Source organism: Thalassovita litoralis, from assembly GCF_900182725.1.
In the GTDB taxonomy this organism is placed as follows: Bacteria; Pseudomonadota; Alphaproteobacteria; order Rhodobacterales; family Rhodobacteraceae; genus Thalassobius; species Thalassobius litoralis.
Map to the genome: position 1 here is coordinate 1 of NZ_FXTO01000009.1, position 57,671 is coordinate 57,671.

At 59.2% G+C, this 57,671-nt stretch carries 52 protein-coding genes and 1 tRNA gene (1 of these 53 running past the window's edge); 17 read left to right on the forward strand and 36 right to left on the reverse strand.

Going from position 1 to position 57,671, the window contains the following annotated elements; translation table 11 throughout:
* Positions 1–280: 280 nt before the first annotated feature.
* The gene (locus FN828_RS08995) at positions 281–1,054 is read left to right on the forward strand and encodes an MlaA family lipoprotein (RefSeq protein ID WP_235891442.1); all 774 of its coding nucleotides are present in this window, start codon (positions 281–283) and stop codon (positions 1,052–1,054) included.
* Between the two features lie 2 nt (positions 1,055–1,056).
* Positions 1,057–1,659, forward strand: a complete 603-nt coding sequence (locus tag FN828_RS09000) for an MlaC/ttg2D family ABC transporter substrate-binding protein (RefSeq protein WP_142493073.1) — start codon at positions 1,057–1,059, stop codon at positions 1,657–1,659.
* 177 nt (positions 1,660–1,836) lie between these two features.
* On the opposite strand, the gene FN828_RS09005 is transcribed toward FN828_RS09000, so the two are convergent.
* Entirely contained in the window at positions 1,837–4,020 is a 2,184-nt protein-coding gene (locus FN828_RS09005; RefSeq protein ID WP_185958979.1) for a transglycosylase domain-containing protein, read from the reverse strand.
* Between the two features lie 259 nt (positions 4,021–4,279).
* Between FN828_RS09005 and FN828_RS09010 the strand changes: the two genes are divergently transcribed.
* Both FN828_RS09010 and FN828_RS09015 read left to right on the forward strand, forming a co-directional pair.
* Positions 4,280–4,618: a P-II family nitrogen regulator gene (locus FN828_RS09010; protein ID WP_142493074.1), complete on the forward strand. Its 339-nt coding sequence runs from the start codon at positions 4,280–4,282 to the stop codon at positions 4,616–4,618.
* A 30-nt stretch (positions 4,619–4,648) separates the two neighbouring features.
* On the forward strand, positions 4,649–5,983 hold the full coding sequence (locus FN828_RS09015; protein ID WP_408033798.1) for an ammonium transporter: 1,335 nt from the start codon (positions 4,649–4,651) through the stop codon (positions 5,981–5,983).
* A 140-nt stretch (positions 5,984–6,123) separates the two neighbouring features.
* Here the strand turns inward: FN828_RS09015 and rimO are convergent, their stop codons facing one another.
* A complete protein-coding gene (rimO, locus tag FN828_RS09020; RefSeq protein ID WP_142493075.1) occupies positions 6,124–7,497 on the reverse strand; it encodes a 30S ribosomal protein S12 methylthiotransferase RimO in 1,374 nt (457 codons plus the stop codon).
* A gap of 252 nt (positions 7,498–7,749) precedes the next feature.
* On the opposite strand from rimO, the gene FN828_RS09025 reads away from it, so the two are divergent.
* Entirely contained in the window at positions 7,750–9,663 is a 1,914-nt protein-coding gene (locus FN828_RS09025; RefSeq protein ID WP_142493076.1) for an AsmA family protein, read from the forward strand.
* Between the two features lie 22 nt (positions 9,664–9,685).
* Here FN828_RS09025 and FN828_RS09030 read toward each other — a convergent pair whose 3' ends face one another.
* The 4 genes from FN828_RS09030 to FN828_RS09045 form a co-directional block, all read right to left on the reverse strand.
* Complete coding sequence (locus tag FN828_RS09030) at positions 9,686–10,153, reverse strand: lytic transglycosylase domain-containing protein (RefSeq protein WP_142493077.1); 468 nt, start codon at positions 10,151–10,153, stop codon at positions 9,686–9,688.
* 176 nt (positions 10,154–10,329) lie between these two features.
* Complete coding sequence (argF, locus tag FN828_RS09035; protein WP_142493078.1) at positions 10,330–11,256, reverse strand: ornithine carbamoyltransferase; 927 nt, start codon at positions 11,254–11,256, stop codon at positions 10,330–10,332.
* 72 nt (positions 11,257–11,328) lie between these two features.
* A complete protein-coding gene (locus FN828_RS09040; protein WP_142493079.1) occupies positions 11,329–12,501 on the reverse strand; it encodes an aspartate aminotransferase family protein in 1,173 nt (390 codons plus the stop codon).
* A gap of 297 nt (positions 12,502–12,798) precedes the next feature.
* Positions 12,799–13,602, reverse strand: a complete 804-nt coding sequence (locus FN828_RS09045; protein ID WP_235891443.1) for an ABC transporter permease — start codon at positions 13,600–13,602, stop codon at positions 12,799–12,801.
* A gap of 132 nt (positions 13,603–13,734) precedes the next feature.
* Between FN828_RS09045 and FN828_RS09050 the strand changes: the two genes are divergently transcribed.
* The gene (locus tag FN828_RS09050; protein ID WP_142493080.1) at positions 13,735–14,346 is read left to right on the forward strand and encodes a GcrA family cell cycle regulator; all 612 of its coding nucleotides are present in this window, start codon (positions 13,735–13,737) and stop codon (positions 14,344–14,346) included.
* A 129-nt stretch (positions 14,347–14,475) separates the two neighbouring features.
* Here FN828_RS09050 and FN828_RS09055 read toward each other — a convergent pair whose 3' ends face one another.
* The 3 genes from FN828_RS09055 to hrpB form a co-directional block, all read right to left on the reverse strand.
* Positions 14,476–15,957: an inorganic phosphate transporter gene (locus FN828_RS09055; RefSeq protein WP_142493081.1), complete on the reverse strand. Its 1,482-nt coding sequence runs from the start codon at positions 15,955–15,957 to the stop codon at positions 14,476–14,478.
* 86 nt (positions 15,958–16,043) lie between these two features.
* Complete coding sequence (locus FN828_RS09060) at positions 16,044–16,502, reverse strand: NUDIX hydrolase (RefSeq protein WP_142493082.1); 459 nt, start codon at positions 16,500–16,502, stop codon at positions 16,044–16,046.
* Positions 16,503–16,610: 108 nt separating this feature from the next.
* Positions 16,611–19,061, reverse strand: coding sequence for an ATP-dependent helicase HrpB (hrpB, locus tag FN828_RS09065; RefSeq protein WP_142493083.1), 2,451 nt, complete (start codon positions 19,059–19,061; stop codon positions 16,611–16,613).
* Between the two features lie 104 nt (positions 19,062–19,165).
* Here hrpB and meaB point away from each other — a divergent pair, with 104 nt between their 5' ends.
* The 4 genes from meaB (at position 19,166) to FN828_RS09085 (ending at position 21,648) form a co-directional block, all read left to right on the forward strand.
* Positions 19,166–20,146, forward strand: coding sequence for a methylmalonyl Co-A mutase-associated GTPase MeaB (gene meaB / locus FN828_RS09070; RefSeq protein ID WP_142493084.1), 981 nt, complete (start codon positions 19,166–19,168; stop codon positions 20,144–20,146).
* A gap of 144 nt (positions 20,147–20,290) precedes the next feature.
* Positions 20,291–20,578, forward strand: a complete 288-nt coding sequence (gene rpmB / locus FN828_RS09075; protein ID WP_142493085.1) for a 50S ribosomal protein L28 — start codon at positions 20,291–20,293, stop codon at positions 20,576–20,578.
* 165 nt (positions 20,579–20,743) lie between these two features.
* Positions 20,744–21,094, forward strand: coding sequence for a hypothetical protein (locus tag FN828_RS09080; protein ID WP_142493086.1), 351 nt, complete (start codon positions 20,744–20,746; stop codon positions 21,092–21,094).
* A gap of 50 nt (positions 21,095–21,144) precedes the next feature.
* Positions 21,145–21,648, forward strand: coding sequence for a copper chaperone PCu(A)C (locus FN828_RS09085; protein WP_142493087.1), 504 nt, complete (start codon positions 21,145–21,147; stop codon positions 21,646–21,648).
* A gap of 86 nt (positions 21,649–21,734) precedes the next feature.
* Here FN828_RS09085 and FN828_RS09090 read toward each other — a convergent pair whose 3' ends face one another.
* A complete protein-coding gene (locus tag FN828_RS09090) occupies positions 21,735–22,427 on the reverse strand; it encodes an NAD-dependent deacylase (RefSeq protein WP_142493088.1) in 693 nt (230 codons plus the stop codon).
* Between the two features lie 42 nt (positions 22,428–22,469).
* Between FN828_RS09090 and FN828_RS09095 the strand changes: the two genes are divergently transcribed.
* The gene (locus FN828_RS09095; RefSeq protein WP_142493089.1) at positions 22,470–22,907 is read left to right on the forward strand and encodes a low molecular weight protein-tyrosine-phosphatase; all 438 of its coding nucleotides are present in this window, start codon (positions 22,470–22,472) and stop codon (positions 22,905–22,907) included.
* Positions 22,908–22,915: 8 nt separating this feature from the next.
* On the opposite strand, the gene FN828_RS09100 is transcribed toward FN828_RS09095, so the two are convergent.
* On the reverse strand, positions 22,916–23,779 hold the full coding sequence (locus FN828_RS09100) for a branched-chain amino acid aminotransferase (protein WP_142493090.1): 864 nt from the start codon (positions 23,777–23,779) through the stop codon (positions 22,916–22,918).
* A 193-nt stretch (positions 23,780–23,972) separates the two neighbouring features.
* On the opposite strand from FN828_RS09100, the gene FN828_RS09105 reads away from it, so the two are divergent.
* Positions 23,973–24,578: a L,D-transpeptidase gene (locus FN828_RS09105; protein WP_185958980.1), complete on the forward strand. Its 606-nt coding sequence runs from the start codon at positions 23,973–23,975 to the stop codon at positions 24,576–24,578.
* Between the two features lie 47 nt (positions 24,579–24,625).
* Here the strand turns inward: FN828_RS09105 and trpS are convergent, their stop codons facing one another.
* Positions 24,626–25,672 (reverse strand): tryptophan--tRNA ligase, encoded by a 1,047-nt coding sequence (trpS, locus tag FN828_RS09110; protein ID WP_142493091.1) that lies wholly within the window; start codon positions 25,670–25,672, stop codon positions 24,626–24,628.
* A gap of 73 nt (positions 25,673–25,745) precedes the next feature.
* Between trpS and FN828_RS09115 the strand changes: the two genes are divergently transcribed.
* Positions 25,746–26,429 carry a rhomboid family intramembrane serine protease gene (locus tag FN828_RS09115; RefSeq protein WP_142493092.1) on the forward strand — a complete coding sequence of 228 codons (684 nt, stop codon included), beginning with the start codon at positions 25,746–25,748 and terminating at the stop codon, positions 26,427–26,429.
* A gap of 31 nt (positions 26,430–26,460) precedes the next feature.
* Here FN828_RS09115 and FN828_RS09120 read toward each other — a convergent pair whose 3' ends face one another.
* The 12 genes from FN828_RS09120 to FN828_RS09175 form a co-directional block, all read right to left on the reverse strand.
* Positions 26,461–30,189, reverse strand: coding sequence for a translocation/assembly module TamB domain-containing protein (locus FN828_RS09120; protein ID WP_142493093.1), 3,729 nt, complete (start codon positions 30,187–30,189; stop codon positions 26,461–26,463).
* The gene (locus tag FN828_RS09125; RefSeq protein ID WP_235891444.1) at positions 30,189–31,997 is read right to left on the reverse strand and encodes an autotransporter assembly complex protein TamA; all 1,809 of its coding nucleotides are present in this window, start codon (positions 31,995–31,997) and stop codon (positions 30,189–30,191) included. Before FN828_RS09125 ends, FN828_RS09120 begins: the two co-directional genes overlap by 1 nt.
* 135 nt (positions 31,998–32,132) lie before the next feature.
* Entirely contained in the window at positions 32,133–33,368 is a 1,236-nt protein-coding gene (locus FN828_RS09130) for an efflux RND transporter periplasmic adaptor subunit (protein ID WP_142493095.1), read from the reverse strand.
* 4 nt (positions 33,369–33,372) lie between these two features.
* Complete coding sequence (locus FN828_RS09135) at positions 33,373–35,739, reverse strand: ABC transporter permease (RefSeq protein ID WP_142493096.1); 2,367 nt, start codon at positions 35,737–35,739, stop codon at positions 33,373–33,375.
* Complete coding sequence (locus tag FN828_RS09140) at positions 35,733–36,461, reverse strand: ABC transporter ATP-binding protein (RefSeq protein WP_235891445.1); 729 nt, start codon at positions 36,459–36,461, stop codon at positions 35,733–35,735. Before FN828_RS09140 ends, FN828_RS09135 begins: the two co-directional genes overlap by 7 nt.
* 153 nt (positions 36,462–36,614) lie before the next feature.
* Positions 36,615–37,544 carry an AEC family transporter gene (locus FN828_RS09145; RefSeq protein WP_142493097.1) on the reverse strand — a complete coding sequence of 310 codons (930 nt, stop codon included), beginning with the start codon at positions 37,542–37,544 and terminating at the stop codon, positions 36,615–36,617.
* Positions 37,545–37,604: 60 nt separating this feature from the next.
* Positions 37,605–38,402, reverse strand: a complete 798-nt coding sequence (locus FN828_RS09150; RefSeq protein ID WP_142493098.1) for an MBL fold metallo-hydrolase — start codon at positions 38,400–38,402, stop codon at positions 37,605–37,607.
* A complete protein-coding gene (locus FN828_RS09155) occupies positions 38,402–39,208 on the reverse strand; it encodes a TatD family hydrolase (protein WP_142493099.1) in 807 nt (268 codons plus the stop codon). Before FN828_RS09155 ends, FN828_RS09150 begins: the two co-directional genes overlap by 1 nt.
* 18 nt (positions 39,209–39,226) lie before the next feature.
* A complete protein-coding gene (locus FN828_RS09160; protein ID WP_142493100.1) occupies positions 39,227–40,378 on the reverse strand; it encodes a DNA polymerase III subunit delta' in 1,152 nt (383 codons plus the stop codon).
* A complete protein-coding gene (gene tmk / locus FN828_RS09165; protein WP_235891446.1) occupies positions 40,375–40,995 on the reverse strand; it encodes a dTMP kinase in 621 nt (206 codons plus the stop codon). The genes FN828_RS09160 and tmk overlap by 4 nt, the downstream gene beginning before the upstream one ends.
* On the reverse strand, positions 40,992–42,161 hold the full coding sequence (locus tag FN828_RS09170; RefSeq protein WP_142493101.1) for a D-alanyl-D-alanine carboxypeptidase family protein: 1,170 nt from the start codon (positions 42,159–42,161) through the stop codon (positions 40,992–40,994). The genes tmk and FN828_RS09170 overlap by 4 nt, the downstream gene beginning before the upstream one ends.
* A 19-nt stretch (positions 42,162–42,180) precedes the next feature.
* Positions 42,181–43,047, reverse strand: coding sequence for an SPOR domain-containing protein (locus FN828_RS09175; RefSeq protein WP_142493177.1), 867 nt, complete (start codon positions 43,045–43,047; stop codon positions 42,181–42,183).
* Between the two features lie 198 nt (positions 43,048–43,245).
* Between FN828_RS09175 and FN828_RS09180 the strand changes: the two genes are divergently transcribed.
* Positions 43,246–43,335: transfer RNA gene (locus tag FN828_RS09180), tRNA-Ser, on the forward strand.
* Positions 43,336–43,577: 242 nt separating this feature from the next.
* Here the strand turns inward: FN828_RS09180 and FN828_RS09185 are convergent.
* On the reverse strand, positions 43,578–44,048 hold the full coding sequence (locus tag FN828_RS09185) for a hypothetical protein (RefSeq protein WP_142493102.1): 471 nt from the start codon (positions 44,046–44,048) through the stop codon (positions 43,578–43,580).
* Between the two features lie 12 nt (positions 44,049–44,060).
* On the reverse strand, positions 44,061–45,299 hold the full coding sequence (locus FN828_RS09190) for a hypothetical protein (protein ID WP_142493103.1): 1,239 nt from the start codon (positions 45,297–45,299) through the stop codon (positions 44,061–44,063).
* A 27-nt stretch (positions 45,300–45,326) separates the two neighbouring features.
* On the opposite strand from FN828_RS09190, the gene FN828_RS09195 reads away from it, so the two are divergent.
* Positions 45,327–45,785 carry a calcium-binding protein gene (locus FN828_RS09195; protein ID WP_142493104.1) on the forward strand — a complete coding sequence of 153 codons (459 nt, stop codon included), beginning with the start codon at positions 45,327–45,329 and terminating at the stop codon, positions 45,783–45,785.
* Positions 45,786–45,914: 129 nt separating this feature from the next.
* Here FN828_RS09195 and FN828_RS09200 read toward each other — a convergent pair whose 3' ends face one another.
* From FN828_RS09200 to FN828_RS09235, 8 genes are read right to left on the reverse strand one after another with little or no spacing between them, the layout of a single operon-like run.
* Positions 45,915–47,153, reverse strand: coding sequence for a DUF885 domain-containing protein (locus FN828_RS09200; RefSeq protein ID WP_142493105.1), 1,239 nt, complete (start codon positions 47,151–47,153; stop codon positions 45,915–45,917).
* 8 nt (positions 47,154–47,161) lie between these two features.
* Positions 47,162–48,781 (reverse strand): AMP-binding protein, encoded by a 1,620-nt coding sequence (locus FN828_RS09205; protein WP_142493106.1) that lies wholly within the window; start codon positions 48,779–48,781, stop codon positions 47,162–47,164.
* Between the two features lie 36 nt (positions 48,782–48,817).
* Positions 48,818–49,117: an antibiotic biosynthesis monooxygenase family protein gene (locus FN828_RS09210; RefSeq protein ID WP_142493107.1), complete on the reverse strand. Its 300-nt coding sequence runs from the start codon at positions 49,115–49,117 to the stop codon at positions 48,818–48,820.
* A complete protein-coding gene (locus FN828_RS09215) occupies positions 49,114–49,797 on the reverse strand; it encodes a TetR/AcrR family transcriptional regulator (RefSeq protein ID WP_142493108.1) in 684 nt (227 codons plus the stop codon). The genes FN828_RS09210 and FN828_RS09215 overlap by 4 nt, the downstream gene beginning before the upstream one ends.
* 22 nt (positions 49,798–49,819) lie before the next feature.
* Positions 49,820–50,980, reverse strand: coding sequence for a M24 family metallopeptidase (locus FN828_RS09220; RefSeq protein ID WP_142493109.1), 1,161 nt, complete (start codon positions 50,978–50,980; stop codon positions 49,820–49,822).
* 12 nt (positions 50,981–50,992) lie between these two features.
* Positions 50,993–52,252: a TRAP transporter large permease gene (locus tag FN828_RS09225; protein WP_142493110.1), complete on the reverse strand. Its 1,260-nt coding sequence runs from the start codon at positions 52,250–52,252 to the stop codon at positions 50,993–50,995.
* Complete coding sequence (locus tag FN828_RS09230) at positions 52,249–52,806, reverse strand: TRAP transporter small permease (RefSeq protein WP_142493111.1); 558 nt, start codon at positions 52,804–52,806, stop codon at positions 52,249–52,251. Before FN828_RS09230 ends, FN828_RS09225 begins: the two co-directional genes overlap by 4 nt.
* 54 nt (positions 52,807–52,860) lie before the next feature.
* Positions 52,861–53,868, reverse strand: coding sequence for a TRAP transporter substrate-binding protein (locus FN828_RS09235; RefSeq protein WP_142493112.1), 1,008 nt, complete (start codon positions 53,866–53,868; stop codon positions 52,861–52,863).
* A gap of 188 nt (positions 53,869–54,056) precedes the next feature.
* Between FN828_RS09235 and FN828_RS09240 the strand changes: the two genes are divergently transcribed.
* The gene (locus FN828_RS09240) at positions 54,057–54,335 is read left to right on the forward strand and encodes a hypothetical protein (protein ID WP_142493113.1); all 279 of its coding nucleotides are present in this window, start codon (positions 54,057–54,059) and stop codon (positions 54,333–54,335) included.
* Positions 54,336–54,373: 38 nt separating this feature from the next.
* On the opposite strand, the gene FN828_RS09245 is transcribed toward FN828_RS09240, so the two are convergent.
* Both FN828_RS09245 and FN828_RS09250 read right to left on the reverse strand, forming a co-directional pair.
* Positions 54,374–55,030, reverse strand: a complete 657-nt coding sequence (locus FN828_RS09245) for a flavin reductase family protein (RefSeq protein ID WP_142493114.1) — start codon at positions 55,028–55,030, stop codon at positions 54,374–54,376.
* A 420-nt stretch (positions 55,031–55,450) separates the two neighbouring features.
* Complete coding sequence (locus FN828_RS09250) at positions 55,451–57,064, reverse strand: thiamine pyrophosphate-binding protein (protein WP_142493115.1); 1,614 nt, start codon at positions 57,062–57,064, stop codon at positions 55,451–55,453.
* 269 nt (positions 57,065–57,333) lie between these two features.
* Here FN828_RS09250 and FN828_RS09255 point away from each other — a divergent pair, with 269 nt between their 5' ends.
* Positions 57,334–57,671 carry the 5' portion of a hypothetical protein gene (locus FN828_RS09255; RefSeq protein ID WP_142493116.1) on the forward strand. The gene runs 49 nt beyond the window's last position, so 338 of the gene's 387 nt are visible here — the first part of the coding sequence; the start codon lies at positions 57,334–57,336; its stop codon lies off the right edge, out of view.

Here is a 57,671-nt window from a genome sequence, read left to right on the forward strand (position 1 = left end):
GGGAAAGAACGGTCGCAGCCGCGCCATCTGTTCGTCGGTCAGCCAAAATAGATTGCTCATGATACCCCCTGAAAGTTTGGGGATTTGAAGCATGCGACCAATGCGATCTCAAGCCGATTAATGGGTCCTGAGCCTAATTCCGCGGCTGCATTCTATAGGTTCCGCCTGTGAAGCTCTGTCGCCATTCTGCCACAGGCCAAGGTGTTGTCTGCCACTGTGGCTGGGTTTCGTTAAGAGTTCGACTAAATAGGTCACAAGAATTCAAGTATCGGATAAAATCGTGTCGATCCACCGTTACAAGCCTGCTTTTCGTTCCGCAATGGCGGTTTTCCTGACTGGTACAGTTCTGGCCGTGGCGGGATGCACCGTGCCGGGGCCGAACCACCCCGCAGGCGAGATTTTCGACCCTTACGAGGATGGAAACCGCAAAACCCACGAAATGAACCGGGCGCTGGACCGGGCTTTGGTGCGCCCTGCGGCCAAGGGATATGTCGCAGTCGTTCCCGAAGGGATCGCGATCAGCGTCGGTCATTTCGCGGAGAACCTGGGCGAACCGTCCAGTGCGGTCAACCACCTGATGCAGGAAGATGGCGCGGGTGTGGCCCGTAACCTGACCCGCTTTGTCATCAACGTGACGCTGGGCTTTGGCGGGTTGTTCGATGCGGCTTCGGATTTCGGTATTTACCCTGACGATTCGGATTTCGGGGAAACGCTGCATGTCTGGGGGGCACCAGAAGGGGCGTATGTGGAGCTGCCGGTTCTGGGGCCGTCTAATGAACGTGATGCAACCGGCAAGGTCGTGGACCTGTTTACCAACCCGCTAAGCTATGTTTTGCCAAGCCGCGAACGCAACATTGGCAAAGTGGCCGAGGTTGCGGCAAAAGTGGGCGACAGGGGGCGGTATGCGGATATCGTCGATTCGATCTTGTACGAAAGCGCGGACAGCTATGCGCAAGGGCGGCTGCTGTATACGCAAAATCGGCGGCATGAATTGGGAATGAATACCGAAGAGTCCTATATTGCCCCTGAAGATGTGAACACCGAGGGTTTTTGACCATGTACCATTTTTCCCGCCGCAATCTGATTGCCACGGCTGGCGCCGCTTTGACGGCCTTGGCCTTGCCGGTTCCTGCCTTTGCCCTGAATAATGCCCAAGCCAAAGGTTTGGTCGATAATCTGGTGGGCGAGATCAATAACGTTATCGACTCGGGTAAGACCGAGGCAGCGATGTACGGCGATTTTGAACGTATCTTCCGCAAATATGCGGACCTGCCCTATATCGCTGCTTATGCGATGGGGGTGGATGCGCGGCGTGCATCAGGGGGGCAGAAAAAGGCCTTTACCGATGCGTTCACGGGCTACATTTCGCGCAAATACGGCAAACGGTTCCGCGAATTTATCGGCGGTCGGCTAGAGGTGCAGGGCGTCAAAGAAGTGAAAAGCTTCTTTCAGGTGACGACCATCGCCCACTTGCGCGGTGAAGCACCGTTCGAGGTGGATTTCCACGTTTCCGACAGAACCGGCAAGAACCTGTTCTTCAACATGTATATCGAAGGGATCAACATGTTGCTGACGGAACGCGAAGAAATTGGGGCCATGCTGGATCGTCGCAAGGGGAATATTGATGCTATGATCGCGGACCTGCGCAAGGCGGGCTGATCGTATCAGTTTTGATGAAAACGGCAAAAAGGCCACCCTTGGGGTGGCCTTTTTCTGTATTCTTATGGTGCTCTGCGGGGCTGATGCAGCGGCCCCCTGTCTAAGCCATCTGTGAGATCAGAGGTTTGGACTTGGATATTTTCCCCAAGAAAGAACAGGGGGGGGCTGTGGTCAATATCAGCGTCCCGCCGGGTCGGTTCTGGTGCCGTTGCCGCGGCCCCCGCCGCCCAAAAGATCGTCCAGCAGCCGTTCGATGCCGCTGCGGGTGCGGTCGCCTTCGCTGGGGGCGTTGGTTTTTCTGGGGTTTGATCCACCGTCCATCATCGGAAGAGCGGACACAGGGACGCCTTCGTGAACCCGGCGCATTGTTTCATGCCAGATTTCTGCGGGCAGGCCCGACCCGGTTACGCCCTTGAGCGGGGTGTTGTCGTCATATCCCATCCAGACGCCGGCCACGTAATCTGCTGAAAAGCCGATAAACCACGCATCCCGCGCGGCCTGTGTGGTGCCGGTTTTACCTGCGATCTGGCGGTCGTCCAGCACCGCGCGGCGGCCCGTGCCTTTGGTGGCGGCGGTGTACATCATCCAGATCAGTTCCTGGGCCGTTTCTTCGCGGATTACCCGTTCGCCGATCCCGCCTGTGGCAGTCATCACCGGGTCTGTGTCGCCCTGCATTCGCAGTTCCACCAGCCCATAGGGTTTGACCGAACTGCCGCCATTCAGGATGCCCGCATAAGCACCAGTCATTTCGATCAGGGTCGATTCCGATGCCCCCAACGCCAGCGCGGGGCCTTGGGCCAGATCGGATTGCAGGCCGAAATCAGATGCCACCCGGCGCACGTTTTCCAATCCAACATCCTGCGCCAGTTTGACTGCCGGGATGTTCAGCGATGTGCGCAGGGCTTCGGTCAGCGTAACGCGGCCGTGGAATTTCCGGTCATAGTTTTGCGGTGTCCACGCCCCCGAACCGGGGATGGTGATCGTGATTTCATCGTCGTCGATCACGTCGTTCGATGACCAGCCCATTTCCAGCGCCGTGGCATAGACAAAGGGTTTGAAGCTGGACCCGGTTTGCCGCAACGCCTGCGTGGCGCGGTTGAAGGCACCGGCGACTTTGGTCTTGCGTCCGCCCACCATCGCGCGAACTGCGCCGTCTGCGCTCATCACGACGATGGCGGCCTGCGCTTTTGATCCTTCCTTGACTTTTTCATCAAAGATATAGGCCAGCGCGTCTTCGGCGGCTTTCTGGATGCGTTGATCCAGCGTGGTTTTGATCACCACGTCCACGGCGCTGTTGCGGGTGAAAAATTCCGGCCCCGAGGACATCACCCAATCCGCAAAATAGCCGCCCGCCCGCGCTTCGGCGGCTTCGGACAGTTCGGCGGGGTGGTTGAGGGCTTCGGCTTTGGCACGGTCGGACAGGTAGCCCTGTTCGTGCATCAGGCCGATGACCACGCCCGCACGGTTTTGCGACCGTTCCAGACTGTTCGTCGGCGCCAGCGAGGTGGGGGCGGTCAACAGTCCGGCCAGCATTGCGCCTTCGGCGGGGTTCAGGGCCGCCGCTGGTTTGCCAAAGAACCGTTGCGCCGCAGCTTCGGCCCCATAGGCCCCGCCACCCATGTAGGCGCGATTCAGATAGATGCTAAGGATTTCGTCCTTGGTGTATTTGGTTTCCATCGCCAGCGAGAAAATCGCTTCTTTGGCTTTGCGCCATAGCGAACCCTGACGGCAATCCGCTTCGTAGGCGGCTTCGCTGTCCCATTGGGTTTCATCATATTCCACGCCCAGACACAGCAGCTTTGCTGTTTGCTGGGTGATGGTTGAACCGCCATGCCCCGACAACGGCCCGCGCCCTTCGCGCAGGTTGATGCGGATGGCGCTGGCGATGCCGCGCGGGCTGACGCCAAAATGCTGGTAGAACCGTTTATCCTCGGTTGCGATGACCGCGTTTTTCAGGTGCGGGCTGACGGATTCCGCTGTGACGGCCCCGCCAAAGGTGTCGCCGCGCCATGCGAAAATCTTGGCATCCCGGTCCATCATCGTGACCGATCCATTGGCGCGCCCGTCCAGCAGTTCCCTTGCGGGGGGCAGGGTGGTGTAAAAATAACCCACAGCCAGCGCCAGCATCACGCAAACCATTAGCCCGATGCGCCAAGTAAAGGCCCAGATCAGGCGAAAAATCCAGCGGAACACAGCCGCGAAGAAAGCCATGATTGGATTCCGGGGGCGCTTGGGGGCCGCCGTCCGTTTGCGTGGGGCTGGCTTCTTGGCTGGTTTCTTTGCGGGCTGTGCCGCTTTGCGTTGGGTCGAATACCGCTTGTCTGCCACCAGAGGCGGTTTTCTGCGTCCTGAATCACTCATGAATTGCCCTGCTCGAGCTTGCTGTTTTGCGCATCATACCCGGCGATTCCGGAAATGTTGAGGTATAGCTGCATCCTGAAGTCATCTCTTTTACGATTAAATATTAGGCGAAAATTTATTTCTGTCTATTTCTTGGGCAATCATCCGGGGCTTTGGGCGCATTCATAGGCTATTCCCTTCACCCTTGGCCCTATCCTCGTGTTTTGCTGCAAGTGCAATCAAGCGGGTGTTCCCGCAGCATAATGACAAGGGGATCAAGGTGAAACTCATCATTGCAACGATCAAACCGTTCAAGCTGGAGGAGGTCCGCGAGGCGCTGACCGACATCGGCGTGCGCGGCATGATGGTGACCGAAATCAAGGGGTTCGGTTCGCAGTCGGGCCACACGGAGATTTACCGCGGCGCGGAATACGCCGTGAATTTCGTGCCGAAAATCAAATTGGAAATCGTGGTCAGCGGATCAATGGCCGATCAGGTTGTTGAAACCATCACGAACACCGCCCGGACCGGCAAAATCGGGGACGGCAAGATTTTTGTGCTGGATGTCGCACAGGCAGTTCGCGTGCGCACCGGCGAATCGAACGAAGACGCGCTGTAAGTCGCGGACGGGGGAACCAAGGAAATGAAAATGAACCTGATGACAAAACTGGGGCTGGTCGCCGCGCTGACCGCGCTGCCCAGTCTGGGTATGGCCCAAGATGGGCCGGTGCCGGGGGTAAACGCCTCTACGGATACGGTATTTATTCTGAACTCTTTGCTGTTCTTGGTTGGCGGCTTTCTGGTGTTCTGGATGGCGGCTGGCTTTGCGATGCTAGAGGCTGGTCTGGTCCGCTCGAAAAACGTGGCAATGCAGTTGATGAAAAACGTCGCGCTGTTTTCGCTGGCGGCGATTTTCTACTATCTGATCGGTTATAACCTGATGTACCCGCTGGGAACCTGGTCCGTGGATGGCATCCTGTCGGGTGTCTGGGGACCGGGTGTTCTGGAAGCTGTCGGTGTGACCTCGGACGCGGCGGATGATTATTCCTATGCCTCGACCGGGTCGGACTTCTTCTTTCAGTTGATGTTCTGCGCCACTACCGCGTCGATCGTGTCCGGCACCTTGGCCGAGCGTATCAAATTGTGGCCCTTCCTGATTTTCACCATCGTGCTGACTGCGATCATCTATCCGCTGCAAGCGTCGTGGAAATGGGGCGGTGGTTTCCTGGACGAAGCAGGCTTCCTGGATTTCGCAGGCTCGACCGTTGTGCACTCGGTCGGTGGCTGGGCCGCTTTGGTTGGCGCGCTGATCCTGGGTCCGCGTATCGGTAAATACAAGGACGGTCGCACCATTCCGATCCCCGGCTCGAACCTGACGCTGGCGACGCTGGGTACGTTCATCCTGTGGCTGGGTTGGTTCGGTTTCAACGGTGGCTCGCAGTTGGCGATGGGGACTGTGGGTGATGTGGCTGATGTTTCGCGCATCTTTGCGAACACCAACACCGCAGCGGCAGGGGGTGCTATCGCGGCCCTGATCCTGACCCAAATCCTGTACAAAAAGCCTGACCTGACGATGGTGCTGAACGGTGCGCTGGCCGGTCTGGTGTCGATCACCGCAGAACCGCTGACCCCCACGCTGGGCGCAGCAACCCTGATCGGTGCCGTTGGTGGCGTGATCGTGGTCTTCGTTGTCCCGATGTTGGACAAGCTGAAAATCGACGACGTGGTTGGCGCCATTCCGGTTCACTTGGTCTGTGGCATCTGGGGCACCATCGCCGTGGCCTTCACCAATGCCGATGCGTCCTTTGCAACGCAGCTCTATGGCATCGTTGTGGTCGGCATCTTCACCGTGGTGACTTCGGGTGTGGTCTGGTTCGTCCTGAAAATGGTTATGGGCCTGCGTGTGGACGAAGAAACCGAAATCAACGGTTTGGACATGGCAGAGCTGGGGATGGAAGCCTACCCCGAGTTTTCCAAAGGCTGATTACCTTCCTGATCAGTCTTTACTCCCTGACCCGAGCGCTCTGCGCTCGGGTTTTTTCATGTGGCATGGCGTGAAATAAAATGGGCGGTCAAAAGACCGCCCAAGCCACCATCCCGATCAGATCGCGGTATTGGTAAGGATCAGCGCAACCGGCCCCACAGATCGTATTCCCCGGCCTCATCCACTTCGACGCGGACAATATCCCCGACAGACATGGTTTCGGTGCCTTCGTCGATGAACAGGTTGCCATCAATCTCGGGGGCGTCTGCCTTGGTGCGGCAGGTCGCTACGCCATCTTCGTCGATGTCGTCCACGATCACATCCATCACTTGCCCTACTTTTGCAGCCAGCTTTGCTTCGGAAATGGCTTGTGCCTTTTCCATGAAGCGGTCCCAGCGGTCTTGCTTTACTTCGTCCGGGACATGGTCGGGCAGATCATTGGATCGTGCGCCTTCGACGTTTTCATATTGGAAGCAGCCCACGCGATCCAATTGCGCTTCGTCCATCCAATCCAGCAGGGTTTGAAACTCGGCTTCGGTTTCGCCGGGATACCCGACGATAAAGGTGGACCGCAGCGTGATGTCCGGGCAATCGGCCCGCCAGCGGGCGATTTCATCCAGCGTCTTGGCCGCCGCTGCCGGGCGGGCCATCCGTTTCAATACATCCGGGTGGGCATGCTGGAACGGAATATCCAGATAGGGCAGCACCAGCCCTTCGGCCATCAGTGGGATCAGATCGCGCACATGCGGATAGGGATAGACATAGTGCAGCCGCACCCACGCCCCCAGTGACCCCAGATCACGGGCCAGATCGGTGATATGGGCGCGATGGCCGCGCTCTTCGGCATGTTTCAGGTCCAGCCCATAGGCGCTGGTATCCTGCGAAATCACCAGCAATTCCCGCACGCCGTTTTCCACCAGCTTTTCGGCCTCGCGCAGAATGGCGTGGGCCGGGCGGCTGGCCAGACGGCCGCGCATATCGGGAATGATGCAGAACTTGCACTTGTGATTGCAGCCCTCGGAAATCTTCAGATAGCTGTAATGGCGCGGTGTCAGTTTTACCCCGCTGGCAGGCAGCAGGTCCACGAACGGATCGGGATCGGGCGGTACGGCCCCATGCACGGCGTCCAGCACCTGTTCGTATTGGTGTGGTCCGGTGACGGCCAGCACCTTGGGGTGAACCCCAGTGATGTATTCGGGTTCAGCCCCCAGACAGCCGGTCACGATCACTTTGCCATTCTCGGCCAGTGCTTCGCCGATCGCTTCCAACGATTCAGCCTTGGCCGAATCCAAAAAACCGCAGGTGTTCACGATCACCGCATCCGCCCCGGAATAATCAGGGGAAATCCCATAGCCTTCGGCCCGCAGGCGGGTCAGGATGCGCTCGCTGTCAACCAACGCCTTGGGGCATCCCAAGGACACCATCCCAATCGTTGGCTGCCCGGCGCGGGGTGTTTCGGAAAACCGCGCGCGCGGCGCAAGGTCGGGGCGAAGATCGGGCGGGTTCTGGCTCATGGTTTTGGGATCTCACTCAATCGCTGGACCTGCGGCGGGTTGCTGCCACCCTGCACAGTCTGGCCCGCATAATCCGGGATGTCTACAAGCCGCAGGGCCATAGCTGATCCCCGATATTTTGACAAGCACCCGCCGCGATGCGGAACAGATCGGCACATATTCGCGTTCTCTTTTGCGAACCCCGCCTCTTGTGTTGGCACCGTGCCGGGCTGGGCTTAGGTTAGGGTAAAGGTATTCGTGAAAGGTGGCCCTATGCGTCTTCTTCTGAAATTCATTGGCTTTATCGTCGTTTTGATCGTTGTCGCTGTTGTGGGCCTGTTGATGTTGCCCGGCGATCGTATCGCGCAGGTCGCGGTGGATCAGCTTCGGGCGCAGACCGGGCGTCAGGTGGTCTTAGAAGGGGAAACCCAAGTCAGCTATTACCCGGTTCTTGGCGTGTCCACGGGCAAGTTGACCATCGCCAATGCGGACTGGTCGCAGGCCGGGCCGATGATGACCGCCGACAGCCTGAAGGTCGGGGTCGATTTCATGTCGCTTCTGTCCGGCGCGGTGAAAATCACGGGGCTAGAGGCGGTTTCCCCCTCGATCCTGTTGGAACGGGCTAGGGATGGACGTGTGAATTGGGAACTGGGGGTTTCGGGTGTGGCCCCGTCCGGGCAGCCCGCAGGCAGTTCCAACGCTTTGGCCCTGTCATTGGACCGGGCGCTGATTTCATCGGGAACCCTGCGCTATGTCGATCACGGCGCGGGAACCGATCTGAGCGTGCGCGATGTCAATCTGGACCTGCAATGGCCGCAATATCGCGGGCAGGCGGATTTCACCGCCGCGCTGACCTATGGTAGCCGCCCGCTGGACCTGTCGGGCCGGATTTCCAACCTTGCCGCGCTGATCGAGGGCGAGATTACCCCCCTGTCCCTGCGGGCAACGGCCAAGGGCGGTAGCGTCAGTTTCGAGGGCCGCGCCAGCACCCAACCGCAGGCGCAGGGGACGTTCACGGCTGATCTGGCCGATACGGGGGGCTTTCTGTCTGCGCTGGGGATTGATGGTGTCAACCTGCCGCGCGGATTGGGGCAGGTGGCCAAGGCCAAGGCCGATCTGACCTTTGCCAGCGATCAGCGCCTTGCCCTGCGCAACCTGACCACCACATTGGATCAAAACAGCCTGTCAGGGGAACTGGACCTGTCGCTGGCTGGGGCTAAACCCGTTCTGACCGCCCGTCTGGCGGCGGGGCAGGTGGACCTGACTGGGCTGACGGGCGGCGACAGCAGCAGTGGCAGCAGCGCGGGCTGGTCGAAGGATAAGATCGACGCTTCGGCGCTGGGGATGTTGGACGGGGAAATCTCGCTGTCTGCGACAGGGTTGTCCGTGGCCGGGTTGCAATTCGGTGCGGCCCGCACCCTGACCACGATCGACAATGCCCGCGCCGTGGTAAAACTCCAAAGCCTTGCAGGCTATGACGGAACGATCAGCGGTCAGGTTGTCGCCAATAACCGTTCGGGCCTGTCGGTTGGCGGGGCTGTGGGGGCTTCGGGCGTGGATATGCAAAAATTGCTGACGGATCTGGCCGGGATCAGCCGTTTCACTGGCAAGGCCGAGGCCAATGTGGATTTCCTTGGGTCTGGCGCGTCGCTTCATGCGATCATGAATTCGCTGTCCGGCAAGGGCGGAATTCATATGGGGCGCGGCACGATTCAGGGGTTCGATCTGGACAAATTGATGCGCTCGGGCGTTACCACTGGCGGGACCACGGTTTTCGACAGCCTTGGGGCAACCTTCACGATGGACAAGGGCAGCCTGTATAACAAGGATCTGCTGATGAAGCTGCCCGCCCTGTCCGCCACGGGCGAGGGCCGCATCGGTCTGGGACCGCAGGACATCGACTATCTGTTCACGCCCAAGGTCGACAGTATCAATGACGGCAAGGGGCTGGCGATTCCGGTCCATATCCGCGGCCCGTGGGCTGACCCGCGCATCTGGCCGGATATGGAAAAGGCCATTGACCTGAACTTCAAGGAAGAAAAGGAAAAGGCCAAGAAAGAGCTAGAAAAGAAGGTGAAGGATAAGCTGGGCGTCGACAGCACCAACCCGGATGAAAGCGTGGAAGATGCCGTGAAGAAAAAGCTGGAGGATGAGGCGAAGAAACGCCTGCTGAAAATCCTGCAATAAGCTTTGGTTTCAGGGGCGGCGTTCAGGAACGCAGCCCCGTTTCTTCTAACAGGCCACGCCGTTTGGCTTCGTAATAATAGCCGCGCGCATACCATTGCACCGCTTTGTCATGGCTGCCATCTGACACCATCCACGCCCCGCGCAGGTATTTGACCGCATATTTCAGATTGGTTTTGGCATCCAGCAACCCTTCGGGTTGGCCGCGATACCCCATCGTGCGGGCGGTTTGCGGCAGGATTTGCATCAGCCCGTAATACGGGCCATTGCGAGCTTCGGGGCGGTACATGCTTTCGCGTTGCACCACCCGATGCACCAATTTGCGGGGGACATCGTATTCGTCGGCATAGTGATTGATCAGCCGCCGTAATTCCGGCGTTTCATTCGGGTACAGGTTGCGGGTCACTTCGGGTTCACGCCGCCCGCCACCACAGGCGGCCAAAGGCATTGCGCATAAAAGCGCGATAATACTGCGCCGATTCATCGTGATCATTTCACTAACTCCTAATACCTTTATGGTTCAGTAGACTGACACGGGCTTTGCCGTATAGCCCTGTGCAACCTGACCGGCAAAGACCCGCCCAAATCCGATGCGCGGTCCTAGGCCAGTCATCAAAAACAAAACGGGCAGGAAAATCCCGCCCGTTTGAAATGCTTTGGTTTGGGGGCTTAGCGGCCCAGACACCAGCGCATCACGGCTTTTTGGGCGTGTAGCCGGTTTTCGGCCTCGTCGAAAATCACCGAATGCGGGCCGTCCATTACGGCGCTGGTCGCCTCGTCATCCCGATGGGCGGGCAGGCAGTGCATGAACAGCGCGTCATCCTTGGCATGGGCCATCAGGGCTTCGTTCACCTGATAGGGGCGCAATTGGTTGTGGCGGCGTTCGCGGGCCGATTGCGGATCATGCATGGAAACCCATGTATCGGTGACAACCAGATCGGCCCCCGTCATGGCGGCCACAGGATCGCGCACGATATCCACATTCACGCCCTTGGCACGGGCTTCTTCGATAAATCCCATTTCCGGGTCCAGTGTGGATGGGCCAGAAAACACCAGATCAAAGCCGAACTGCCCGGCAGCATGGGCAAAGCTGGCAAAGACGTTATTGCCATCGCCACACCAGACCACCTTTTTACCTGCGATCGAGCCGCGATGTTCTTCGTAGGTCAGAATGTCGGCCATGATCTGACAGGGGTGGGTGCGGTTGGTCAGCCCGTTGATGACCGGAACGCTGGCATATTCCGCCATTTCCAGCAGGGTTTGTTCCTCGAAGGTGCGGATCATGATCAGGTCCACATAGCGCGACAGCACGCGGGCGGTATCGGCGATGGTTTCGCCGTGGCCCAGCTGCATATCGGCACCGGACAGCACCATCGTCTGCCCCCCCATCTGCCGCACGCCCACATCAAAGCTGACGCGCGTCCGGGTCGAGGGTTTTTCAAAGATCAGCGCGACCATGTGGTCTTTTAACGGTTGCTCGTCATCCAGTGCGCCCTTGGGGCGACCGTTGCGGGCGTTTTTCATGGATTTGGCGGCTTCGATCATGCCCCGCAATTCGGCGGGGTCGGTGGCATTGATATCAAGAAAATGGTTCATAGCGTTCAGTCTTTTCGGTAAGGGCGGACCGGGGCGCTGCCCCGGACCCCGGAGTATTTTGGCAAGATGAAATCAGCCGTCCAATTGCGACGCGGCGGCGTCCAGACGGGCAATGGCTTCGGCGATGTCGTCTTCGGTGATGTTCAGCGGGGGCAGCAGGCGGATTACGTTATCCCCGGCAGGGACAGTAATAACCTGTTTGTCATAGCCCGCATTCACCACGTCGATATTGGATTTGTGGCATTTCAGCCCCAGCATCAGGCCCGATCCGCGCACTTCCTCGAATACATCGGGATGGGCGGCGACCAGCCCTTCCAGCTTTTGGCGCAGCGTCCCGGCGCGGGCGCGGACCCCGTCCAAAAAGGCGGGGTCGGCAACGTGATCCATAACGGCGCTGCCCACGGCGCAGGCCAGCGGGTTGCCGCCATAGGTGGACCCGTGCGTGCCTGCGGTCATGCCGCTGGCGGCGTTTTCTGTGGCCAGAACGGCACCCAACGGGAAGCCGCCGCCGATGCCCTTGGCGACCATCATGATGTCCGGGGTGATCCCGGCCCATTCATGTGCGAACAGCTTGCCGGTACGGCCCATGCCGCATTGTACCTCGTCCAGAATCAGCAGCAGGCCTTTGTCATCGCAAAGCTGGCGCAGTGCCTTCAGGTCTGCATCGGGCAGGGGGCGAATGCCGCCTTCGCCCTGTACGGGTTCGATCAGGATGGCGCCGGTCGTTTCCGTAATCGCAGCCTCTAGCGCGGCTTTGTCATTCCACGGCAGATGGACAAAGCCGGGCAGGATGGGACCAAAGCCCTTGATCATCTTTTCCGACCCCGCGGCCGCGATCCCGGCGGATGAGCGTCCGTGGAACGATCCGTCAAAGGTGATGATATCGGTTTTTTCGGGCTGGCCCTTTTCGTACCAGTATTTGCGCACCATTTTCACGGCCAGTTCGCAGGCTTCCGTCCCCGAGTTGGTAAAAAATACCGTATCGGCAAAGGTATGTTCCACCAGTTGATCCGCCAGCTTTTGCTGTTCGGGGATTTTGTACAGGTTGGACACATGCCACAGCTTTTGCGCCTGATCGGTCAGGGCTTTCACCAGATCCGGGTGCGCATGTCCCAGCGCGTTCACCGCGATCCCGGCACCAAGGTCCAGAAATCGGCGTCCATCCGCCTCGATCAGCCAAGAGCCTTCGCCCTTCACGAAAGAAAGCGGCGCACGATTATAGGTCGGCAGGACAGACGGGATCATGATTGGATCATCCTTGTTCCATAAAGAGGCCCTGAGGTTGCATCACAGGGGCCGGGTGTCAACGATTTTAGGTAGGTTGGGGCCGCGACGGGGCGCAGCGGATCAAAGCACAGGCGAACGTCAGGCGCTAAAGCGTCGGCGTCGAATCACGGTGATATGGGTGCGTTTGATCATGGTGCCTGTGTAGGGCGCAAATTCGTCTGGTAAAAGAGGGATAATTTGCTGCATCTGAAATTGTTGTCGCGGTGCCGCAGTCTTTTGGGGTGGGGGCTGGGCGCGACATCCGCGCCCATCGCCTTAGGCCTTTAGCCGGTATCCCGACCGGAACATCGCCCAAGCCGCCCCGCTGACCGCCAGCATGGTGCCGCCTGCCACGGCCAGCCCCAGCCAAGGGGAACTGTCCGATACGCCCAGAACGCCATAGCGCACCCCGTCGATCAGATAGAAGATCGGGTTGAAATGGGTAATCTCACGAATGCCTGCGGGCAGGGCTTGCACAGAATAGAAGGTGCCGGACAAGAACGCCAAGGGGGTCACGATGAAGTTGGTGATGGCGGCCATTTGATCGAATTTATTGGCAAAAATTCCGGCGACCACGCCAATCGCGCCCAGCAGCCCCGAACCCAGCACTACGAAAACCAGCGCCCAGACGGGATGCGCCACGCCCAGCCCCAGAAAAGCGAATAATCCGATGGATATTGCCAAGGCCACAACGATCCCCCGCGCGATCCCACCGGCCAGATAGCCCAGAACCAGTTCCAGCGGGGATAGTGGCGGCATCAGCGTGTCCACAATATTGCCCTGCACCTTGGAAATCACGATGGAGGAGGACGTGTTGGCGAATGCGTTCTGGATCACCGTCATCATCAGGATACCCGGTGCAATGAAATGGGTGAAGGGAACGCCCATCACCTCGCCTCGGGTTTTGCCGATGGCGATGGAAAAAATCATCAGGAACAGCGCCGCCGTGGCCAGCGGGGCCAGCAGCGTTTGGGTCCAGACAGCGACGAACCGCATGATTTCACGCCGCATCAGCGTGTACATGCCCAGCCAGTTGACACGCCCAAAGCGCCGCGTTCCCATCTGAAAGCCCTGTTCCATCGCTCTTTCTCCTGCTCGGGGTCGGATTCGACGCCTTGTAACTCAGGCGCGGATCACTAAAATAGGACCCGAGCAAGAAAGTACAGGGGCGGTCCGCAATCGCGGGGCCGCTTTTTATGGTAAGGAAACCTCATGTCCTGGACCGATGAACGCGTCGAACTTCTGAAGAAAATGTGGTCCGAGGGCCAGTCGGCCAGCCAGATCGCCAAAGAACTGGGCGGCGTGACCCGCAATGCCGTGATCGGCAAGGTGCATCGTCTGGGTTTGTCGAACCGTGCGGGCGCGGCCCCGGCGGCGGCTGCCCCGGCGAAACCCGAGGCGAAGGCCAAACCGACACCGGCTGCGGAAAAGCCCGCAGCGGCGGAACCCAAGGTGGCCAAGCCTGCTGCACCCAAACCAGCCCCGAAACCGGCTGCCGAAGCCGCCCCTGTGGCTGAGCGCCCGTCAAACGTGACGCCGATCCGCAAGGCGATCATCCCCGCAGGTCAGCCATTGCCGCCTCAGCCTTCGGCCAATGAAATTTCGCCCGAGGCGCTGGCCAAGGTCAACGCGGTTGAGAAGAAAGCCAAGAAGCTGACGCTGCTGGAACTGACAGAACGCACATGTAAATGGCCGGTGGGTGATCCCGCGACCGAAGATTTTTGGTTCTGCGGTTTGCCGGTGCAGCAAGGCAAACCCTATTGCGAGGCGCATGTCGGCGTGGCGTTCCAGCCGATGTCGACCCGCCGCGACCGTCGCCGGTAAGCTGTTCGCAGTTGGCGGCGCAAGGGCGCGTCGTCAGGATTTGACTGCCTGATTGGTTATTAAAAAGAAACCCCCGATACTTTAGGTATCGGGGGTTTCTTTTTATCGGGTGTCTGTGCGCGTTGCCGATCAGGAAATCACGCTGTTCAGCAACAGGAAGATCAGGGCTGACATCGCCGCTGCGGCAGGGACAGTGATGACCCAAGCCGCGACAATCGTCATGAAATGCGACCGGCGCACCAGTTTCCGGCGGCGGCGCTCTTCTGGGGCGATCCGCTTTTCGGCGGGGCGTGTGGCGGCGCTGTTGCGCAACCGGCGCTCTGCGTGCCATTCGCGGAAAAAGCCGACACCGAAAACCCCGCCCACGGCGATATGGGTCGAGGACACCGGCAGCCCCAGCCAACTGGCGACAATCACGGTGACGGCTGCCGACAGCGCCACGCAATAGGCCCGCATCGGGTTCAACTTGGTGATCTGGCTGCCAACCATGCGGATCAGTTTCGGGCCGAACAGGAACAGGCCAAAGGAAATCCCGAAGGCCCCGATCACCATCACCCAATGGGGAATGCTGACTTTGGCCTCGATTGCGCCGTGCTGGGTGGCGTGAACGATCGCGGCCAGCGGTCCAACGGCGTTTGCCACGTCATTCGCCCCATGCGCAAAGGACAGAAGGGCCGCAGAAAACACCAGCGGCAGACCGAACAGCGCCTTTAGCGATTTGTTGCGGTTTTCCATGCCTTGCGATTTGCGCTTTACGATTGGCGCGGTCACGGCATAGGTCAGCGCGCCAACGGCGGCCCCGATGATCAGGGCGGTGGTCGCGTCGATCTTGACGATCTTTTTCAGGCCTTTCATTGCCAGATAGGTGGCAAACACCCCGGACATGATGCCGACCAATACAGGCACCCAACGCCGGGCGGCGGCAATTTTGTCGTCGGTATAGATGATTTTCGCCTTGATGAACGCCAGTACACCCGCAGCGATGGCCCCGCCCAGCACCGGCGAAATCACCCAACTGGCGGCGATGGCGCCCATAGTGCCCCATTGCACAGCGCCAAGACCCGCTGCCGCAATGCCTGCGCCCATCACGCCGCCCACAACCGAATGGGTGGTGGAGACAGGGGCGCCAACCCATGTGGCCAGATTGACCCATAGCGCCGAACTGATCAGCGCGGCCATCATGGCCCAGATAAAGGTATCGGTCTGGCTAATCCCGGACGGATCAATGATCCCTTTGGAAATGGTCGAAACCACATCGCCCCCGGCCAGCAGCGCCCCGGCGCTTTCGCACAGCGCGGCGATCACGATGGCCCCGCCCATTGTCAGCGCATTCGCGCCCACGGCTGGCCCCATGTTGTTCGCAACGTCATTCGCGCCGATGTTGATGGCCATGTATGCGCCGAAAACTGCCGCCGCGACGACCACCATGTTGACTGGTGACTGGCCAAAGAACAGTGCCGCGGCTAACCCGGCCAGCACGATAAAGGACAGTGCGATCCCCGGTGCGACCAATGGTTTCGATACATAGGTCGTTGCGTATTCGATTTGGGAAATCCGCCCCAGATCTTTGTCCAGCGTTTTCCAATTTTTGCTATCGGGTGATTGCGCCATGACTCTCCCCTTACGGCTACGGGCAAGGCCGTAAGCGCGCGGATGCTGTGAATCAAGGCGTTTGTCGCAAATATTTTACAAAATGGTCACAATCGCCGCAGGATATCTTTTAGTTTCGGTTCCGCTACCAGTTCGGCGGCGCGTTCCGGGGACATCCATTTGCGGCGGCGTTCTTTGACTTCGGGATAGGAATCCATCAGCTTTTCGACCTGCACCAGATAAACCTGTACTTCGACCGGGGCGGGGGCACCGCTGTCCAAAATCTTGTCATAGGTATAGCTGCCGAACGGGATCGGGTCGGCTTTGGCTTTTTTCACGCCTGCTTCTTCCCATGCTTCGGTCAGGGCGGCTTCGTGGCTGGTTTTGTTTTCAATTGGCCAGCCTTTGGGGATGATCCAGCGCCCGGTTCCGCGTGATGTGATCATCAAAACCTGTACGTCGTCACCTGTGCCACGCAAACACAGCGCCGCCACCTGCAACAGGCGCGGTCGCGTGAACAATGGCTGGACCACATCGGTCCAGGCTTTTTTGATGCCCTGGCTCATGGATACCTGCTCGCTTACTGATACGCACAGCGATACTGTATATACATTTTGTGACAGTTTCACAAATGCAGAGTAAAAAGATGCTGCGGATTTTGTGCAATTCAGTGGTTAGGTGCCGCGCGGTTTGGCCCGAAGGGTCGGATCGGCCTGTGTCGGGTCTTCGGGCCAGGGGTGTCTGGGGTAGCGCCCGCGCATATCCTTGCGCACATCGGCATAAGAGGACGCCCAGAACCCCGGTATATCCATCGTGGTTTGCACCGGACGCCCCGCAGGTGACAACAGCGTGACCCGCAAAGGCGTGCGCCCCACCATCGGGTGCGTGGTCTGGCCGAACATTTCCTGTAAGCGCAGGCTGATTTCCGGGGATTCCCCGCTGTAATCAATGGGGATATGTCGCCCCAACGGTGTCGTGAAATGGGCCGGTGCTGCGCGGTCCAGTGCTTGCATCTGGTTCCAGTCCAGCATCCCGCGCAGGGCGGGCAGCAGGTCGAAGCGTTTCCAATCCTCGGCTGTTTTGACACCAGTCAGGTGCGGCAATAACCAATCCCCGATCCCATCCATCAGGGCATCGGGTGTCATGTCGGGTAAATCCTGCCCCGCTGCGCGGATCAGTTCCACACGCGCCACAAAGCGCCGGGCCGCATCGGATAATGTAATCCCCAGATCGCGCACCCCGTCCAGCATGGCCCACGCCACGCTTTCGGATGGGGCATCTTTCCATATCCGGTCATCCAGCGTTATCGCGCCGAACATTTCCTGCCGCCGGGCCACCACGCGACGATCCCGTTTGGACCATGCACAAATATCGCGCCAGCCGATCTGATCCGCGAACAGCCCACGGATTTCGCTTTCGGATATTTGAACGGCTTGCCGGATTTTTGCCTCGCGCGGGTTGCCATCGGTGTCTGTCACCACGATCAGCCGGGCGTTTGCCAGCAGGTCGTGATCGTCCAGCACAGCACCCTTGCCACCGGATAACACGAACCGCGGCTGGTCGCCCTTGCGGCGCAAACCGATCCGGTCGGGATAGGCCAATGCCGCCAGTTCCGCCGGGGTTTTCTGGGGGGCATTCGGCCCCGCCTGTCCGCGTAGCCGCTTTGCCTCGGCGCGGATGCGTTCGACTGTGCCGCGATTGGCGGCAAAGGGGCGGCGTTCGGCAAACCCTTTGGGATCGCGCAAGGCTTCCAGCCGCAGGGACAAATCGACAGGGGTGGAAAATGGCAGCGGATCACGATCCGCCAAAAGCGCGGCCAGTTCCGCTGCCTGAGGACCGGCAAGCGCCAGCATATGTGCCAGACGCGGGTGAAGCGGCAGTTTGGCCAGCGTTTTGCCGTGATCCGTCACGCGCCCCGCAGTGTCCACCGCGCCCAGCATATGTAGCAGCGCCACCGCTTCGGCATAGGCACCGGGGTTGGGTTGGGTCAGGAATGGCAGATCGGTGGGCGTGGCGCCCCAGACCGCCAGTTCCAACGCCAGCCCCGCCAAATCGGCAGCTTCGATTTCGGCAGGCGGGTAGAGGGATAATCCGCCTTCTTCGCCCTTAGTCCACAGCCGATAACACAGGCCTTCGGCGACACGCCCGGCGCGACCCATCCGTTGTGTGGCTTCGGCCTTTGTCACGCGTTCTGTCACCAGCCGGGCCATGCCGCTGCCGGGATCGAAACGCGCCCGCCGCGCCCGGCCTGCATCCACCACCACGCGCACGTCCTGAATGGTCAGCGAGGTTTCCGCGATCGACGTAGCCAGCACCACCTTGCGCCCATCCGTGGCGGGCTGAATCGCGGCCCGTTGCGCGGCAAAGTCCATTGCGCCGAACAGGGGGCGGATATGGCACCCGGCAGGCACGCGGCCTTTTAGTAGCGCCTCGACTCGCCGGATTTCCCCTTCGCCGGGCAGGAAGACCAGAACGCCGCCTTCGGTTTCGGATACAGCCCGGATCACCAGATTGGCCAGTGCCGGTTCCAGCCGCGCCTTTTTGTCCAGGGGGCGGTCCAGATGCCGGACCTCGACCGGAAAACTGCGCCCTTCCGAGGTGATGATCGGAACATCCCCCATCAGGGCCGCCACCGGGGCCGCGTCCAGCGTGGCCGACATCGCCAAAAGCAGCAGATCATCCCGCAACGCCCCGGCAATTTCCAGACACAGCGCCAGCCCCAGATCGGCATTCAGGGACCGTTCGTGAAATTCATCGAACACCACGGCCCCAATGCCCGACAATTCCGGGTCGGACTGGATCATCCGGGTCAGGATACCTTCGGTGACAACTTCGATTCGGGTGGCTTTGGATACCTTTGCTTCGCCGCGCACGCGGTAGCCCACGGTTTCCCCGGCTTTTTGCCCCAGCGTTTCGGCCATCCGTTCCGCAGCGGCGCGCGCGGCCAGCCGCCGGGGTTCCAGCATCAGAATGCGGCCTTCGGTCAGTCCTGCCCCTAACATCGCCAAGGGAACCACGGTCGTTTTCCCCGCCCCCGGTGGGGCCTGTAATACGGCGCGGCCCCGGTTTTGCAGGGCGGTAATCAGCGGGGCCAGTGCATCGTGAATGGGCAGATCAGTGTTCATTCCCTGCTTATCTGACAGCCACCGCCGCGCGGCAAGGGCACACTGCACTGGACAAATCCACCCCGCGCGGGGCATGTAAACGCCCGAACAATCGGGACGGTGCCATGAATATTGAACAGCTAAGCGACAAGATCATTGCAGGGGACCGCCGGTCATTGGCGCGGGCGATTACCTTGGTGGAAAGCAGCCGCCCCGATCACCGCGAACAGGCCGCCACATTGATCGAGGCACTGGCGCAGAAAACCGACCGTCAGGCCATCCGTCTGGGCCTGTCTGGTACGCCGGGGGTGGGGAAATCCACGTTTATCGAAAGCTTCGGGATGATGTTGACCGGGCAGGGGCTAAGGGTCGCCGTTCTGGCGGTTGATCCGTCCTCGGCGCGGTCGGGCGGGTCGATTCTGGGGGATAAAACCCGGATGGAACGCCTGTCGCGTGATCCGAACGCGTTTATCCGGCCTTCGCCGTCGCAATCGCATTTGGGCGGTGTGGCCCGCCGCACCCGCGAAGCTGTGGCCCTGTGCGAGGCCGCAGGTTTTGACGTGGTGCTGATTGAAACCGTGGGGGTGGGGCAGTCCGAAACCGTGGTGGCGGAAATGTCCGATCTGTTTATCCTGTTGCTGGCCCCGGCCGGGGGGGATGAATTGCAGGGCGTCAAGCGCGGGATCATGGAAATGGCCGACATCATTCTTGTGAACAAGGCCGATGGCGATCTGAAATCCACGGCGATTCGCACCTGTGCCGATTACGCCGGGGCGCTGCGCCTGCTGCGCAAACGCCCGCAAGACCCCGAAGGGTTCCCCAAGGCCATGACAGTATCGGCGCTGGAAGAAAACGGCCTGCAAAAAGCGTGGGAGGAAATGACCACGCTGACCGGCTGGCGCCGGGAACAGGGGCATTTCAGCGGTCGCCGGGCCGCGCAGGCCGAATATTGGTTCGGCGAAGAGGTCCGTCAGGGGCTTTTGGCGCGGCTGCAACGCGAACCGATGAAGGGCATGATGATCCGCCTTGGGGCGCAAGTGGCGCAGGGGGAAACCACCCCCACAGCCGCCGCCGCCGAGATTTTGGCGCTTATGCAGCAGGGATAAGATGGAAACCCTGTTGCACCCTCTTGACGTGCCGGGCGATTCCGCCTAATCACCCCGGACGGAATTCAGGGCGCTGCTTGTGGCGGCGTCCATTTATGTTGTAGGGGTCAGAAACGCCCCGCTGATCGAGATGAGGATAGACCCATGTCGCGCCGCTGCGAACTGACTGGTAAAGGCCCGATGACTGGCAACAATGTCAGCCACGCCAACAACAAAACCAAACGCCGTTTTCTGCCCAACCTGAACGACGTTACCCTGCAATCTGAGGCTCTGGGTCGTGGCGTGAAGCTGCGGATTTCGGCTTCTGCTCTGCGTTCGGTGGATCACCGTGGCGGTCTGGATGCGTTCCTGGCCAAAGCCAAAGACGCAGACCTGTCGGCCAACGCGCTGAAAATCAAGAAAGAGATCGCGAAAGCTCAGGCAGCCGCCTAAGCCGCAGACCTTTCACAGGTTTCACAGCCTCGTCGGATCATCCGGCGGGGCTGTTTCTGTTTGTGATGCCGGGCAGGCCATCGGTGTTTGGGCCGGTATCACGCGCGCCCCTGTTTCCTTTTGTCGCTTTTCAACTTCTGTGGGCGGCCCTATATCATTCCCGTGATGAGCAAGTTCTGGCGCGCATATCTGGGGATTACCCTTGCCGTGATTCTGGCCCTGACGGGGCAGTCTATGGCGGTTGCGCGTGGTATGCCTTCGGCGTCTGGCGAAATCATCCTGTGTACCGGAACAGGTCCAATCTCGGTACTGGTGGATGCAAATGGTCAGCCAGTTGGCAAGCCGCATATCTGCCCGGACTATGCGCTGTCGCTTTTCGCAGCACTGGCGGTAGAGCCGCCCCAGTTATTGCGTCCCGTGGGCCGCGTTATCGCCCTGCGTGTCGAAATCGGCAGCCATAATGAAACCGGGTTGGTGATTCCCCAGCGTGCGCGTGGTCCGCCCTCTGTCGTCTGATTTTAACCAAGCTTCCAAATCAGACCCCTTATAGACAAGAGGACAGACAGATGTCGTTCAAGACCACCCTTTTCGCGGCTGCCGCCGCCGTTTCCTTTGCCCTGCCCGCCTTTGCCGAAGGTATCATGGTGCAAGATCCCTATGCCCGCGTGTCCGCAAAAATGTCCAGTTCCGGTGCCGCGTTCATGATTATTGAAAACCATACGGGGCAGGCCGATCATCTGGCCGGTGTAACCTCGGATGTGGCCGAGCGGGTTGAACTGCATACCCATAAGGAAGACGCCAATGGCGTGATGCGCATGGTTCATGTGGCCGAAGGTTTCGACCTGCCCAAAGACGGCAGCATCGAAATGGTGCGCGGCGGTCATCATGTCATGTTCATGGGTCTGAAAGAGCAGCTTAAAGATGGCGATGTCATCCATGTGACGCTGCAATTTGAAAAAGCCGGGAATGTCGAGGTGGACGTTCCGGTGGATTTGCAGCGCAAGCCCGATCATGGCGGCATGATGAAACATGGCAACATGGATCACGGCAAAATGAAGATGTCCAACTGAATGGTTGACCAGTGCGAAGGGGCAAATGCCCCTTCTTGTGCAGGTATCAGTGCGGGAAGCCGTCCCTTTGGGGCGGCTTTTCAGGTTCAGCGCCGTAGCAATTCATCCACCCACTCGGGGACGATCTGTGTGGCCGGGCCAAACCGGGTTTCGGCAAAATCGGATACCGTGGCCGAAGGTTCCAGATTCAATTCAACCGTATGCGCCCCGGCCCGCCACGCGTCCTGCCCAAAGGCCGCAGCGGGATATACCTGCCCGGATGTGCCGATCGCGGCAAAAATATTCGCGTCGCGCAGGTGGTCCCAAATCTGATCCATGTAATAGGGCATTTCCCCAAACCACACGATATCAGGCCGCCCCATCCCGGCCCCGCAGGACGGGCAGGGAAAGCCGGGATACATCTGTGCGGGCGCAGGCCAGCGATGCCCGCAATCGGCGCATAGCGCCCCGTTCAGGATGCCGTGCATATGCAACACGTTGCGCGATCCGGCGGATTCGTGCAGGCCGTCTACGTTCTGCGTCACGATCAACACTTGGCCGTCAAATTCCTGTTCCAGCCGGGCCAGCGCGTGGTGGGCGGCGTTGGGGGTGGCCTTGGCAGCCTGCGCACGGCGGGCGTTGTAAAATTCGTGGACCAATGCGGGATTGCGGGCGAACCCTTCGGGGGTTGCCACGTCTTCAATCCGGTGTTGCGACCAAAGCCCGCCTTCGTCGCGGAATGTGCCCAGCCCGCTTTCGGCGGAAATGCCTGCGCCTGTCAGGATAACGATCTTTTCCATGTGGCCTCCTTGTCGTATCACTTTGCCCCGAAGGAGCCTGCCATGACCACCCGTATCCTGTTTGTTTGTCTTGGAAATATTTGCCGGTCCCCCGCAGCCGAAGGGGTGATGCGCCACATTGCCCCGGATGCGCTGCTGGACAGTGCGGGAACATCGGATTGGCATGTGGGCGAAGCCCCCTATGCCCCGATGCAATCGGCGGCGCGGGCGCGGGGGTATGATCTGTCGGCGCTGCGGGCGCGGCAGTTTCGCGGGCAGGATTTCACCGATTTCGATCTGATCGTGGCAATGGATCGTGCCAATCTGACAAAGATCGAGGGAATGCGTCCCACCGGGGCCGAAACCCCGGTGGTGTTGTTTGCCGAATATGCCGAAGGTTGGGATATGACCGAAGTCCCGGACCCCTATTACACCCGCGACTTTAACGGTGTGCTGGACCTGATCGAGGCCGCAGCCCAAGGGCTGCTTGCCCAACTATAGCGGCGCACTCAAGCGCCGCTGCGTGCCCAATCCCAATACAATTCGCGGGCGCGTTTGGTGATCGGCCCAATTTCATACCGGGTATCGTCAAAGGCCGTGACCGGCGTCACCTTGTTCATATTGCCGGACAGGAACACCTCGTCCGCGTTATGGAAATCGTCAAAGGTCAGCACGGTTTCATGCACGGTATAGCCATCGGCCCGCAGGTTTTTGATGTGCCGCGCACGGGTGATGCCGGACAGGAACGTGCCATTGGCAACAGGGGTGAACAATTCCCCGTCTTTCACCATGAACACGTTGGCGGTGGCGCTTTCGGCGACATTGCCCATCGCGTCGGCGACCAGCGCATTGCCGAACCCTTTGGATTTTGCTTCGGCCAGCATCCGCGCGTTGTTGGGATACAGGCACCCGGCCTTGGCGTTGCAGACGGCGTTTTCCAAAACGGGGCGGCGGAACCGGGTCCGGGTCAGCGTGGTCGAGGCATCGGCGGGTGCCATTGCCGCTTCTTCCAGACAAATGGCAAATCCGGTTTCTTCGGGGGTGGGAACAATGCCGGACGCATCGCCATTGATCGCCCAGTACATCGGACGGATATAAACGGCTGCATCCGGGGCAAAGCCTCTCAGGCCTTCCTTGGCAATTTCCACCATTTCAGCGGCGTCGACCGTGGGTTCGATCATCAGCGCCTTGGCCGAACGGTTCACCCGTGCGCAATGCAAATCCAGATCGGGGGTCAGCCCATCAAAAAACCGCGCACCGTCAAACACCGTGCTGCCCAGCCATGCGCCATGATCGGCGGCCCCCATCACGGGAACGTCACCCTGATGCCAGGTGCCTTTGAAATAGGTGCGGATATTGTTACTCAGTGCCATGACGATACTCCTAATTTGGGCCGCAGGCTAAGGGCGCGGTTCGGCAGGGTCCACCCCAAAATGGCTGAATACCGTAGTCTGACGGGGTTGGTTTCCCGGCCACAGTCACATCCCCTACACCAGATCGTGAATTGAACTTTGGGTGCTGTTCTGGCGGGTTCTGCGCAAACGCAGGAAACCGCAGGAGCAGGAAATGACACAGTTTAACAGGCGCAAGTTTCTGACGACCGGGGCGGTATTGGCTATGCCCGCCGTGATACCGGGACTGGCGCGGGCCGTGCCTGCGATACCGGATGCGGGGGCGGAAAACCCCGATGACCGGACCGGATCAGGGGTAAGGCGCAATATTTCCAGCTTCGCGCGGGTCGACTGGCGGGATCACTTTGATGATTTGGGGGTGGGTGTCATCGTGGCTGACACGGCATCGCGCGCGTTACATTTCTGGTCCGGGGATGGGCAGGGCTACAAGCTTTACCCTACTTCGGTTCCGATGTCCGAAGAACTGACAAAGCTGGGCTATACCAAGGTCGTCCGAAAGGTCGAAGGCCCAAGCTGGACGCCGACGCCTTCTATGCGGGAACGTGATCCTTCTTTGCCGGTCACAATTCCGCCGGGGCCAAAAAATCCGCTGGGTACACATGCCTTGTATCTGAGCTGGCAATATTACCGCATTCACGGCACCCACGACACGCGCAAGATCGGGCGCAAATCGTCGGATGGGTGTATCGGGCTGTATAATGAAAAGATCGCGGAGCTTTACGGAATGGTAAAGGTTGGCACCCGCGTGCGCCTGATCTGACAGGCATGTGACCCCCGCCCCGGATCGGTCCGGCGCGGGGGTGTTGTTTAGCTGCGGATCATGCCCACAATGTCATAGGTTTTTTGCAGGATCGGCGTTGCGATTTCCCGCGCCCGTTCGGCACCACGGCCCAGAATGCGGTCGATTTCTGCGGGGTCTTGCATCAGGCGCTGCATTTCCCCCGAAATCGGCGACAGTTTCGCCACCGCCAGATCCGCCAACAGCGGTTTGAATTCCGAGAACTGCTTGCCGCCCATTTCGGCCAGAACGGTATCCACCGTCTGATCCGACAGTGCGGCATAGATGTTCACCAGATTGCGGGCGTCGGGGCGTTCCTCCAACCCTTTGGCGGTGTCTGGCAGGGGTTCGGGATCGGTTTTGGCCTTGCGGATTTTTTTCGCAATGGCGTCTGCATCGTCGGTCATGTTGATGCGGCTGGCATCGGATGGGTCCGATTTCGACATCTTCTTGGTGCCATCGCGCAGGGACATGACCCGCGTGGCCGCGCCTTCGATCACGGGATCGGGCATGGGAAAGAAATCCACGCCGTAGTCATGATTGAATTTCGCGGCAATGTCGCGGGTCAGTTCGACATGCTGTTTCTGATCTTCACCCACCGGCACTTCGGTCGCGTGATACAGCAGAATATCCGCCGCCATCAGCGCAGGATAAGCGAACAACCCAAGCGAGGCATTCTGAGCGTTTTTCCCCGCCTTGTCCTTCCACTGGGTCATGCGCTGCATCCAGCCCATCCGCGCCACGGTGTTGAAAATCCACGCCAGTTGGGCGTGTTCTGCAACCTGGCTTTGGTTGAACAGGATGGATTTTTCCGGGTCGATACCGCTGGCAATAAAGCCAGCCGTCAATTCGCGGGTCTGTTTGCGCAGGGCTTCGGGGTCTTGCCAGACGGTGATCGCGTGCATGTCGACAACGCAGTAAACGGTTTCGATCCCGTCTGCCTGCTTATCGGCAAAGCGCTTCAACGCGCCCAGATAATTGCCAAGGGTCAGCCCGCCAGAGGGCTGGATGCCCGAAAACACCCGCGGTTTAAAAGCGGCGTTCGGGTTGGATTGCGTTTGGACCGCATCCGACATGTGATTATCTCCGTCTGGATTTATTGGTGTGGGTGGCTTACCCATGCCCCAAAGCCCCGTCAAGGAAAGCCCGATGAGCAGTCAAAATAACTCGCCTTTCAACACACTCCCGCCGGTGATCGTTGCCTTGTTTCTGATCCTGATGGGGATTGAAATCGCCTTTAACCTTGGGGCGCGCGGATTGGTTGGCGGCCCCGAGGCGGTGGGCTGGCGTTTGGCTGCGGCGCAAAGCTACGCATTTTCCGCCCCGATTTTTCAGTGGATGTTGGAAAATGGCCAATATCCGACCGAACATATGATCCGTTTCGTGACCTATGCCTTTGTGCATGGGAATTTCACACAGGCGTTGTTTTCCGGGATAATGCTGCTGGCGCTGGGAAACATGGTGGGGCGGGTGTTTTCGCAGGTCGCCACATTGGCGGTTTTTGTGGCTGGCACCATTGCGGGGGCGGTTGTCTTTGGGCTGGTGGCGGATACGCGGGCCGTTCTGGTTGGGGCGTTTCCGGGGGTCTATGCGCTGATCGGGGCATATAGCTTCATGCTGTGGGTCGGGCTGGGCGCAACCGGGCAGAACCAGTTTCAGGCGTTTCGGCTGATTGGGGTGCTGTTGGCGCTGCAATTGCTGTTCGGGCTGATTTTTGGCGGGCAACCGGATTGGATTGCGGATGTGTCCGGGTTTGTCGTGGGGTTCGCCCTGTCTTTCGTGGTCAGCCCCGGCGGCTGGCAACGGCTGCGGGACCGGATGCGCCAGCGCTGAATGCTGGCGCTTTAGCCCGGTGAAAACGGCGTCAGTAATCTTTCTCGATAAAAATACCGATTCCGGTGTCGCCGTCTGAGCTCAATCTTCCGCGTGCCGTGACAGAGCGGTTGATGTTCAGGTTCAGGTTGATCTGGGTTTTACCCTCTGTGTCAGCCGTGATTTCCGAGTAGATATTTTCGCTCAGATATTTTCCGGCGCGGGCTTCGGTCGCGCCATCGTCGGTGGTGGTAACGTCCAGATCGTCCAGCGCCAGCCCCTTGCGAATACTGCCGCCAAAGCCATCGCCGCCCCGGCCGGTCAGGGTGCGGATTGCCGCAGCCAGCCGCACGGCCTGCAAGGGGGAAATGCTGCTGATGCCTTTGCCGAACAGGATCAGGGCCAAAACCTCGTCCTGTGGCAGTTCGGGGTTCGAGGCGAAGGTTAGGGCAGGGGTACTGGCTTGGCCTTCGATGATGATATTGGCGGTGGCATCGGTGGCCTGCGTGCTGGCAACAAAGCGGATATAGGGATCAAACGCGCCTTGCAGGCGGATTTGCCCTTCCTCCAGATTAAGCCGCTTGCCCAAAATATCCATCCGCCCGCGGATCAGATCGAAACGGCCCTGTGGCACCACATTCCGGGTGTCGCCCAGTAGCCGCAAGGTGCCGCCCAGCTCTGCGTCCAGCCCTCGCCCGCGTACAAAAATCCGATCCGGGGCCAAAACCTGAACGTCCAACCCATAAGAGGGACCATGATCTGCCTGTTCGGATTCATTCGCCACCAGACCGGCGTTGACGCGGGTTTGATGAACGGCGGCGGGTTCGTTCACATGTTGCAGACCGGGCAGGTTGGCATAGCTGGTGCCGGATGCGTTGGGCACACGCAATTCGGTTTGGCCCAACGTCATGCGCCCCGAAATCTGCGCACCCCCGGCCAATGCGCCGCGCACCTGCAATGGGCCGTTGACCGTGGTCGTGAACAGCTTTGGGTCCATCAGGGTCACATCCTGAAGCTGCGCGTCCAGCGTGGCGTTGAACGGCGCAGACAGGGCCACGGGGCCGCTGACCCGGATCGTCCCCCCAGAGGAAACCCGGCTGGACAGGTCGATTTGCGCCCGTTCACCGTTCAAGGCGATGTCCAGCCCGATGTCTTCCAGCGCTATCCGCTGGTCGGGTATGGCGAAACGGGCATTCTGTGTGCCGATCCTGCCCGTGACAGAGGATAAGGCGGGTTTGCCATTGATCCGCACGTCATAATTGACTGTGCCGCTCAGGCTGCGGGGGCGGATCAGATCGTTCGCCAGCGCCAGCGGGGCTGTCCCGGTCAGATCCATATCCATCGTTTCGCCCGAACGGCTGACCGTGCCATTGGCCGTCAGGCTGGTATTGCCCGGCCCCGATCCTGTGGCCTTGATGCGCCAGTTCTGTGCCTCCAGCGTGGCGGTGCCTGCCGTGCTGGCGGGGCCGGACAGCCCCGGTGCCAGCAGGGCCAGATCGTTCAGTCGGCTGGAAAATTCGATGGTATCTGTATCGCGGCTGGTGACGGTCGCAGACATGTGCGGATTGTGCAGTTGTGCGTCTTGCAGCGTGAAATAACCCTGTGCGTCGCGCTGTACCTTGGCGCTAAGGGTGGTTTCGCCCCGTAGCAACTGATCCGCCTGATCCAACCCAGCGGCCAGATCGCGCCCGGTCAGCGCCAGATCAGCGTCAAAGACCTGTGCCGCCGGTTTGCCAGACCCCGTTACTGTCAGGTCCACCGATCCACCCACGGGCCGCCCGGCCAATGCCGCATAGGCGGACAGCATTTTTGCGCTGGCCTGAACGGTTCCGGTGACGGACAGGGCGTTCCAGTCCAACCCTTGCGCTGTTGCATCCAGTTGCACGGTGGCATTGCCGGGGGCCGTGGCTTGGGCGGTCGCGGTCCAGCGTTCGCCCTGCCGTGAAAGTTCGGCATTCAGCCCAGCCGCCCCATGAAGTTGCGGGATAATGCGCTGCACATCGGTCAGCGCAGCCGTGACGTCGGCCTTGGTGGTATCCGTGGTCAGCGCGACGTTGCCACCGATCCGGGCGTGGTCAGTTGATACCTGCAAATCCCGAACAGAGGTGCCGGTTTCGTTCCGCACAGCATGTAGGGACAGACGGCCCTTACCTGTCAGAAGCGGGTCCAGCATGGGCTGCCCAAGGCTAAGCGATTGCGTGTCGCCGGACAGGACCAGATCAAACTGACCACTGATCGGCATGACATGCCCCCGAAGTCGCAGCGCCCCGCCGCCCGCCAGCGGTTGCCCCACCAAAGCGGCAAAGCGGGACAGGTCCGGTGTGTCTAACGTGGCGTTTGTGTCAATGCGCATGTCGGGGCTGCCGGTGACGGCGGAAACCGTGGCATCACCCGCCAGTGCATAGCCCTGTCCCGACAGGGTAATCCCGTTCAGCGTCAGCGGGGCGTCAGGCTGCCAGTCAAACCGCAGCGCCGCCCGCAGATCGCGCCCCAGTGCCGCCGCCAATGCCTCGTCTTGCGGGATCATGCCCTGCACTGTCAGTTCGGCCAACCCGTCCACGCCGTTTTGCACCCCGGACCGCAACAATTGACCGGACCCGGACAGCCGCGCCGTTTGCAGCGCCAGATCGGGCCGTTCCAGCCCGTTCAGTATGGTGTCCAGCGTCCAGCGGTCGCCTTTGCCTGCATCGTAATTTAACGTCACCTGCGCGGTGCCGATCCGTGTCACCGGGCCAGAAATCGGCAACACCACGCTATCGCCCTGTTTCGGTGCCAGATCGGCCCGCAGGTGCGCTAGTTCCGGCCAGCCTTGGGCATCCAGTGATAGCCGCCCGCTGACGTTCAGGGCGTCGGAGCTTAGGTGCAGCCGATCCAGCGCCAGCGTCCCATCCACATCGCGCATCCCGACCACGGCCAGCGCCATATCGGAACCGAAGAAGGGGCGATATTCCGGTGCGAACAACGGCGCAATGTCCCCGCCCAAATCGGCGGTGAATTGCGTGGCCCCGCTATCGCCCGTGATCAGCGCCAGCGCCCCGGCCAATCGTGGTTGCCCATCCGATTGCAGCGCCAGTTCTGCGGCGAAATTGTCCAACGGCCCGCTGCCCGATACCGTCAGCGCAATCGATGGCTGCCCCGGCAGGTTCAGCATCTGGGCCACCAGCCCGTTTTCCGGTTCTTCCAAGGTCAGGTCCAAGGCCAGTTCGCGGGTGGCGTTGGTATAGCTGCCGGTAAAGGCCAAATTGCCGATTTGCGGGGCAAGGCGGGACACGTTCAGCGCCGCCTGCCCCTGTCCATCCGCCAAAGAGGCGGAACCCGTCAGGCTTAGCACGGCAGCCTGTCCCAGAATATCCGCCCCCAGATCGGCCTTTTCGATGGCCAGCTTGGCGATGTTTACTGAAACTGGCAGGTCCGGCAGCGCCAGCGGGGACGCTTCGGCGCTGGGCAGGTCGTTCGCGGGGGCGGGTTTGCGGGGCAGCAGCAGTTCCTTGGCGGACAGCTCGTCCACCTCCAGTCGCCCGGACAACAGCGCGGTGCGGCTCCAGTTCAGGGTAACACCTTTCAGGGTTAACCAGATGCCGTTTTCATCGGCGATGGTCAGCATTTCAATCGTGGCGGTCGAACTCAGCGCCCCCTGAAAGCCCTGAATGTCCACATTGCGCCCGGCACCGGACAGGTTGTCCTCCAGCAGGCCTTCTAAAAAACCACGGTCATCTGTGGCCTGTTGCGCCAGCAGCGGCAGGGGGGCGGCAAAAACCGCAATGATCAGATATTTACGCATCAGAAGGCCTGTCCGATCCCGATATAGACCTGAATACCATCGCCGGTTGACCCGCTGACTGGGGCAGCCACGTCCAGCCGGATCGGCCCAACCGATGTATCGTAGCGCAAGCCTAAGCCCGCGCCGCTGTGCCATTCGCCGGACCCGTCATAAAAGCTTTCGCTGCCAATATACCCCGCATCGGCAAATCCGACGATGCTGATGGCGCTGGTGATTTTTGCGCGAATTTCCCCGGAAAAGCCCACGAAACTGCGCCCGCCAATGGTATTGCCGCCCCCCAGATCAACGTTAAGCGACTGATAGGGCTGGCCGCGCACCGTGCCACCCCCGCCAGAATAGAACAGGAAATCCGGCGCGGTTTCGGACAGTGCGGGCCCCGTAACAGACCCCAGTTGGAACCGACCAGCGGCCACAAAACGCGCCTCTGGGTCCAGTTTGCGGTAAATCCGGCTGTCGAATTTTAGCTGTGCGCCCGATGCTTCGCCGCTGAGGCCGACAAACGGGGTAAGCTGGGCATTCACGTAATGCCCTGATGTCGTGTTCAGGATATTGTCGCGGTGGTCCCAGCGCAGCGCGGCTGGGGTGCTGAACAGGGTAAAAGTCCGATCCCCGAACGCATCACGCGTGTCGAAATGGCTAAGCGCCAGTCCCAGATCGCCTTCTAGGTGGTCAGAGAAAATGCGGGTTGCGCCGATCCCAACGGTGATCTGATCTGACCGATAATCTTCTTCGTCCAGGCTTTCCATATCAATATGGGCAAAGAATTTCGTATCGGCACCGAACACGGCGGGGCGTTCAAACCGCGCCCCAAGGCTGTAATCCAGGCCGCCAGTGGTGCCGCCGATCCCAGATACCTGACCTTCGATCCGCAAACGTTCAGCGCCGCCCAACAGGTTGCGGTGCATCCAGAACCCGGACAGCGCCAATCCCTCGAAGCTGGACAGTTCTGCGCCCGCGCCATAGCGGCGGCGTTTTTCGTCGACCACATTGGCCGTGACATCCATGTGATTGTCCGCGCCGATCACATCGCCTTCGCTCAGCGCCACTGACCGGAATGCCCCGGTGCGGCGCAGGCGGTTGGCGGCCTTGTCCAATTCCTTGGGGGAAAAGGATTGTCCTTCGGGTAGCCCTGCAATGCGGCGCACGCGGGTAGGGCGCACGCGGCTTTCGCCGGTGACGATCAGTTGGCCGAATTTTACCGGCGGGCCGGGGTTGATCTGTATCTGTGCATCCAGCCTGTTGCTGGCGTGGTTGGCCAGAAGATGCTGATGTGCTGGCTGGGCCTTGGCATAGCCAGCCATGCGCCAGCTATCGACGGCGGTTTGCACCGCTTCCACTACTGCGGTTGATTTGGCTGCGCGTCCGTTTCTGAACTGATCGGGCAGTTGGGTGCCTTGTGGCAATGGTGTCACACTGGCCTGTCCAAAGCGGAAGCGGGGGCCGGGGGTGACGGACACATTGATTGTCTTTATCTGTGCAGGCGGGTTCAGGGGCGGGATATTCGCCGCTTCGCGCCCATCCAGCGTGATGTGGATCACGCCGGAATAATAGCCCTGCGCATAAAGCGTTTCCAACAAACGCTGGTAATCTGCCAATGCGGTGGAAAAGACATCCTGTGCGTCTTTTACCCCTTCGCGCTGGGCGGTGCGCAACAGGGATGCCCGGCGCAACTGGCTTTGCAGGTCATCGTTTTTCACGCCCGTGACCGCGATGTTCAGCGCGTCAAATGCCGACACCGAGGAGGCGCATAACCCCAGTGACAGGGCAAGCGAAGATAGCAGAAGAAAGGAAGGTTTGGGTCTGGACACGGCTGTTTCAGGGTTCGTGCGAAAAGAGGGGCAAATCATACCCTGTCAGGATAGGGCGATTGCGGGCAGAGTACAGCCGGAATCCGCTGCTTCGCGTGCGAAACCGGCGGGATTACGCCGCATCATGTACACAGATCACTGGTAGGCGCTGCGTTGCGCTACACGCTGCCCATCCACCAACCCGGCAGGGGGATAAAGGACGATTGGCGCGCCCACATCGATCCCGCCCGACAGGGCCGCTGTCAGCCCATTATTTGCCTGCACAGCAACGCGGGTTTGTACTGCAATACCGTCCTGCACCACGAACAGCGCCCATTGATCCGGCCCATCGCGGAACAGGGCGCCAGCGGGAACGGTGACTGCTGCGGGGTCTTCCCATGTCACAATGCGGGTTTCCACGCGAAACCCATGCCCCAAGGCCTGACGGTCATCATATGGCGACAGGAACCGGATGGTGACATTGACGCGCTGTTCTTCGACCCCCAGCGCCGAAACCTTGGTAAAGCCCCAAGGTTCGATCCGGGTCACTTCGCCCCGCAGCGGTTCAGTCCCGCCCCAATTGTCAATAATCACCGGATCGCCCGGTTTGATCTGTACCGCATCGGTGGACAGCAATTCGCTAATAACCTCCAACCCGGATTCGATGTTGCCGATTTCCAGAATGGGGGTGCCTGCGGGCAGGGTGATTTCCGACTGCTGCATTATGCGCAGGACCGTCCCCGGCACTGGGGCTTTCAGTGGCACGATTTCATCCTGCTGCGCCTCGATCGCTTCGGCCAAACCAATGTCGTCAAAGGAAATCAGCGCGGCGCGGGCGTTGTTCAGTTCGGCCACCCGCATTGAAATGGCCGCGCGGGCGGTGTCCAGCGCCGCATCCGCCGCGCGGGCGGTGCGTTCGTCGGAATCCAAGGCAGCCTGACTGGCAATCCCACTGTTGAACAGGGTGCGGGTGCGGTCCAGATTGGCTTGTGCCAAATCACGATCTGCACGGGCCTTGTTCAAATCCGCCTCGGACACGCGCAGGGCGGCTTCGGCGGCGGTGACATTGGCGCGCGCCTGTTCCCGTGTCCGCGCATCCAGCGCCGAAGGTGACGTCGGCAACATCCGCGCCACGGCATCCCCCTGCGCGACCTGATCGCCCGGTTCCACGCTTAACCGCATCAGCCGCCCCGCGATGGGGGTGGATACGACATAGGGATCATGCACCCGTGTGCGGCCTTCTTCGTCAATCGTGACCTGCATCGGGCCTTGGGCTACGGTTCCCATATCCACCAAGGTCGGGCGCGGCCAAAACGCATAGGTCAACGCCCCCGCAACTAAGGCCGCTGCGCCCAATGTAATCGCCAATCTGGACCGTTTCTTTTGCGCCATACCGTCAATCCCGTGTTTTCAGCGCCGCGACAAGGTCGACCCTGTCCAGTTCACGCTTCACCAACCAGCCAGATACCCCCGCCGCCACCAACACGGCGCTGACCGCCATGCCAAAGCTATGCGGGCTAAAGGTCACTGGTATCTGGTATATATCCGTCGAAAACCCTTTGACCGTGAGATAGGTCAAACCATACCCCAGCCCCACGCCCAAGGGCAGGGCTGCCAATGTCACCACCGCCAGTTCCCCCAACAGAACGAACGAAGCCTCGGCCTTGGTAAACCCCATCACTCGCAGGCTGGCCAGATCGCGCTGCCGTTCGGCAAAGGCAATCCGGGCCGAATTATAGACAATCCCAAACGTAATGATCGCCGCGACAGCCAGCATGACATAGCGCACTGATCCGGGGCCGGTGTTCATGATTTCCACCAGCGCATCCCGCGTATCGGATTTCAGCGCAATGCCTGCAATCATGGGCATGGCCTTCAGATCGTCAATCAGATTGTCCAACCGCGCTTCGTCCAATGTCAGGGTCGCCCCGGTGATCTGGCCGGGTTCGTTCATGGCGCGGGACAGCACCCCGATTTCCATAAACGCAGGCGCCCCCATCAGCGTTTCCGCCACGCCAATCACCGGCAGGGACAGCACCGGGCGGCGGCCTTCGCGGATTTCGGCGGTCAGCATGTCGCCCGCAGACAGATGCAGGATGTCCGCCAATGGTTTCGACAGGATCACGCCCTCGCGGCGCATGGACACGGGGGTTTCGTTTGCGTCTATGACCCGGCTTAGGATTGGAAACTCCGGTCGCCCCTCGATTGCGCCGCGATAGCTGTAGGTGCCATTTCTGAACACGGCAGGCACGGCACGGGATGGTTCGACATGCTCCACCCCCGGCAAACGCCCCAGTTCCAATAGCGCCTTATCGGTCTGTGTGGTGGTGAAGCTGACGTTCATATCGCCCCGGTTCATCACGTTGAAGCTCAGGTCCAGCGTGGTATCGAACCCCGCCATCAGGGTCAGCGAGGCGACAGATAGCGCCAGCCCGGTGCCAATACCCACCACCGCGCCCAACATACGCCCCGGATAGCGGGTCAACCGTCGCAACACCATCCGGCTGGGTTGATCCAGCCAGCGTTTCAACCGCGCGGCCAGATCGAAAGCCCGCGAATAATCCGGGGGGGCAGGGGGGCGCATCGCCACGGCGGGCGTCAGCCGAAACACCCCACGCAAGACAAACAGGCTCCCGACCGAGGCGGTCAGGATCGACACGGCAAACCCCGTCACGAAACTGCGGGGATCGACGCTAAAGACCAGAAAGGGAAACTTGTAATATTGCTGATACACAACGGCCAAAGAATTCCCTGCCGCAATTCCGCCAATGGACCCGACAATTGCCCCCAGAACCGCGATCACCAGCACCAGTTTCAGATAGTGAAAACTAACCTCCCACGAGGAATAGCCGAATGCTTTCAACAGCCCGATCTGTTCGCGTTCCGCCTGCACCATGCGGTTGATCACGATATACAGCAAAAACGCCGCCACCCCCAAAAAGATGGGCGGTATCACGGTTGAGGTGCTTTGCAGCCCCTTGATTTCTTCGCTGACAAAACGATTGGACATCAGATCGTCCAACCCATAGGCCCCGCTGGCACCATAAGGGGCCAAAATCTGATCTGCGGCCAGAATGACCGCCTGTTCATTCGTCCCCCGCGTCAGCGCCATGATGGCCTGATTGAACGCGCCCTGCATGTCATAGGCGGCGGCCAATGCGGCCTGACGCATCCAGAACACCGCGAACCGGGCGTCATCCGGCACCATTTCGCCCGGCGCGGTGGAATACAGAAACTCGGGCGATTGCGCGAATCCGGTGATGCGGAAACTGCGTTTGGTGCCGTTCATCGTGGCAATCAGGCGGTCGTTCAGTTTCAGTCCACGGGCCTTGGCAAATCCGTCCAGCAACAGGATTTCATCCGCCCGCCCCAGATCGGGCAGGCGACCGTCCACCAGATAGACATCATTCAACCGGGGGCGTCCCAGATCAGGCAGGCTTAGCGCCTGCGCCCGTACCGGCAATTCCCGTGCGCCAATGTCGATCAGCGCCCCACCGGACACGCGGCCTTCGACAGCGGCAACGCCGGGCAATGCTGCCAGACGGTCCAGCATACGTTCCGGCGTGCGGGTGACTGGGGCGAAAACATCGGCCAGCCGATACCGATCATAATAGGCCAGCCGGGTCTGATCCAATGTGTTGACAAGCCCGGTCATCATCACCAGCATCAACACCCCAAGCGCGATGACCAAACCGATAGCCGCCGCTTGCCCCTTGATCCGGGCCAGATCGCGCAGCAATTTCCGGTTCAGCGGACTTACCATTCGATCTGTTCCGCCGTCAGTTTCGCGGTATTTTCAATCACCTCGCGGATGCTGCCATCGGCGAAATGGATCACCCGGTCTGCCAGTTGCGCGGTATTCGCGGCGTGGGTCACGATAATAACCGTTGTGCCTAACTGTTCGTTCACATCGGTCAGCACCTTCAGCACAGCCCGCCCTGTGGCACTGTCCAGCGCCCCGGTGGGTTCGTCGCAAAACAGCACGGTGGGCCGCTTGGCCACGGCGCGGGCGATGGCCACCCGTTGTTGTTCCCCGCCGGACATTTCCGATGGAAAATGATGCGCCCGCTTATCCAGCCCGACAAGCGCCAGCGCCTCGTCCGGGTCCAATGGAGTGCGGGCGATTTCTGTCACCAGTTCCACATTTTCGCGGGCGTTCAAGCTGGGCATCAGATTGTAGAACTGAAACACGAACCCGACATGATCACGCCGATAGCGGGTCAGCTCTGCATCGGACAGGGCGGTTAGCTCTGTATCCTTGAAATGGGCGCTGCCTGCACTGGGGCGGTCCAGCCCGCCCAGAATGTTTAGCAATGTGGATTTACCGCTGCCCGATGGTCCCAGCAATACCACGAATTCCCCGTCCGGGATCACCAGATCAACCCCACGCAGCGCATGGACGGCTGCCGGGCCTTCGCCATAGGTTTTCGTCAAACCCTTGGTCGTGAAGGCCGCGTCCAAGGATTTGAGGCGGGTATCGGCCACTGGAACGCTCGCGTTTTGCACACCAACAGGTTAGCGGATCATGCGTCAGGAACCAGCGAAAAATGCCGGTGTGGGGGATGTGCGACCTTTGGTTCTTTCTTGGTTAAAATATCCACTGCACACGATCAGACCCGCGCGGAACGCCTGTGATTGTCAGGGCAAAATCTGCAACCAGACCCAGACCGTCAGGATACACAGTGCCGTTCCCACCAGCACCGAAGAGGCCGCGACTCGTCGTCCCACGCCGTACATATTGGCAAAGACATAGGCGTTGATCCCCGGTGCCATTGCCGCAGTCATCACCGCCGACCGTTGCGAGGCCACAGACAGATCAAAACCGCGCGTCAGTGTCCACGCAATCAGCGGATGGATGATCAGGCTGATCACAATCACATAGGCGATGATTTTCGTGTCGCCTTCGGGGCGATAGCGCACCAGAACACCGCCCAACCCGAACAGCGCCGCAGGCAGGGCAGACCGCACCATCAAATCCACCCCGGCGGATAATGGGCCGGGCAGCGTTGTGCCTGTCAGGTTCACGATGAACCCCAGAATCAGCCCCAGCACCAGCGCGTTACGGAACATGGACCGGGCCACTTGGGTGGCCAGCGCAATCGGGGATTTGCTGCGGGCGCGGACAATTTCCATGACCGTGATGCCCAGCATATAACAAAATGGCGAATGGACCGAGATAATGGCGTAATTCCCTGCCAGCGCCTCGTGTCCAAATGCGCGTTCTGTGATTGGCAGACCCAGCAGCAAAGAGTTGGAAAACAACCCGACAAAGCCGATGGCAACGCTGTCTTCCCACGGGCGGTTGAACAGGTAACGCGCCCCCAGCATCGCCAGAAGGAACCCGGTGGTCGCACCAGTGTAGAATGAAAACAGCAGCTTCAGATCAAAGCTTTGGCTCAGGTCCAGCTTGGAAATCGCGGAAAACAGCAGACAGGGAATGGCGAAATTCTGGGTGTATTTCATCAACCCGTCGACATTCGCATCCGTGAAATAGCCCCGCCAGACGGCAAGATAGCCAAACCCGATAACGATGAAGACGGGAAGGACGACGTTCAAAAGGTCTTGCATCCGAAAAGCCTTAGCGCTGAGTGCTGCGGTGCCGCTTTGCCCGCTGGTGGTGGGAAAACGTCAGACCTGATAAGAGATCGTCATGCCGTCATATGCAGGGGTGATATGATCCGGGGTTTCGTCCTGAAGCGTCTGATAATCCAGATCAATGTGCATATTGGTCAGCACGGCCCGGCGCGGGGCAACGCGGGCAATCCAGTCCAGCGATTGTTCCAGATGCGAATGGGTCGGGTGCGGTGTGCGGCGCAACGTGTCCAGCACCCAGCAATCCAGATCTTGCAGCGCGTCCCACGCATCGTCATAGATTTTGGCCACATCCGGCAGATAGGCCAGATCGCCAATCCGAAATCCCAGCGCGTCGATTGATCCGTGATTGACCTTGAACGGGGTCAGGGTGATGTCCCCGCCCTTGCCTGAAATTGTGACGTCGCCCTTGATCGTGTGCATGTCCAGAATGGGCGGATAGGGGCTGTCGTCGGGTTGGATAAAGGCATAACCAAAGCGCGAAAACAGATCGTTTTGCGTATCGCCATCGGCCCAGACCGGCAGACGTTTGCGCATGTTGAAAACGATCATGCGCAGATCGTCCACCCCATGAACGTGATCCGCGTGGGAATGGGTCCACAGCACGGCGTCCAGCCGCCCAATGCCAGCGTCCAGCAATTGCTGGCGCATATCCGGGGTGGTGTCGATCAAAACGGCGGTGGTGCCGTCATCCGTGATCCGTTCCACCAGCATGGAACAGCGGCGGCGGATGTTTTTGGGGTTGTTGGGATCGCAATCGCCCCAGTGACCGCCCAGCCGCGGCACCCCGCCAGAAGAGCCGCAGCCCAGAATGGTGAATTTCAGTTCTGCCATTATGCGGCTGCCTTATATTGCGCGGCCTTCCAGAACAGCCGGTCGAAATTGGCCTGAGTGTGCGCGGCAAAATCGGCATAGTCCATGCCAAAAACCTCAGCCCCGACCTGTGCGGTATGAATGGTATAGCCCGGTTCGTTCCGTTTGCCGCGAAACGGTTTGGGGGCCAGATAGGGGCTGTCGGTTTCCACCAAAACCCGATCCACCGGCGCGGCGGCGAAAATATCGCGCACCTCCTGGCTTTTGGGGAATGTCGCAATGCCGGACATGGACAGGTAGAACCCCAAATCCAGCGCGGTTTTCGCCAGCTCCGGCCCGGACGTGTAGCAGTGCATCACGCAGGAAAACGCGCCATTGGCGTGTTCGCGGCTGAGTATATCGGCCATATCCGCATCCGCGTCACGCGAATGGATAATCAGCGGCAGCCCGGTCTGGCGGGCCGCTTCGATATGGATGGGCAGGGATTGTTTCTGAATGTCGGCACTGTCAGCAGAGTAGTGATAATCCAGCCCGGTTTCACCGATCCCCACGAATTTCGGATGCTTCGCAAAACCGACCAGTTGTTCAACTGTCACCAGCGGTTGATCTGCCGCGCTCATCGGGTGAATGCCTGCGGCATAGAAAACTGGCGCGTTTTGTTCGGCAATGGCGCGGACCTTGGGTTCGTTTGCCAGCTTGGTGCAGATCGTCACCATACGCGTCACCCCGGCGGCAACGGCGCGGGCGATGATGTCCTCGCGCTCGCCATCAAAATCGGGAAAGTCGAGGTGGCAATGGCTGTCGGTGATCTGGATCGGATTGGTCATATGGCTCCCTGTGCGGGATCAGCCCGCCGCGGTTTGCTGGATCTTGAAAACCGTATCTAGGATCAGCGCGGTGGGGTCAAGGTTGACCGCCCGGCCATGCTGCATCCGGGCGCCGATCTGCTGCGCGGTATCGGCCCATGCCCGCGCTTTCATCGGATCGGGGGCCAGCCGGGTTAACAGGGTCGCTTCGCCGGGAACCGCTTCGACCGATGGGGGATGCCCCAAAGCCCCGGTACGGGCCAGCCGCACCATCAACATATCGTTCAGCGAGATCAACAAATCCAGCCGGGTATCCGCCCCGCGCGCGGCGGCGGCTTCGGCCATTTTCAACGCGCGGGCGCGATCCAACCGGGGCAACGTGCTGTATAGCCCCACCAATTCCTGATACATCTGGAGGCCGCCCAGATTGATCAGGCGCACCGCTTCGCCCACCGATCCGGCGGCCAGTTCGGCCAATCCATGCGGGTCGCCGGGCATGGCGATCCCGGCCTGTTCCAACGCCTGCCCCATATCCGCAGCAGACAAGGGGGATAGCCGCAATTCCCGGCACCGGGACCGGATCGTTGGCAACAGCCGCGTGGGTTGGTGACATACCAGCAAAAGCGTGGTGTTCGCGGGCGGTTCTTCCAGCATTTTCAGCAGGGCGTTGGCGGCCTGCACGGTCATTTCGTCCGCAGCGTCAACGATGACCACGCGCCGTCCGCCTTCGACCGCCGAAAGCTGGAAAAAATGCGCCAGTTTGCGAACCTCATCCACGCGGATGTCAGCCGCAAATTTGCCATCGCGCAGGTTCTTTTCCCGCTCAGACTCGGTGCTTCCGGCCCCGCCTTGGCGCAACAGGAACAAACCCGGCTCTGACAGGGCCAGGGTTCTGCGCATCACCGGATGATCCGGGGCAATGTCCAGCGTGGTTGGGGCGGGTGGTCCACCGAACATGTCATCCCCGCCGCCCATTGGCGTTGCCAGCAAAAACCGCGCAATCTGCCAGGCCAGCGTTGCCTTTCCGACACCTCGCGCGCCGGTGATCAGCCAGCCATGATGCAGCCGCCCCGAATTGAACGCCTGTAAAAAAGCAGCCCGCGCCTGCGCCTGCCCAATGACCTGCGCCGTTGCCCGCGGATGCGGGGCGCCTTCGATACGGTCTGGTTCCGGGATTTCGGTTTCGCTCATGTCAGGCGGGCTTCTACCACGGTCTGCACATCGGCGGCGACCTGTTCCAGCGGGCGTGCGCCATCAATGACAACAAAACGATCCGGAAATTCCTGTGCCAGCGCCAGAAAGCCGCTGCGCATTTTTTCCTGCAAGTCCTGCCCAAAGGATTCAAACCGTTCTTCGGCCCCTTGGCGGGATAGCGCACGGGACAGTCCAACGCCGGGGTCCATATCAATCAGCACGGTCAGGTCCGGTTCCTGCCCGATCATCAGACTGTGCAATTGATCCACCAAGGCCCGCAGATCACCACGGCTGAGTCCCTGATACATGCGGGTACTGTCGGCAAACCGATCGCAGATCACGATTTTCCCATCGGCCAAGGCGGGGCGGATTGTGCGTTCCAAATGATCCCGGCGCGCCGCCGTAAACAGCAGAATTTCTGTTTCTGCCGACCAACGGTCAGGATCGCCCTGCAACACCAATGCCCGGATTTCCTCGGCCCCCGGAGAGCCGCCGGGTTCGCGGGTCAGGACTACGTCATACCCACGGGTTTTGAGCGCGTCTGCAAGCAACCGGGCCTGTGTGGATTTGCCGGACCCGTCTATGCCCTCGAAACTGATGAACAGTCCGCTCAAGATGCACCCTCGGGGCCTTGGTTCAGACGTTTGAGCAGAATTTGCCCCACGGTGGTCACGCGCGGGATAAATCCGCCACGGGGAATATCGCGGTCCGCGACCAGCGGCACCTCCATCGGGGACAGCCCTTGGGGGGTGATAATCAGCTTGGCCAATTGCTGACCTTTCTGGATCGGCGCGGGGATTGGCCCTTGATAGACCACTTCGGCCGTATAGGCGCTGTTGTTTTCCACGGACAGAAGGGCCGAGACATCCTCTAGCGGGACAAGTCCGACCCGAGCTTCTGCCCCCATCCAAACCTGGGCTTGGGCAATTTCGGTTCCGGCTTTGACAAGAGGACGTTTGACAAAATGGCGAAAGGACCAGTTCACAATCGCCTCGGACTCTTCGGCCCGTGCGATGGCGCTATCCAGCCCGGAGATGACGAAAATCACCCGCCGGTCCCCCTGTTTGGCAGAGCCAACCAAGCCATAGCCCGCTTCCGTGGTATGCCCGGTTTTCAGCCCATCTGCCCCGATCCCCAAACCCAGCAGCGGGTTCCGGTTGCTTTTGTTTTGCGGTGCGCGACCATCGAACAAGAACTCTCGTTCCGAAAACAGGGGGTAGAACTGGGGGAAATCGGTAATCAGGTGATTGGCCAGAATGGCCAGATCGTGCATCGACATGCGATGCCCTGCCTGCGGCCATCCGTTCGAGTTGGAAAACGTGGAATTATTCATCCCCATTTGCTGCGCCCGCGTGGTCATCATCCGGGCAAATCCCGGTTCTGTGCCATCTGGGCTGAGCGCTTCGGCAATCACGGCACAGGCATCGTTGCCCGATAACACGATGATACCGCGTAACAGGTCTTCGACTTTGACCCGGTCGGTTGTGTCCAGAAACATCGTGGAGCCGCCATAGCTCATGGCGTGTTGGGATACCGGCAGTTTTTCATCCAGCGTCAGCCGTCCGTCACGAATGGACTCGAACGCCATATACAGCGTCATCAGTTTGGACATTGACGCAGGCGGCAGCGGGACATCTGCATTCTTGTCCAGCAGCACGGTGCCGGTTGTCTGATCAATCACAAAGGCCGACGTGGCCCGTGTGTCGAACGCCCCCGCCGGAAGCGCCAGAAGCGCGCTGGCGGCAACCGCGCCCAACAGTCGGAACAGGGAATGTTTCATGGCCTTTCCTTTCGTTGGATCAGTTGGTGACGGCATAGGCATCACCGAAGCCCTTAGCCTTGATCTTCTTCAGCAGCTCTGTCCGATCCGAGGCGTTTTTGGCTGGACCGACAATAACCCGCCAGAAGGTTTTGCCCTTAGAACTTTGTTCAATGACTTGGGTTTTCAACCCAGCGCCCCGCAGCGATTTAGCCGCAGAATTGGCATTGGCCTGCACACTGAAAATGCCGATCTGGATGAACGGTTTTTCAAGCCCCGACTTCGCGGATTTCGCCGGTGCGGGTTTGGGTTTCGGCGCGGGCTGTGCCGCAGGTTTTGCTTCTGCTTTTTCGATGGCCTTTTCTGCCTTCTGGATCGGGTCCAGCGGTTTGGCTTCGATATCTGTGGCCGGGGGCAGGGCGCTGCCGGGCGGCGGTGCGGCCGGTTCTTCTTCGACCTGTTCGCGGCGGAGTGCGGTTACGTTCAGCTTCATGGGTTGCCCCGCCAGAACGCCCAAGGCCGCAGCCGCGTCGGATGACACCTGAAGCCGCGGGCCGGGGTTTTCGCGTTCGCGGCGGAACAAAGCGCCGATTACGAATTTGCCATTGGTGGTGTTGCGGATGATGACCCGCTCTGGCTCTACCACATCCGGGTGCGCCACCCAGACCCCGCCCAGCGACGGTCGGCCATCCCAAAGACCGGCTTCGGTCACTTGAAACACATCGGGCGCTTCCACGTCCCGTTCGATCAGCTTGACCGCGCGGGCAGGTTCGCCTTCGGCTGGGGGTTTTTTGTTGAAAAGCTGGAAATCACCGTTTTGGCACCCTGCCAGTACCACCAGCGCCGTTCCGGCCAAACCCATACGTATCGCATGGCGGCTTAAAACCCGTTTTTTCCGTGAAACCATCTTACCCTGCCCATTGCCCTGTTTCGCTGGCGGTTGTTCCGCCGTTTTGCCTGTACGCCATAGCGGGTACAGCCCCGCACCGGGCGCAGTGTAGCGGGATGCCAAGGCCAAGAAAAGTCCGTGGGAAGGGGTCGGCGGATTTTCCCGCACTGCTTCTGCCTTTTAGAATCATTTCGGACCCGTTAGAGGGGGCAAGCCGGAAGCGTGGCCGAGTGGTTGAAGGCACTGGTCTTGAAAACCAGCGACGGGGAAACTCGTTCGTGGGTTCGAATCCCACCGCTTCCGCCATTAATCATTGATTTTATTGAATAAAATGTAAATACATGCAGTCCGCCCCACATAATACCCCACAACATGAAGGTTGCTAGCGGCAGGGGTGGCGCGAAGCCCTTGGCCAAAAGAATGTCGGGTTAGCGTTCTGGAACGGTGATCTCGCCCGGTGCCGTTGCCACGCTTCTAGAGATTCGCGGCACCCCTGCCGCGCTCTTGTCAGTGTTCCAGCGTTCACATTGGCGGGGTACGTGCCGCTATCAGGTCTTGCTCTCAATGAATGGTTCAAACGCTGCCTTGAAATCTGTGTTGGTCTGGCCGCCTTCGTTGAAGAACGGCAATCCATAAACACTGTAGTTTCGGCCTTGGAATAGAGTTTCAAGTTTTGCTTGAGATTTGACTTGCGCGAGGAAGTCTTGTTTCCAGTCGTCTTGTGGGCGCAACTGATCGCCCTTGGGTTCGATGAATAGCTGCAAGATCGTGCTGGCCTCTTGGCCCTTCTTTCTTAGAAACAGAACGAAGTCGGGTTCAAAGGCGCGTCCGGTGTCGAAGTCGTACAGCTTCACCGCCTTCTCGTTCCGTAGCAGGTAGAAGTCGTCATACACACCGCGCAACCGGGCTTCCTGATCGTGCATGTACTTGATGAAGTGCTTTTCCTGATCCGTGCCGTAACTGTCGTCATAAGCGTGCCAGTCCTTTCTGGTCAGGTCGATCTGGTCCAGCCCCGGCACATTGCTTTCGGTTCAGCTTAGCCCGGTCTCGCCCTCGATCCGTTGTTTCAGCACCTTGTCGGTGAAGCGGTCTTTGATGGGATAGGGCTTAAAGTCCTTTGTGCCGATATACTCGACGCTTTCGCGTTTCACGCCGCTTTCGATCTGGTGCAGGACATATTGAGCGATGTCCAGCTTTTGCCGTGCTGTCAGGTTGTCCAAGTCATCAGGCAAGCCGCGCACGCTCACTATCGCACCGCCCAGATAGGTGTCAGAGGTGACGAACTGCGAGGCGCTGGCAAGTTGTGGGAAATAGGTCCGTAAGTTGGCGAAGTGGAAGAAGTCGTTGGCGTCCATCGCAAAGCCCAGAATAGCTCTGCCGAAACCGGCCAGCTTGAAATCGCGCGATACGGGTTCTTTGCGTGACGGCTTCAATGTCAACGGCCCTCCACCGAATGCAGAGGCTTCCGTCACACGCCCGGTCATCAAGTTGGGGTAGATGAAACTGCTTTCGATCTTGTAGGCGCTTAGCCCGTCTACACCGTCACGCGGATTGCGCACCCGGTCATTCACCCAGACATGACCCCACTCATAAAGGTCAGTCTGTTTGAAGCTGTCCTTGAGCCGCAGCCGCACCGTCCGGGCGGTGTCGTCCAGCATCCCGGTTTCGCGCAGGGCGTTGCGGATGTCTTGGATGTACTTGGGATTGTGGGAACAGTGGTAATGCAGTTCCTCCAAGATTCGCAGGGGCGTGTCCATCGCGCTATCGTACTTGCGCTTTTCCCGCGCCGCGTCGGGCTGATCCGGGGCCACGAAGGGGAAGTAGCGCGCCCCGCGCCCGATCAACTGGGCCTCGGCCATCGTGGTCTTGCCGACCTTATTGGCCTTGCCATCGCGGGTGTCGTAGAGGCGCACGATGTCGAACAGGTTTAGCACGTCCCAGCCTTCATTCAGCTTATCTACGGCAAAGAGCACCCGAATCTCGTTGTCGAGGTCTTCCAAGGCATTGAGTTCGATCTGTCTGTTTTCCAAGTCCTTGGGGTTGTTGACGTTCACCACCTTCTCGGGGGCAAAGTCGCCCTGTAGCTCACGGGCGAAATCCGCGCCGCTCATGGCCCGTTCATCCATGATGAAGGCGAAGGCCCGCGAAAGGGTTTCATCACCCTCAGAGGCCGCCCTGAGCGCGCCCAGCGCCTCGCCCGTCAGCCCGGCCACCATCGCCGTGAACGCGGCCTCGTTGTCGGCGCTTTCCTTGATCGTCTTGGACTTCATCAGGATCACGGGCTTGCAGTGCAGCCCATGGGCGGCGATGATATCATCGACTTGACCAGCCCTGATTACAGCCTTGCAGGCATCGCCATGTCTATCGACGGTGGTGACGGCAATGATGTGATTTGGGGATCGGATGCCAACGAAAACATCGTCGGCGGCAATGGCGATGACACCATTTTCGGTGGCATCGGAACCGATATGCTGACAGGTGGTGCAGGTGCGGATGTATTCGAGTTCACGCGAACCTCGACCAACACATCGGTGACTGATTTCGATATCAGTGAAGGCGATACGCTTCGCTTCTACAATGCGGGTGGGGCCGAGTTTGACGCTTCAAGCGTCGTGCTGACAACAACAGGAATACAGATTTCTTACACCGACACGGCATCTGGTATTGATCACAGCCTGTCGATTTCTCTCGCACAAACCGGCTCTGATTTTACCGCCACATTGGTGGAAATCCAGAATGCATTGGAAATCATCTGACATTTGAATTGCTCGATAGATCTGCACCACCTAACGAGCAATACTTCCCGCCACCTACGATCACCTTCACGGGTGTGGGTATGCAAAATGATGAAGGATGCAAAACACGCCTGATCGCCGGGCGTGATGTCAGCCAAAGTTACTGCTTTTCACAGGGATGGTCGGCGTTTCGAGCAGTTGTTTCAAACCCTGCCATTTTTGCAAAACAGACATGGCCCCGACATTTTCAATCTGTTGCGTGACCCAGTCCAACCCGCAGTTATAGGTGACAACATAACTGCGAAGGGCCTGAATAATGACCAGCCGCTGGGTTGCCGTTCCTTGGGTTTCAAGGCCAAAAGTCATGAGCCATTCAATCGCATAGTCACGATCCCAGCCACCGTACAGAAACCCGCGCGCGACTTCGTTTCGGGCGAAATTCAGCTTTTCCACAAGATCGACGTAATGATGATAGGCGTCCAGATCGGCGGAAAGATGGGACAAGCCGGTCATCGGCAACACCACGTCGCGGTCAAACGCAAGGCGGGTTTCGCGATCAAAGGCCAGCCGTACCCCGTAATTGGCGGCGCCTTCGGCCAGAACGGTATGCGCCCCGAACAGGGGTAACATTGTCCATTCCAGCCAGCCCCGCCGATGAACAAGTTCGGCCTCGATCAAAGTGCCCTGAACGTGATGTCCGGGATAGGCCTCGTGGGTTGCCAGTTCCACCACCCGATCAAGGTGCAGCGGCTGGGTTTGCGAAAAGTGGACAATCGTCCGACCCTGCCCAAGGTATTCGGCAAAACCGGAAAAATGCCCATCGGTATCCATTTGCACGGTGACGCCTTCGGTTTCCGGCAGGTCGAAATGCGCCAATGTGCGGGTGCGGGCTTCGTGCAGGGCTTCGGTCATTGCGGCCTGAATACGGTCGGGGGCAATCAGGAACCGATCCCGAAACCGAACAAGACGTTCGGGCAGCGGGCCAGAACCGGGGACGATCTGTTCCAGATCGCTGGCAAGCGCCCGAAAATGCGCCACGTCCTTGTGTGGAACGTCAAGGGAATAAAGCGCGTGAACCTCGTCCGTGAAACTTGCGGGCATCCTGCCCTGCAAGATCCCTGAACGCACCTGCATCGCTGTGATACGTTCCGCCAATATCTGACGACGGTATGCGCCGCCGTCGATTTGGGTTTCCGGGAATGCCCCAAGCGCATCTTCAAGGACGTTCAGTCCCCGATCAATCATGTCCAAGGGCATGACGTTGGTTTGCGCCTGCGCCCGTAGTTCAGGATCTCCGATATAGATATAGGGGTTGGGATCATGGTTGTGCAGTTGAAGCGCCAGCCAAACATATTCCCGCACGATTGCATCAAACGAATCCACGGCCATGCGCTCCCCTATCGTAATTCCCGGCGCAGGACTTTGCCCACGGCGGATTTTGGTAATTCTTCCAGAAAGGCGACATGGCTGGGCACTTTGTACCCGGTCAGGTTGGCCTTGCAAAATGCGCGCACGGTTTCTGTGGTTACGGTCTGGTCTTTGGTGACGACGAACACCTTGATCGCCTCGCCCTTGTCCGGATCAGGGATGCCCACGCAGGCGCATTCGATAATCCCCGGCATGGCGGTCAGAACGGCTTCGATTTCATTGGGGAATACGTTGAACCCGGATACAAGGATCATGTCCTTTTTCCGGTCGACGATTTTCAAATATCCGTCATCGGTAAAAAGACCGATATCCCCGGTTTTGAAATACCCGTCTGCGCTCATGACTTCGGCGGTGGCATCGGGGCGGTTCCAATAGCCCTGCATGACCTGCGGCCCCTTCACACAGATTTCGCCGGGCTGGCCATGCGGCAGTTCCCGGCCCGCATCGTCGCGGATGGAAACATCGGTTGACGGTACGACAACCCCGATCGTGCCATTGAAACCGTCAAATGTGGGCAGGTTGATCGAAACCACGGGCGAGGTTTCCGAAAGCCCGTAGCCTTCTTTGATATGAACGCCTGTGCGCTCTTTCCAACGGTTCGAGACGATTTCCTGAACCGCTGCGCCGCCTGCCCAGCAGACTTTTAGCCCCGAACAATCCACGTCTGCAAATGCCGGTGCGTGCAACAGTCCATTATACAGCGTGTTGACCCCGATCATTGCGGTAAACCGGAACGCGCGGAGCGTTTGAACAAAAGCCTCCATATCGCGCGGGTTCGGGATCAGGACGTTCAAAGCGCCATAGCGGGTGTAACTCAGGACTGAAACCATTAGGGCCAGAATGTGATACATCGGCACAGGCGTTACGATGATTTCGCGTCCCGGTGTGGTGATGGGACCGGCCAGCCAATCATAAACCGCCATGTTAGACGCAAGATTGCCGTGCGACAGCATCGCGCCTTTGGACAGCCCGGTCGTGCCGCCCGTGTATTGCAGGAACAAAAGATCGTCCTGACCGATTTCTGGGCGTTCAAACGTCAGGGCCGCCCCTTGCGATAGCGCATCCGGCAATGGCGTATAGGTGGGGATCGCGGGATCAATCGGGGCATCGGGAACCGGCGCGTCGATCATATCGCCAATCTGAACCGTGATGACATTCCGGACCGAGGTCTGATCCAGAATAGCCCCCAGCGTTTTCGAGGCCATCGCCGCAATGATGATGGTTTCAACCCCCGCATCGTTCAACTGATGCAGCAATTCGCGCGGGGTATACAGCGGGTTGACGTTGACCTGAACCATACCCGCGCGGACCACGGCGTATGTGGCCACATTGAACGGGATGATATTGGGCAGCATCACCGCGACCCGGTCGCCCTTGTTGTGGCCCAGTTTCTGTTGCAGGAAGGCCGCCAGCGCCCCTGATGCCTGATCGACCTGTGCATAGTTTAGGGTCGTACCCAGACAATGCACCGCCGGGAGATCACCAAAGCGGTCAAACGCCGTTTCGATAACGTCAGCCATAGACCCAAGCGATGCCCATTCGATGTCTTTGGGTATGTTGCCATAATGTTGATGCCAAATGCGATCCATGCCGGACCCCCTTTGATAAAGCGTGAAACCGTTGAGTCAGAGGTGCCGTTCAAACAGCCGTGTCGTTGGCGGGGCAGCCAGAAACCGCGAAAGAACCTGTTCCTGTGCGTCACGGGTTGGGTGGGTGGTCCAGTCCTGAAAATCTTGGGCTGTCTGCCATTCCGCGATGACAGACACGGCATCGGGATCGGCGTGATCAGCCAGAAGAAACGCCTGAATAAAGCCGGGTATCGCGGCGGCGCAGTCCGTGAAAACGTTATGCGCACGGAACACTTCCATTGCCTCTTGGCGTTGGCCGGGACGCACCTGAATGCTCATGTGGCTGAAAACGGTCATTGGATTGCCCCTTGGGGCGTAGCGGGGGGAACAATATCGGTTGGCCCCTGATAGCCCAAAACCCCACAGGCCGCCCGCGCGATGACGTTGGCAAATTCATCCACATCCGTCGGGAACTGCGGCCCCATACCCAATTCTGTCTGTAAGACGCACATGGTCATCAGTTGCACGGCATGGGCCACGGTTTCACGGGACGGGGGCGTGACAAGCTGATCGGCATATTCATCTATTGCATTCCCCACACCGGCAATAACCGTTGCCCCAATGATCCGAAGATCGCCGAACCCTTCGGCCTGATTTTGCGCGATTTCCGAAATGGCCCGGTAAAATCCGCGATTGCTGGCAATCAGGTCGCGCCCAGACATGGTAAGGGCATGAAACAACTGGAAAAGCGTTTCATTCCCAGCCCGTGAAAGATCAAAGTTGCCCATTGATTTGCGGAAATCGGCCAGCACATTTTGTTTTGCCCGATCCAGCAATTCGCGCTTGTCGCTGAACTGGTGATAAAATGACCCCACAGAAAGCCCGGATTCTTCGATAATCTGGGCAATCGTGCAACCAGCGAACCCGTTGGTCCAGAAAACGGTATTGGCCGCCTCCAACAGTTTTTGTTCGGCTTCTATCCCGCGCTTGCTGCGCTTGCGGGGTTTAGCAATGGTCTGAGCGGCGGAATTGGTCATCTAATCTCGCTTTGATCTTTGATTAACACGGCAGGGTCAGTGCTTCTAATGTATCTGGCCACGGGGTCATATTGATATTTCCGTTTTCTGTAATCAGCACGGTATCCGAATGGCGGAACCCGCCAACCTGCGGCAGGTAAATCCCCGGTTCGATGGTCAGCACCATGCCGGGTTTCAGCACCCGGTAATCGCCTTCTGCAAGGAATGGCCCTTCGTGTGCCGTCACACCCAGCCCATGCCCCGTGCGGTGCAGCAGGTTTTCTCCATAGCCAGCCTTGCGCATAAGTTGGTTCACGGCAGCGTCGACATCGTGCATCACCGTCCCCGGTTTGGCCAAGGCATATGCCAGCGCACGGGCTTCCATCATCACGTCGAAAACCGGCTTGGCGGCTTCGGGAACGTGGCCGATGAAAAAGGTCCGTTCGACCTCGCCGCCGTAGCCATTCGTCATCCCGGCAGAAAGCGCAACATGTGGCCCACCTTCGGCCAGCGGCACGAAAAGATTGGTGAAATTATGAGGGTCATGGGTCAACGGTTGCGGTTGGGTTGAGGCCTGCAATTTCGTGGAAAACATATTTGTCGTTGGCAAGTCCCCGAACATCTTGGCGTTCATCTTGCCCGCCGCTGCGCCATAAATCTGGATCGGCAACGCACCCGGTTTCGACAGGTTCAGGGTTTCTTCCAGCCCAAGCATGAACATGTCACAGGCATATTGATGACGGCTGATCTCCCAATCCGATTTGATCGCGCGCAGGTCTTCGACGATGTCAGACCGGACATGGTGCCCCTCTAACGCTTCGATCACATGCAAGGGGCTGTCATACTCGACCCCGATATTGGTTTTTCCTGCGATCACCTCTTTCAGCTTGGCATCCCACCCTTGCCCGGCGGGGGCGGGGAATTCGAAATACGGGGCAAATTCCAAATCTCCAACGGCGCGAATGCGGACATGCGGTTCTTCCAGTTTCGGCATGACGAAAACCGGACAGCCCGTGGTGAACAGGACCAGAATAAAGGGCCGTTCATGCACCATGTTGGCAAAGTTCGTCAGGTAAAACACGTTGTCAGGATTGTGCAGAACAAGCGCATCCAGACCTTGGTCTTGCATCGCGGCCTGTAGGCGTTGGCGACGCGTCTGGATTTCCACAGCTTCCGGCGGGGTACACAGGGGAATAATCGACATGGGGGTCTCCAGTTAATTCACGAAGTAAAGCGAAATTTCGGGCAGCCAGCTGATCAGCGCCAAGGCAAGGACCATCAGCGCGATGAATGGCAGTGCGGCACGCACCAGAAGGCCGAATTTTTCCTTGAACGCGGACATGGCCACGATCAGGTTCAGGCCAACCGGCGGTGTCAGAAGGCCGATTTCCAGATTCACGATCATGATGATGCCAAACACGATCTTGTTGAAACCATAGACCGCCGCAATCGGTGCAAGGATCGGCGCAAGGATCAGAATTGCCTCGGCTGTGGTCATCATCGCTCCCACGCCCAGCAGCAACAGGTTCACGATAATGATAAAAGTGATCGGGCTGGTGATCCATCCATCGACAAGGCCCAGCATCATGTCAGGAACGCGGTTTTCTATCAGGATCAGGTTCAGGCTAAGGGCAACCGCGATCAGCGGAAACAGCGCCCCGCCAAGTTTTGCCGCTTCCAGAACCACATTCTTCAAATCGGCAAACCCGATTTCACGGTGAACAGCCAGTTCGATCACGACCGAATACATCAATGCTACGGCTGCGGCTTCGGTTGGGGAAAACAGGCCGGAATAAATCCCGCCCAGCAGAATGACCGGCATCAACAGCGCCCAGATCCCACGGCGCAGGCTGTGGCGCAGGGTTTCCAACGAAAAGGGCGTGGTGGGCATATGGCGGTTCGCGGCAACGGAATACACTGTCATCAGCAGGACAAGCAAAATGCCCGGCCCGACCCCGGCGCGAAACAGATCGACGATCGAGCTTTCCGTTACCAGACCATACAGGATCAGCGGGATCGAAGGCGGAATGATAATCCCCAGCGTTCCCCCGGACATGACCGCACCCAGCGCGAAACGCTTGTTATAGCCAGCTTCGCGCATCGCCGGATAGACCACGCTGCCAATCGCCAGCATCGTTACGATGGACGACCCGGAAATCGCTGCGAAAATTGCGGAACTGATGATCGCCGCAATCCCAAGACCGCCGGGCAAATGCCCCGTCAGTGCGCGTGCAACATCCGTCAGGCGGCGCGCGGTTGATCCTTTGGTCATCACGCCGCCGCACAGCATGAACATCGGGATGGCAAGGATCAGCTCCTTATCCAGCGATACGAACATATCTTCGATGATCCACGTCAGATGACCACCGCCCCAGATGATTTGCGCATAGGCGATTGCCGCCAACAGGATCACCAAAAGCGGCTGACGCAGGATCAGCAGGGCACAGACGATAAGAAAAAGAAGAAGGGCGTTCATTCCATTGCCTCCGCCTGCTGTGGGCGCACATCAGGCCAGATGACAAAGGCAAAGTACCGCAATGCAGCAGAGGCAAAGCCAAGCGGAATCGCGGCCTGCACTTTCCAGACCTCGATCCGCAATCCCCCCGAAGCACGCTGCCCGGATTGGAAAGACTCGAACACGAAATCAGCGGCCACTACGGCCACGGCCATCAGGAACAGAAAGGTCACTATATCCGCCGCCCGGTTGGCTAGGCCGTCAAATCGTGCCGGGACGGCTTTGAACCCGACCTTGGGGATCAGCTGCGCCCCTGCCCATGTTGCAATCCCGATCCCGGCAAAAGCCCCCGCCACCAGCAGATATACAGCGATTTTCTGCGAGCCATAAAGAACCAGCCAGCGTCCTTCCAATCCCATCAGGGACAGGAGGGGAAGAACGGCCTCGCGCACCAGAACATCATAGATCAGGATCAGCGCAATGGCCGAGAAGGCAATGACAGCGATCCAGACCTCGGCGCGATGCCACAGATCCAAGGCGCGGCGAACGAAAACAGGGGGGGCTTTGTCTGTCATCTTGCTGATCCTCCAGAAATTTGGCGACACCCGTTGGGGTGCCGCCACGCGGTGTTATTGCGTGCAGGCCTGACGCGCTGCCTTCATTTTTTCCCAGAAGGCGTGACCTTCATCGCTGACGTTGGCCAACACCTGATCATAGTAATCTTCGATGCCAACGCTCCATTGTGCGCGCTGTTCGTCTGTCGGGACTTCGATCTTGACGCCCTTTTCCTGCGCCATGCCCAGAACAGCCTCTTCAAAGGCAAAGAAAGCCGCTGAACGTTCCGTTGACGGGTGCCGCGCAAGGGCGCGGTTGATGCCTGCGCGATCTTCGTCCGACAAGCTGTCCCAAACGCCTTGGTTGATCACCATCGCCGCCGGGGACATCACATAATCCAGACGCGTCAGCACCGGGGCAACCTGTGCGATGCCACCAAAAACATAGAACACCGGGATCGTCGGATAGACATCAATCAAGCCCGTGGACAGGTTTGACGCGGCTTCGCTGGCTGGTGTCATTGTCGGGAAACCGCCAAGTTTTTCCCAATAGGCATTTGAAATCGGGTTGGCTGCGGCCCCAATGCGGCGTCCGGACACGGTATCAGGCGTCAAGAAAGGTTCCGCCCCGGCCAGCTGCCCGGTGCCAACCTCGGTCCAGTCCAGAACGCGCACGCCAGTCGGGGCCAGCATAGAGCGGTAATCTTCCCGCACAGTATCCAGAATACAAGAGCGGCTGGCAACGTCGTCATAGAAGAACAACATCGACACAAGATAGGCCTCGGGCAACTGATCAGCCAGCGACGCAACCGAAAACGCGCCCATATCAATCCGCCCACGCATCACCTGCGGAAGAACGGCTTGTTCGGCACCCAGTTGGGAATTGTAAAACACTTCGATTTTGACATTGCCTGCCGTTTCTTCGGCAACATCGGCGGCAAACTGATCCAGTTGTTGCTGCCAGATCGTGTTCGGCGGTGCTGCTGTCGCAAGCCGCAAGGACTGAGTTTCAGCAAATGCGGGGGACATGGACAGGCCAGCAGTCACCACAAGATTCGCGATAAGTTTTTGTTTATTCAGCACTCTTTCCTCCCAGATACCGAATGAACCCGTTGGTTTGTACTTTCTTTTATCAAACTAGAGGAAATTTTCTAGAGTATTTATTCTAATTATTGTGGCGCGAGCATAATCAGACGAATTCTGCCGCAAATTTCCGCAGCTTACCCGTGGTGCGACTGCCTGCCCAAGGATGTCCGGAAGAGCCACTGCGAATGGCTCCTGAAGTGTATGCGGATCGGGCGCGAGGATTTCGCTTCCAAGCTGGAAGCGGTCATTTGCTGATTGTGGGCATCCTGAGAAAACACGCGCCGTTTGATATGGCGAACTACCCAGCCGCCGTGGTGCAGGATGTAACCGACCAAGCCGGAAATAGGGCTTTCTTTATATTTGGAGACAGCCTTGGAAGCGAGCGGTCAGATGTGACCGAGTGCGTCAAGATAAGCCATATAAATCAAATGGAACCTCTTAATGCACGAAAGCCCGCGCAATGAAGCGCGGGCCTCGGGAAGAGGGCAAGACAAGAGCCTTGCTACGTCGAGCGCCCCTCCATACCGGCCTGAAGGCTGGATGGCGCGCCTGGAATGCGCATCTCGAAAGTATTCTCGATCACGGCGTAATCGTAATACCCCATGCGGGCTAAGGGCTTGATCTTCGGGACCATCAGCTTGCCCTCTGGGGAAATCACTTCGTCGTTCACGTGGATGCGCACGACCTCGCCATAGACGACGTCAACCCACGTGTCGCGGTCGCCCCCGGACAGCCGGTGTGTGCTGAGATAGCGGCATTCGAAGTGCGCCGGGCTTTCCGCGACTCGTGGTGCATTTGCGTCGATGCTGGCAGCCTTGGTTACGCCTGCGGCGACAAATTCGTCTACTTCTGGTCCGGTATCCATTCCCGAGATGTTGACGGCTTCGCGCAGATCATAGGTTGCCATGTTCCAGACGAACCAGCCGGTTTCCTCGGCGTTGACGACGGAATCCTTGCGGCGCGCACCCGTGCGATGGTTGGCCGCGAACATGACCATGGGAGGGTTGAAATTCAGGTTTTGCCATTGGCTGAAAGGCGCAAGGTTATCGACCCCGTTTCTGCTTGTTGTCGATATCCAGCCGATTGGGCGCGGTATAGTGCAGGCCTTAAACGGGCTGAATGGCAGGGGGCACGGCTCCTGACCTGGTGCATAATGCATGAAATTTCATCTCCCTTTGGTGCTGATCGGCGTGAGTTGCGTAGAGCCAGGTATAATGGCGCGTCACGTAAGATTGTTCGCCTCTGTGCTTGGGCGATGGTCCGGTCGCGTGCCTCTCCTCCTGCTGGCTACTGGACTATAATGCAGATTAGTTATCTTGCAAATAATTATCTAGCAATCAAAATGGTGGGGTGATTTGAAGGGGCACACACGATCCCAGCGATCCTGCTGCATCTGGGCGCGTATTTTCCGCAATCATGCGAAAGCTATCGCGGGAATATACCACAGCCCCCACAACATCGGGTTTTGTTGCGGGGCATCTGGGGAACTGTGTGGTCTTCCAGCCCGGTGCATGGGCGAAACGACACAGACCTTGGGCCGTGTCGTTTCTGGCTGGCAGGGGTGGCAGTCGTTCGCGGGTCAGACCCGCATACGCGGCACGTTGTTCGGGTCCAGACGCAATTCGATCAAAAGAGGTTTATTGCGGGTTTCGATGGCCTGGATCGCGGCTTCAAGGCTTTGGGCGGAATCGACCAAAACACCCTGACCGCCCAGTGCTGTTCCGATTTGGGCAAAGGATGGCCAGTCGAACATTGTCAGTCCCGGATCCATTTTTCGATCGAGGAATTGAATGTGTTCAGCCCCATAGGCCGAGTCATTAGCCACGATCACGATCAGATCCTGATTGGTTCGCACGGCCGTGTTGAATTCATTGATGCCGCCCATCATGAACCCACCATCGCCGGTGAAAAGCACGACGGGCCGTTCCGGCACCGCAAAGCCCGCGCCGACGGCAACCTGTAGCCCCAACCCGATAGAGCCGAAATTGGTGGTTGTGATGAAGCTTTCCGCGTTGGGGCAGGAAACCCTGCACCAGACCTCGGTCATGAAACGCCCCCCGTCGGTGGTCAGAAAGCGGTTCTTGGGCAGGGCTTGTTCCAGTCGGTCCAGTGCGTATTCAAAATTCACGAATCCGGGGGCTGCTTTGTCGGGGTTGCCCTTGGGGTGGGCGGTCAGCACGGCCATATCCAGTTCTGCGGTAAAGCCACTGCCGGGGATTTCGGCTTCGTCCAGCCACCACATGATATTGTCAGCGGTCAAACCCGCATCGGCCACAAGCGCGGCATCCGGGTGGTAGTTTTTGGCAACCTCGGTGACGGTATCATTGATTTGCACCACGCGCTTGCCCTTCATCAACGCGCCTTTGTCCGTGGTGAAATGGTGCAGCGATGTGCCGAACGCCACGACGCAATCGGCCTTGGCAATGGCCTCATATGCGGCGGGTGTCGACAGTGTGCCGAAGATGTCGATGTTATAAGGGTGGCCGTTGAACATCCCCTTGGCTTTGAGCGTGGTGGCCAGCGGAGCCTCCAGACGGTCAGCCAGTTTCTTGATTTGCTCCACAGAGTCTTTGGCGCCGATCCCCGCCAGAATGATCGGGCGTTTGGCGCTGGCAATCATGCCCACGGCTGTGTCCAGATCGTCCCCTTCGGGCACAAAGGCGGGTGCGTTGAACGCGGGAAAGACGTGGCGGGTGTGTTCGACTTCTTGCCACATGTAATCGGCGGGCATGTTCAGCACGATGGGCCGTTTTTCCACCTGCGCCCGGTAAATGGCATGTGCCACATCGTAGGACGCAGTTTCAGCCGAGCGCATCTGCTCGAACCCGGCGCCTGTGACCTTGACCGTTTCGCGCTGGTCAATGTTTTGCAGGTTGTGCGGGTTGGATACGGCGGTATCGCCTGCCAGCAGCACCATAGGAACGTGGCCGCGCGCGCCTTCGGTTAGGGCGGTCACACAGTTGGTCAGCGCGGGGCCGTGGGTGACTGTGGCGATGCCGACCTTACCCGCAACCCGACCGTAGGCCAGCGCCATCAGAACCGCGCTCCCCTCGAAGGCCACTGGGACAAAGGTTGCATTCCCGGCACGCACGAAATGGTCGACCATGAAAAGATTGGCGTCCCCCATCAGCCCGAACATTGTGTCACAGCCATGATCGGAAAGGGATTGGGCAATGGATTGATATACGTACATGTTGCGGCTCGTTGGTTGTGTCTGTTGCGCTTTTTTCCGTCATACCGAACCGGGGATGCGCAAAGTACGCAAAGTATCAGTCCGCAGTAAGAGTTTTGGCGGGGAATTTGCGTATTTTGCCGATATTATGCGTGTTTTGCGCATGATATTGCCTGTTGGCGTGTTTTTGTGTCTTTGGATGGGCAAATTTTTGGTTTGCTTGGGTGTCTTTGGCAGACCGTTGACTTTCGTCAAGGAGGTGCCGCGCCCTGACTCGTATTGCTGCGGGCATGACACGTCTAGCGTTCCAACTGTCAGCCCTTGTTCTTGTCGTGAGTCTGGTACTCACGGCAGGTACAAGCGGTTTTTTACGCACCACCCACGCCATTGCGTCGGTGGGGTTGGAAACGATTGTCATCTGCGGCAGCGAGGGTGCCGAAACCGTGATGCTGGACCGGAATGGTACGCCGGTATCGCCATCCAGCGAACAATGCCTGCATTGCGCCGACTGTAACCTGCCCACCATTGCCGCATTCGTGCCGGTTTCCGGTTTCTCTGTCCGCGGCTTCAGCCTCGTGTCCTATCACGTTCCGCAGGATCGCCCGGTCCGGCTGACGGCTCGCGTGGA

Bases quoted from the DNA above. Each gene is read 5' to 3' on its own strand.
- FN828_RS09000 (WP_142493073.1), top strand. From the start codon at position 1,057: ATGTACCATTTTTCCCGCCGCAATCTGATTGCCACGGCTGGCGCCGCT.
- FN828_RS09005 (WP_185958979.1), bottom strand. From the start codon at position 4,020: ATGAGTGATTCAGGACGCAGAAAACCGCCTCTGGTGGCAGACAAGCGG.
- FN828_RS09015 (WP_408033798.1), top strand. From the start codon at position 4,649: ATGAACCTGATGACAAAACTGGGGCTGGTCGCCGCGCTGACCGCGCTG.
- rimO (WP_142493075.1), bottom strand. From the start codon at position 7,497: ATGAGCCAGAACCCGCCCGATCTTCGCCCCGACCTTGCGCCGCGCGCG.
- FN828_RS09025 (WP_142493076.1), top strand. From the start codon at position 7,750: ATGCGTCTTCTTCTGAAATTCATTGGCTTTATCGTCGTTTTGATCGTT.
- FN828_RS09030 (WP_142493077.1), bottom strand. From the start codon at position 10,153: ATGATCACGATGAATCGGCGCAGTATTATCGCGCTTTTATGCGCAATG.
- argF (WP_142493078.1), bottom strand. From the start codon at position 11,256: ATGAACCATTTTCTTGATATCAATGCCACCGACCCCGCCGAATTGCGG.
- FN828_RS09040 (WP_142493079.1), bottom strand. From the start codon at position 12,501: ATGATCCCGTCTGTCCTGCCGACCTATAATCGTGCGCCGCTTTCTTTC.
- FN828_RS09045 (WP_235891443.1), bottom strand. From the start codon at position 13,602: ATGGAACAGGGCTTTCAGATGGGAACGCGGCGCTTTGGGCGTGTCAAC.
- FN828_RS09050 (WP_142493080.1), top strand. From the start codon at position 13,735: ATGTCCTGGACCGATGAACGCGTCGAACTTCTGAAGAAAATGTGGTCC.
- FN828_RS09055 (WP_142493081.1), bottom strand. From the start codon at position 15,957: ATGGCGCAATCACCCGATAGCAAAAATTGGAAAACGCTGGACAAAGAT.
- FN828_RS09060 (WP_142493082.1), bottom strand. From the start codon at position 16,502: ATGAGCCAGGGCATCAAAAAAGCCTGGACCGATGTGGTCCAGCCATTG.
- hrpB (WP_142493083.1), bottom strand. From the start codon at position 19,061: ATGAACACTGATCTGCCCATTCACGATGCACTGGCCCCGCTGATTACC.
- meaB (WP_142493084.1), top strand. From the start codon at position 19,166: ATGAATATTGAACAGCTAAGCGACAAGATCATTGCAGGGGACCGCCGG.
- rpmB (WP_142493085.1), top strand. From the start codon at position 20,291: ATGTCGCGCCGCTGCGAACTGACTGGTAAAGGCCCGATGACTGGCAAC.
- FN828_RS09080 (WP_142493086.1), top strand. From the start codon at position 20,744: ATGAGCAAGTTCTGGCGCGCATATCTGGGGATTACCCTTGCCGTGATT.
- FN828_RS09085 (WP_142493087.1), top strand. From the start codon at position 21,145: ATGTCGTTCAAGACCACCCTTTTCGCGGCTGCCGCCGCCGTTTCCTTT.
- FN828_RS09090 (WP_142493088.1), bottom strand. From the start codon at position 22,427: ATGGAAAAGATCGTTATCCTGACAGGCGCAGGCATTTCCGCCGAAAGC.
- FN828_RS09095 (WP_142493089.1), top strand. From the start codon at position 22,470: ATGACCACCCGTATCCTGTTTGTTTGTCTTGGAAATATTTGCCGGTCC.
- FN828_RS09100 (WP_142493090.1), bottom strand. From the start codon at position 23,779: ATGGCACTGAGTAACAATATCCGCACCTATTTCAAAGGCACCTGGCAT.
- FN828_RS09105 (WP_185958980.1), top strand. From the start codon at position 23,973: ATGACACAGTTTAACAGGCGCAAGTTTCTGACGACCGGGGCGGTATTG.
- trpS (WP_142493091.1), bottom strand. From the start codon at position 25,672: ATGTCGGATGCGGTCCAAACGCAATCCAACCCGAACGCCGCTTTTAAA.
- FN828_RS09115 (WP_142493092.1), top strand. From the start codon at position 25,746: ATGAGCAGTCAAAATAACTCGCCTTTCAACACACTCCCGCCGGTGATC.
- FN828_RS09120 (WP_142493093.1), bottom strand. From the start codon at position 30,189: ATGCGTAAATATCTGATCATTGCGGTTTTTGCCGCCCCCCTGCCGCTG.
- FN828_RS09130 (WP_142493095.1), bottom strand. From the start codon at position 33,368: ATGGCGCAAAAGAAACGGTCCAGATTGGCGATTACATTGGGCGCAGCG.
- FN828_RS09135 (WP_142493096.1), bottom strand. From the start codon at position 35,739: ATGGTAAGTCCGCTGAACCGGAAATTGCTGCGCGATCTGGCCCGGATC.
- FN828_RS09145 (WP_142493097.1), bottom strand. From the start codon at position 37,544: ATGCAAGACCTTTTGAACGTCGTCCTTCCCGTCTTCATCGTTATCGGG.
- FN828_RS09150 (WP_142493098.1), bottom strand. From the start codon at position 38,402: ATGGCAGAACTGAAATTCACCATTCTGGGCTGCGGCTCTTCTGGCGGG.
- FN828_RS09155 (WP_142493099.1), bottom strand. From the start codon at position 39,208: ATGACCAATCCGATCCAGATCACCGACAGCCATTGCCACCTCGACTTT.
- FN828_RS09160 (WP_142493100.1), bottom strand. From the start codon at position 40,378: ATGAGCGAAACCGAAATCCCGGAACCAGACCGTATCGAAGGCGCCCCG.
- FN828_RS09170 (WP_142493101.1), bottom strand. From the start codon at position 42,161: ATGAAACATTCCCTGTTCCGACTGTTGGGCGCGGTTGCCGCCAGCGCG.
- FN828_RS09175 (WP_142493177.1), bottom strand. From the start codon at position 43,047: ATGGTTTCACGGAAAAAACGGGTTTTAAGCCGCCATGCGATACGTATG.
- FN828_RS09190 (WP_142493103.1), bottom strand. From the start codon at position 45,299: ATGAAGTCCAAGACGATCAAGGAAAGCGCCGACAACGAGGCCGCGTTC.
- FN828_RS09195 (WP_142493104.1), top strand. From the start codon at position 45,327: ATGGGCGGCGATGATATCATCGACTTGACCAGCCCTGATTACAGCCTT.
- FN828_RS09200 (WP_142493105.1), bottom strand. From the start codon at position 47,153: ATGGCCGTGGATTCGTTTGATGCAATCGTGCGGGAATATGTTTGGCTG.
- FN828_RS09205 (WP_142493106.1), bottom strand. From the start codon at position 48,781: ATGGATCGCATTTGGCATCAACATTATGGCAACATACCCAAAGACATC.
- FN828_RS09210 (WP_142493107.1), bottom strand. From the start codon at position 49,117: ATGACCGTTTTCAGCCACATGAGCATTCAGGTGCGTCCCGGCCAACGC.
- FN828_RS09215 (WP_142493108.1), bottom strand. From the start codon at position 49,797: ATGACCAATTCCGCCGCTCAGACCATTGCTAAACCCCGCAAGCGCAGC.
- FN828_RS09220 (WP_142493109.1), bottom strand. From the start codon at position 50,980: ATGTCGATTATTCCCCTGTGTACCCCGCCGGAAGCTGTGGAAATCCAG.
- FN828_RS09225 (WP_142493110.1), bottom strand. From the start codon at position 52,252: ATGAACGCCCTTCTTCTTTTTCTTATCGTCTGTGCCCTGCTGATCCTG.
- FN828_RS09230 (WP_142493111.1), bottom strand. From the start codon at position 52,806: ATGACAGACAAAGCCCCCCCTGTTTTCGTTCGCCGCGCCTTGGATCTG.
- FN828_RS09240 (WP_142493113.1), top strand. From the start codon at position 54,057: ATGGCTCCTGAAGTGTATGCGGATCGGGCGCGAGGATTTCGCTTCCAA.
- FN828_RS09245 (WP_142493114.1), bottom strand. From the start codon at position 55,030: ATGCATTATGCACCAGGTCAGGAGCCGTGCCCCCTGCCATTCAGCCCG.
- FN828_RS09250 (WP_142493115.1), bottom strand. From the start codon at position 57,064: ATGTACGTATATCAATCCATTGCCCAATCCCTTTCCGATCATGGCTGT.